The following is a 57262-nucleotide window of genomic DNA, read 5'->3' on the forward strand; positions in this document are numbered from 1 at the left end:
ACTGCGGGAATGGAAGTTGATGCTTCCATACGCACGGATGTCCGGTCCGTGCTGGACTATATCGTGTCGCCCATTGCTGACCCGATCCAGCGCGCGTTCCATGAGCGCTGAAGGTTGGCAACGTTTCTGGGGAAGAGGTGGCGGTGTCGCACAAATCCACCAGAAGGATGAGTTTGCCCTTTTCCGCCTGAAAGCAGGCGACAGCTTCGAGCATTGCGTCACCAATGTCTGTGATTTGGTACATTGTGGGTATGCGGCACCGGATTTGGCCGGTCGGGCGGCCGGGGACTTGTGACTTGCCCCTCTAGGAGAACCGCTGAAATTTACGGCAGCGCGCGTGAACGGTTTCTGCGTAAGCATTTCCTTCTGTCACACTGTTGGAGAATTTCGGCGGTGCAGCGCTTTGGCACGCTGCATGGAAACGCTCCAAAAATTCAGCACTTCCGGTGTGGGCGGCAAAGAACCGGTCACAGGCAGAGCTTGATTCTTCGACTGTCTCGGTCGCTGTGCCGACGTTTGCTTACCAGAAACCAACTTTTGTGCTGCAAGCGACGAAACCAGGCTCTGAGCCTATAGCACCGACTGCTGCAGCATCTACCAACTCTACCAACGTGCGCCTCTAAGTAGCTGCACCGTGCGATGCGCGGTACCGCTTGTCCTGATTGCACATGGCCAGAGCCGCTACGAGAACCAATTCCCCCAGAGCAGACCCGCCTCATGTTCGGATGTTCCACACCAAAAAGAGCTGCGAGTAGGTCCGCGTCTCGGTTGTCTGATCTGGCTGCAGCGAAAGGGCGGTTTACGCTCCGCCGATTTCCGCCGACCCGAATGACCGCAAGCAGGAAATTTGCCGCGCAGCCGGAAGTCTTGCGCTGCGGGAGCGCAGGGATTTCTGCGCAAGCAATCGCTGCAAGAGCAAAACGCGGGTTTGCCCGGCGCTGTGTGCAATCACCGGCTCCAAAACCTCGCAGTCGCAGCGAACGGAAGAAACGGCGGGCTGCGCTGCAGCAGAAAACCTCAGCTGGCTGCCTCAAACGGTCGAGTTTGCAACGGGCGCTTTCTGCGCATAGCTGCCGCTCGGTAGTCCAAAAGCAGCGCCCGCAGCGATCATCCGCTTTGAGTGGGGTCGTTGGGGCCTTCGGAGAACCGGATGGGCTTTCCCCCGCGTGTTATACGGCTTGGATGAAACAGGGTCCAAATCCTGCTCCCGCAACCAACGTTTCCGACCAAGCCTCCGCAAACAGCGGGGGCTTCGTCGCTTCAGGGCTCGCCAAAGCCATGATCCCGGCTAATTCCCCAATAAGCTCAAGCTGGTGGCCGCCGGGCGCCTCAGCATCCGGAACAACCCGCACCTGCGAAATCAGTGCCCGCAGCGCTGCTGTAGCTTTCCGCTTCACCTCCGGCGCGTTCAGAGAAAGGGCGAGATCCTCGACCATCTCGCGGTAGTGCGGCGAAAGGCCGGGGTGCAGCCGCAGGGCAGGTCACTGGCGGTCTGGCTGCGGTGCCATAACACCCGCAGCTTGCTGGCGTTGTCGCCATTTCTGTTGCTTTGTGGACGCCAAAATTCCTACGGATGCATTTGCTACTGATGGGGCTGGGAGCTCATTCAAGGCGCCCGGCAGAGGAACCCGCTGCAACCTTAAAACGGTCGTGGAGACGGTCGGCCAATCCCTGTAATTGCCCGGGTTCTTCCATTGGATGCCCTTCGGATAGCGTTATTTTTTGAGTGTAGCAGCAAAGGAGGAATACTGACACAACAATGGACGTGTGTTTTACTGAATTGGACATAACATGACCGATTTTCACCGCCCGCTTCTGTTCCGGATCATTGTCACCCCAAACTTCAACATGTCCGCAACTATGGGGTTCGCGGATCCGTTCAGGGCTGTGAATTACCTTGAAGGGGTCACCCGCTTCCGTTGGGAATTTGTGTCCGAAAACGGCGGCGAGTGCCTGTCATCAAACGGTTTCAGCATCCTGACCCGGCCGCTGAAGGACGCCGCCGCGGAAGACGCGGATTTTCTGATCGTGTCGTCCAGCTGGACGCCCGAGGCCTACAGTTCTGCCGCAATCCAATCGGCATTGCGGCATGCGGCCCGCCGCAACGCCACGATCGGGGCAATCGATACCGGCGCCTTTGTGGTGGCGCAGGCAGGCTTGCTGAAGGGGCGGCGCGCGACGGTGCATTACGAGCATATGGACGCGTTTCAGGAGCTCTACCCGGATACGGAGCTGAGCGAGAATCTTTATGTCTTCGACGGGAACCGGATCAGCTGCTGCGGCGGCGTGGCAGCGGTCGATTTTGCGCTCCACATCATCCAGGGCACACATGGCAGCGCCATGGCAAATGCCGCCGCGCGCTACATATTCTTTCCGGCTTTGCGTGAACGGGGGACATCGCAGAACCCCCAGGAGTCCGAACCCTTGGGGATAACCGTTCCGGCCCCGGTCCGCAGGGCCATCAAGGCAATGGAAGACAACCTGGAGGACCCGCTGCCGATTTCGGAGGTCTGCACGCATGCGGAGGTTTCCCACCGCCAGCTGGACCGCCTGTTCGCCCGCTACCTCAACAAGACTCCTGCGCTTTACTACCGCGACATCCGTCTGGACCGGGCCCGCGGCCTGGTGACACAGACATCCCTGTCGATGGCGGAAATCGCCTTTGCGTCCGGGTTTTCCAGCCAGGTGCATTTCAGCCGCGCCTACAAGGCCCGGTTCGGCCTGCCCCCTATCAAGGACAGAATCGAAGGGCGCATCCCGTTCGAGTTCCGTGCCTGGCCGATGCACCGGAAAACAGACAGCGGCTGAGGAAATGGTCCAGTCAGGTTAAACGGGCGGCCAGCTGTGTCAGGTATTTGGGCAGAACTGGCGCGATCCTTGCGTGAGGCCGGCGGGGCATCTGCCGGCCGCAGCATCTACCCATGTGAGGTTCGCCATGACGGAACTGCCCTCGGCAAAACAGTTTCAGCAAATCGCCCAAGGCTATGACAAAAGCAGCGCCGCGCGCTCGCTGTCGCTGCACAAGGACGCCTATGTGGCCCCGGCCTGGCACAATGTCGATCTGCAGGCGGTCATCGCGAAAACCTGGCAGTGGGTCTGCCATGTGGAAAAGCTGCGAGAGCCGGGATCCTATGTGACCATCGATATCGCGGGCCATCCCGTCGCCATCGTGCGCGACCGCGACGGCGGCAGGCTGCGGGCCTTCTACAACGTGTGCAAGCACCGCGCGCATGAACTGCTGAGCGGCGAGGGCACCACCACCCGCATCATGTGCCCCTATCATGCCTGGGTCTACAAGCTGGACGGCAGGCTGGTGCGCGCGCCGCATACCGAGACGCTGGAGAATTTCCGCACCGGGGACATCTGCCTGGACCAGGTGCAGGTCGAGGAGTTCTGCGGCTTCATCTATGTGAACCTGGATCCCGAGGCGGCGCCGCTGAAGGAAACTACCGGCGATCTGGAGATGGAAATCAAGCACTGGGCGCCGGATATCGAGAGGCTGACCCACGCCCACCGGCTGACCTACGACATCAAGTCGAACTGGAAGAACGTGGTCGACAATTTCCTGGAGTGCTATCACTGCCCGACCGCGCACAAGGATTTCTGCGAGCTGGTGGACATGGACACCTACAAGGTGACCACGCACGGGATCTATTCCAGCCACATGGCGGATGCAGGCAACAGCCCCAACAGCGCCTATGACGTCTCCAACGCCACGGTGAAAACCCATGCGGTGTGGTGGCTGTGGCCGAACACCTGCATCATGCGCTACCCCGGCCGGTCGTCGATGATCATCCTCAACATCATTCCGGCAGGACCGGACCGGACGCTGGAAACCTATGACTTCTTTCTGGAGGAGAAAACTCCCAACGAGGCCGAGAAAGAGGCGATCCGCTACCTGGACGAGGTCCTGCAGGTCGAGGACATCAACCTGGTGGAGAGCGTCCAGCGCGGCATGAACACCCCGGCTTTCACCCAAGGACGGATCGTGAATGACCCCGACGGCTCCGGGAAATCGGAACATGCGGTGCATCACTTCCACGGGCTGGTGCTGGACGCCTACGCCCGCGCCGCGGAATGAGCGCCAGCCTCTGCCCGGTCACTGCCGGCCGCAAGCCGATGTCTTTTGAACCTCCGCCCCGGGGCGGCGGGTTCCATGCGCAAAGACAAAGACGCCGGCCTGTCAGGGAGGACAACAATGCCGACACGCCCCAATATCGTGGTGATCATGGCGGACCAGCTCGCGCCGCAGTTCTGCGGTGCTTATGGCCATCCCATTGCCAAGACCCCGCACATCGACGCGCTGGCGGCGCGCGGGATGCGGTTTGACGCCGCCTACTGCAACTCGCCGCTGTGCGCGCCCTCGCGGTTCGCCTTCATGTCAGGGCAGCTGATCAGCCGCATCGCCGCCTATGACAACGCGTCCGAATTCCGCGCCACGGTGCCGACCTTCGCCCATTACCTCAAGGCGCTGGGATACCGCACCTGCCTGTCGGGCAAGATGCACTTTGTCGGCCCCGACCAGAAACACGGGTTCGAGGACCGGGTGACCACCGACATCTACCCTTCGGATTTCGCCTGGACGCCGGATTGGGAGGCGCCGGACGAGCGCATCGGCAAATGGTACCACAACATGCAGACGGTAAAGGAAAGCGGTGTCGCGGTGGCCACCTTCCAGACCGACTACGACGACGAGGTTGGCTTTGCCGCCCGCCGTTGGCTGATCGACCGGGGCCGGGCCCGCGCCCACGGGGATGACGCGCCGTTCTGCATGGTCGCGAGCTTCATCCACCCGCATGACCCCTATGTGGCGCAGCCGGAATGGTGGGATCTCTATTCCGACGATGAAATCGATATGCCGGGCTTCGTGCTGGCGGCAGATGAGCAGGACCCGTTTTCGCGCCGGGTGATGGACGGGATCGAGGCCAGTTCTGTGCCGCTGAGCGAGGAGGAAGTCCGCCGCGCCCGCCGCGCCTATCTGGCCAATGTCAGCTATTTCGACAGCAAGGCCGGCCAGATGGTGAAGACGCTGGAGGATATCGGCGCGCTGGACAACACCATTGTCATCGTCACCGCAGACCACGGCGACATGCTGGGCGAGCGCGGGCTGTGGTACAAGATGAACTTCTTCGAGCATTCCGCCCGGGTGCCGCTGATCATGGCCGGGCCGGGGGTGGCGCAGGGCAGCGCGTCCAATGCCTGTTCGCTGGTCGACATGCTCCCCACGTTCCTGGACATAGCCGGCGGCGGCAGCTCGCTCCTGGGTGAACCTGTCGACGGGCGCAGCCTGATGCCGCTGGCGCGCGGCGGCACGGATGAAACCGATCTGGCAATCGGCGAATACTGCGCCGAAATGACCCCCTGGCCGGTGTTCATGATCCGCCGCGGGGCGCTGAAATACATCCACTGCGACGTTGATCCGCCGCAGCTTTTCGATCTGGCAAGGGACCCGCAGGAGCGGGTGAACCTGGCGGCCGATCCCGCCTATGCCGATGCAGTTGCAGGGTTTGCCGCCGAGGCCGCCGCGCGCTGGGACAGCGCCGCGCTGCGCCGCGACGTGATGACCACCCAGAAATCCCGCCGCGCGCTGCATGCGGCGATGGAGGCCGGGGCGGGGGAGCATTGGGACTACAACCCGCCATCGGACGCCAGCCAGCAGTATGTCCGCAACCACATGGATTGGACCGAGGCCGCAGGCCGTTACCGGTTCCCGCCTCTGAAGGAAGGCCAGTGATATGAAACTTGAAGGCAAGACCGCTCTGGTCACCGGCGGGCGCGGCGGCATCGGCCGCGCCATCGCGGCACGCTTCCTGCGCGAAGGCGCCGCCGTCTATGCCGCCGATCTGACGCCCGGGGGCTCGCTCGCGGCGCATGACGATGACGGCAGCCGTTTCGTGCAGATGAACGTCGCCGACGAGACTGCGGTTCAGGCGGCGATGGCGCGGGTGCAGGAGGAGCGCGGCAAGCTCGATATTCTGGTCAATGCGGCGGGGATCGAGATCGAAAAGACCATCGAGGACACCACGCTGGAGGAATGGAACCGCAGTTTTGCGGTCAATTGCACCGGCACCTTCCTGACCTCGAAACACGCGCTGCCGCTGCTGCGGGCGGCGGCGGCCTCTGGCAGCCCGGCCAGCATCATCAACTTCGGCAGTTATGACGGGTTCATCGCCGATCCCGGCCTTGCCGCCTATTGCGCGACCAAGGGTGCGGTGCATGCGCTGACCCGTGCGATGGCCTGCGACCACGGCCCCGAAGGCATCCGCGTGAACGCGGTCTGCCCCGGCTATATCGATACGCCGATGCTGCAGAGCTTTTTCACCGGCGAGGGCTCGGGCGGCGGCGGCAAGACCATTGATCAGCTGCAGCAGGCGGTGCGCGACGTGCATCCGATGCGCACCTACGGCACGCCCGAGGACATCGCCAATCTGGTCAACTGGCTGGCTTCCGACGAGGCGCGCTATGCCAGCGGCCAGCTGTGGGTGCTGGACGGCGGCCTGTCGGCCCAGGTGCAGCAGATGAAGCTCTGAGGAGGCAGTCATGGCCAAGCAGAAATCCGTCATCATCACCTGCGCCCCCACCGGCGGCATCCACACGCCGACCATGTCGGAGCATCTGCCGGTCGCCCCGGACGAGATCGCCGCCGCCAGCATCGGCGCGGCAGAGGCCGGCGCCTCGATCATCCATCTGCACGCCCGCAACCCGGAGGACGGCCGCCCCGATCCGCGTCCGGAGCTGTTCATGGAATTCCTGCCGCGCATCAAACAGGCCTCGGATGCGGTGATCAATGTCTCCACCGGCGGCGGGCTGGGGATGAGCCGGGAGGAACGGCTGCGCGCGGCGGTCAGGACCAGCCCGGAGATGGCTAGCATGAACATCGGCTCGATGAATTTCGGCATCTGCCCGATGAAGGACAAGTATTCCAACTGGAAACACGCCTGGGAGCCGGAGTTCCTGGAGATGACGCGGGACTTTATCTTCCGCAACACCTTTGCCGACATCGAATACTGCCTCAAGGAACTGGGCCAGGGTCACGGCAAAAGGTTCGAGTTCGAGTGCTACGACCTCGGCCACCTCTACAACCTCGCCTGGATCCGGGATCAGGGCTGGATCGAGGGGCCGGTCTTTGTGCAGATGGTGTTCGGCATCCTGGGCGGGGTCGGCGCCGATCTCGACAACCTGATGCACATGCACACCATCGCCAGCAAGCTGTTCGGCGACGATTACGAATGGTCGGTTCTGGCGGCCGGGCGCCACCAGATGCCCTTCACCACCCAAAGCGCGCTGCTGGGCGGCAATGTCCGCGTCGGGATGGAGGACAGCCTGTATATCGGGCCGGGCGAAAAGGCCGTGTCCAGCGCGCAGCAGGTCAGAAAGATCCGCAGCATCATCGAAAACCTCGGCCTGGCAGTCGCCACCCCGGCGGAGGCGCGCGCGCCTGGGGCTGAAGGGCGGCAATCAGGTCGCGTTCTGACAGGGAGGGAAACATGCAGACAAAAATGCTGATCGACGGCGAGATGGTGGAAGGCGAAGGCCAGCCTATTGCGGTTGTCGATCCCGCAACCGGAGAGGAGATCTGCGCCATCCGCCCGGCTTCGGCAGAGCAGGCCGGGGCGGCGGCCGCGGCCGCGCATGAAGCGTTCCAGACCTTTGGCCGCACCAGCCCCGCCGCGCGGGCCGAACTTCTGGGAAACATCGCCGATGTGCTGGCGCAGAACATCACCGAACTGGCGGAGCTGGAGAGCCTGGATGCGGGCAAGCCCTGGCCCTCGGCACTGGAGGACGAAACCCCGCTGACCTTGGACACATTCCGCTTTTTCGCGGGGGCCGCGCGCACCATGTCCGGGGTGGCGGCAGGCGAATATGCCGAGGGCCACACCAGCATGATCCGAAAGGACCCTATCGGCCCGGTGGCAGCGATTGCGCCCTGGAACTACCCGCTGATGATGGCGGCGTGGAAACTGGCGGCCCCGCTGGCGGCGGGCTGCCCGGTGACGCTGAAACCCTCGCAGCTGACGCCGCTGTCGACCCTGCGCGCGGCGGAGCTGATTGCGGAAGTGGTGCCGAAGGGCGTGGTCAACGTGCTGCATGGCACCGGCCGCGGGATCGGCAGCCTGATGATCAACGACCCGCGCACCGAGGCGATCTCGATCACCGGGTCGAATGCCACGGGGGCCGAGGCAATGAAGGCCGCCGCCCGCCAGATCCGCCATGTGCATCTGGAACTGGGCGGCAAGGCGCCGGTGATCGTGTTCGAGGATGCCGACATCGAGGCGGTGGCGGAGACCGTGCGCTACGGGTCGTTCTTCAACGCCGGGCAGGACTGCGCCCAGCCCTGCCGGATCATGGTTGCGGACAAGATTTTCGACAAGGTTGTAGCGGCCATTGCCGAGCAGGTGAGCCGGATCAGGACCGGCGCGCCCAAGGATGAAGGCACCGAGATGGGGCCTGTCATCTCAGCCGGGCAGCGCGACACGGTGGCGGGGTTTGTCGACCGCGCCCGCGCGTCTTGCGAGGTGGTCGCCGGCGGCGCCGCGATCGACGGGCCGGGGTTTTTCTATGCGCCCACGGTGCTGGCCAATGTGGACCATAGCGCCGAGGCCGCCACGACGGAAATTTTCGGTCCCGTGGTCACCATCTCGCGCTTCAGCGGCGAGGAAGAGGCGCTGCAGGTGGCCAATGGCGGGCGGTTCGGCCTTGCCTCTTCGGTCTGGACGCGGGACACAGGGCGGGCGATGCGGATGTCCGCGCAGCTGCGCTACGGATTCACCTGGGTCAACACCCACGGCGTTGCGACGCCGGAAATGCCCTGGGCGGCGATGAAATCCTCCGGCACCGGCTGCGACATGAGCGTCTATGCGCTGGATGCCTATACCGCCGTCCGCCACGTCATGATTGCACACGGATAGGGAACCATGAGCCAGCATACAGTTATCATCACCGGCGGCAGCCGCGGCATCGGCCGCGCGATTGTCGACCGCTTTCTGGCCGATGGGGCCAGTGTCGTCACCTGCGGCCGCGGGGCGCGTCCCGAGGATCTGCCGGACGCGGTGGTCTGGGAAACCGCCGATGTCTCCAGCCCGCAGGATGCGGCCCGGCTGCTGTCGGCGGCAAAACACGCGTTCGGCCCGGTCACGCATCTGGTCAACAATGCGGGCGTGCAGGTGGAAAAGACCGTCGCAGGCAGCAGCGACGACGATTGGGACCTGGTGATGAACGTCAATTGCCGCGGTGTGTTCAACATGTGCCGCGCCGTGCTGCCGGACATGTGCGGGCACGGCGGCAACATCATCAACATCGGCTCGATTTCGGGCATGGCCGCGGATCCCTCGATGGCGCTCTACAATGCTTCCAAGGCCTGGGTGCACGGGCTGACCCGTTCGATCGCCGTTGACCACGGCCCCAAAGTGCGCTGCAACGCGATCCGCCCCGGCTGGATCATGACAGCGATGGCCGACGAGGCGTTTGCCCTGGCAGATGACCCGGACAAGGCGATGGCGGACGCGCTGGCCCGCCATCCGGTGGGCCGCTTCGGCCAGCCGGAGGATATCGCCAACATGGCGGCCTGGCTGGCCTCCGATCAATCTGCCTATGTGTCGGGCGAATGTTTCACCGTGGACGGCGGCATGACGGCAGCCTCCCCGCTCAATCCGGGATTGTTCTGATGGAATTTGCGCATACAGCCTGCCTGGGCGGCGGGGTCATCGGTGCCAGCTGGGCGGCGCTGTTTCTTGCCTCCGGCCGTTCCGTTGCCATGTTCGACCCGGCACCCGGCGCCGAAAAGGCGGTGCGCGATTATGTCGAGATGGCCTGGCCCGCATTGACGGAGCTTGGTCTGGCCGGTCACGGCAATCCTGACGCCCTCAGTTTTCACGACAGTGCCGCGCAGGCCGTGGCCGGTGCTGCCTTCGTGCAGGAGAACGTGCCCGAGCGCCTGCCCGTCAAACACGCCGTCTTTGCCGAAATCGAACGGGCTCTGGATGCTGAGGCCATCGTGGCCAGTTCGGCTTCGGGCCTGACATTGAGCCAGATGCAGGGCGGCTGGCAGGATCCCGCGCGGTTTGTGCTTGGCCATCCCTTCAATCCGCCGCACCTCATTCCTCTGGTGGAGGTTATGGGCAATGTCCGTACGCAGGACGGCGTTGCCGAGGCTGCCGAGCGGTTCTACCAAGCGGTTGGAAAGGTCACGATCCGCGTCAACAAGGAAAAACCCGGCCACGTCGCCAACCGCCTGCAGGCCGCGATCTGGCGCGAGGCGATCAGCCTGGTGATGGAGGGGGTTGCCAGCGTCGAAGATGTCGACAAGGCTGTTTGGGCCGGACCCGGGCTGCGGTGGGCGGCCATGGGGCCGACCATGCTGTTCAACCTTGGCGCCGGCGAGGGCGGCCTGCGGGCTTTCTGCGACCATTTCAGCGATACATTCAACGGCTGGTGGGATGACCTTGGCCAAGTCCGGCTGAACGGTGAGGTCGCCGAAACCCTGATCAAGGGTGTCAGCGAGGAAGCGCGGGGGCAGACCCCGGCGGAACTGTCGGCCAGGCGCGATGCCCTGATCCTCGCGATGCAGAAGGCCACCGCCGCCCTGCGCGGCGGTGGCTGAAAACCACGCGAAGCGCATGCCGCCGGGTCTGCTGCCGCCGCCCTGACCGCCCGGCGGCATGAACCGCCGGGCAAAAATTGCGCCGGCCTGTGATCCAACTTTCACAGCGCAGCGTAACCGGACTATGCTGACACTGAACATGGACAGTCCGCCCGGTGAAGACACTGTGCTTCGGGCATCCCCTGAGGGCAGAGCAGTAGTGTCAGAAGACCAAACCTTTTCACAGCTCACCGTCTGGCTGCTGGCGGTGCGCGATCACCGGGACCGGGAGGCCTTCGGTGACATGTTTGATTTTCTGGCGCCGCGGCTGAAGGGGTTTGTCATCCGCTGCGGCGCGCGGCCCGCGCTGGCGGAAGAGATCGTGCAGGATGTCATGCTCACCATCTGGCGCAAGGCGGCGCTGTTTGATCCGCACAAGGCGCAGGCGTCGGCCTGGATCTACCAGATCGCCCGCAACCGCCATATCGATATCATCCGCAAGGAACGCCGGCCGGTGCCCGATGAGCTGGCAGAGGATCCCGGAACCGAACCCGATGCCAGCCAGGTTCTGGCGCTCGAGCAGGAGACCCTGCATCTGAAACAGGCCATCGCCCGCTTGCAGCCGGATCAGAGGGAGATGATCGAAAAGGCCTATATCGGCGACCTGACCCATCAGGAGATCAGCGCCCGGACGGGCCTGCCGCTGGGAACAGTCAAATCGCGCATCCGCCTTGGACTTGGGCGGCTGCGCAAGGAACTAAAAGGATTGCGTTGAATGCCTGCAATCACACATCACATCCCCGACCCGATGATCGCGGCCTATGCGGCGGGCAGCCTGCCGCATGCTTTTTCCCTGGTTGTCGCCAGCCACCTGTCGCTGTGCCGCGACTGCCGGGCCGCGCTTGGCGCGCATCAGGCGGTTGGCGGCGCGCTGCTGGAGGAGGCCGCCGCCGTGGCGATGTCGCAGGACGCGAAATCGAACCTGATGGCGCAGCTGGATGAGCCTGCAGCGCCCGAGCCGGTCTATGACGCCAGCGGCATCTATCCGGGGCCGGTGATGCAGTCGCTGAAGGGGCGGCCGCCGCGCTGGAAAACACTGGGTATGGGGGTCAGGCAGAACATCCTGTTCGAGGATGATCTGGGTTCCGCCCGGCTGCTGTACATCCCTGGGGGACAGGCGGTGCCGGATCACAGCCACAACGGGTTGGAGCTGACGCTGGTGCTGCAGGGCAGTTTCAGCGACGAGACCGGGCGCTTTGGTGTCGGCGACGTTGAAATCGGCGATGAGACGCTGGAGCACACGCCGGTTGCGGACGCGGGCGATCCCTGCATTTGCCTGGCTGCGACCGATGCGCCGCTGCGTTTCAAAGCCTTCATGCCGCGCCTCTTGCAGCCCTTGTTCCGGATCTGACCGGGGCCGTCGCCCCGGCGGCGGACCTACTTGCCGCGGTAGACCAGCCAATCGGGCAGCAGGCTGAACGCCTTGATCGCATAGGAAAACGGCCGCGGGAAATCCGTCCGGAACCGGCGCGACCGCATGGCGTCGACCACATGCCCGGCGGCCGCCTCCGGTGTCATCAGTTGCGGCATCTTAAAGCTGTTCTTGTCTGTCAGCCGGGTCTTGATGAAGCCGGGGTTTATCACGCGGACGGTGACGCCGCTGCCCTTCAGATCATGCCGCATGGTTTCCGCCAGGCTGATCAGCGCCGCCTTGCTGGCGCCATAGCCGATCGAGGCAGGCAAGCCCCGGTACCCGGCCAGCGAGCCGACCAGCGTGATATCGCCCCGGCCCGCCGCGATGAAACCGGGCAGCACCTGCCCCAGCACCCGCAGCGCGCCGGCGAAGTTCACGTCGCTCATCGCCAGCACCGCGGCGCTGTCCCAGGCTTGAGTGCGCATCGGCTCATAGGTGCCTGCGTTGTAGATGATGCCATCCACCGGCCCGGCCTGCTGCGCGGCCTGCCGGACCGACTGCATGTCGGTCACGTCCACCGGCACCGCTCTTGCCCCGCGCAGTTCCGCCGCCAGCGCCTCCAGCGCTTCAGCCGAGCGCGCCGACAGGATCAGCCGCGCCCCTTCGCGGTCGAGCTGCCGGGCGACTTCGCGGCCCAGCCCGTGGCTGGCGCCGACCAGCCAGAAGGTCTTGCCTGCAAACCGCGTCACGCGCCTAACCTTTCGAAAAAGTTGAACTGTTTGAAATCAGCGGCTCCGGCGGCGCGGGCTTTTTCAGGAAGGGCGCGCGCTTGATCCACAGCTTCAGTGCCTGCCAGTAGATCAGCGCCACCACCCGCGCCGCGCCCAGCGGTCGGCGCAGCGCGGCGCGCGCCAGCCCGCCGGCGGTGGCAGGCCGGCGCAGGCCGTTCAGCGTGGCCAGCACGCCCTCGGCCCCGTTGGTGTAGTAAATCCGGATGTTGAAGGCGTGCTCGGTCATTCCGAAATTGAAGCGGTAGCACCCGGCCACCTGCTGGAACGGCGAGACATGCATCAGCTTCTCCGCCTCGATCACCTCGCTTTGCCGGATCGGACGGAAATCGGGATGCGCCGCGAAATAGCAGTGGCGGTGGCCGAAAGTGTTGTTCACCTCGGCGATGAAGGCGCGCGGGCTGCCGTCCCTGACCGCGATCCAGAAGCTGACAGGGTTGAAGTGGAACCACAGGAAGCTGGGCTGGGTCAGCAGCAGCAGCTCTGCGCCCTCCAGCGCGAAGCCGCGCCGTTCCAGCTCCGCGCGGAACCAGGCGATGCCGCGCCCCTTGCCGCGGGGGCCGCCGTGGCGGCGGTCATGGACCGAGAACAGGTTGAAGCGGTTGCGCGACAGCAGCGGCGGCGCGCCGCGGGTCATGTCGGTCAGGATGAAATCCACCCCGTAGCGAAAAGCGTTCTTCAGACGCCCCCGGCGCGCGTGAATGGTCTGGGCTGCAACATGTTCGATCATGCAACGGATACGCGCGCACCTTCGCCCCGGATCACCGGCACGCACCGTTTTATCGGGAAAAATGTGATCCGCGTTCCTGCCTGCGGCGTATCCGGTCCGAACAACAGCAAGGAAAGCCGTCGCATGCTGGATCAAACACAGGGGCCACGCCGCAAGATCGCCATCGTGGGAGGCGGCATTTCCGGGCTGTCCGCCGCCTATTACCTGGCTGGCACACATGACGTCACCCTGTTCGAGGCCGCGCCCCGTCTCGGCGGCCATGCGCGCACCGTGATGGCAGGCAAGACCGGCGACCAGCCGGTCGATACCGGCTTCATCGTTTTCAACTACGCCACCTACCCATACCTGACCCGCCTGTTCCGCGAGCTGGACGTGCCGGTGATCAAGAGCGAGATGAGCTTTTGCGCCAGCATCGACGACGGCCGCCTGGAGTACGGGCTGAACAGTCTGCGCATGCTGACGGCCCAGAAGCGCAACCTGGTGCGGCCGCAATTCCACAAGATGGTCGCCGATATCGTGCGCTTCGGCAAACGGGCCGAGGCCGCCGCCACAGATGACGACAAGACCATCGGCGAGCTGGTGACGGAGCTGGGCCTCGGCAGCTGGTTCCGCAACCACTACCTGCTGCCGATGTGCGGTGCGATCTGGTCGACCCCGGTCACCGACGTCGATGCCTTCCCGGCCCAATCGCTGGTCCGCTTCTTCCGCAACCACGCGCTGCTGGCGGGCACCGGCAAGCATCAGTGGTGGACGGTCAAGGGCGGCAGCATCGAATACGTCCACCGTCTGGAGGCCGCGCTGATTGCCCGCGGCTGCGTGATCCGCACCGCCAGCCCGGTGCAGCGCGTTGTCCGCACTGCGGGCGGTGTTTCGGTGCAGGCGCAGGGCGCCGAAGCGCAGGTTTTTGACGATATCATCCTTGCCTGCCACTCCGATCAGGCGCTGGCGGTCCTGGGCGCGGATGCCACCCCGTCCGAAGCCGCGGCGCTGGGGGCGATCCGCTACCAGCCGAACACGGCGGTGCTGCACTGCGACGAAGGCCAGATGCCCAGGCGGCGCAGCTGCTGGTCCAGCTGGGCCTACCGCAGCCAAAACGGCGGCGTCGGCGTCACCTACTGGATGAACCGGCTGCAAAGCATCCCGGAAAGCGATCCGCTGTTTGTCACCCTGAATCCCTCGCGCCCCATCCCGGCTGAGAAAATCTATGACCGGGTGGAGTTCTCACACCCAATTTTCGACAAGGCCGCCCTGCGGGCGCAGCGCCAGATCCGGGCGATGCAGGGCGAGAACAGCACCTGGTTTGCCGGCGCCTACAACCGGCATGGCTTTCACGAAGACGGCATCGCCAGCGCCATGCGGATTGTCCGTATGATGAATTCTCTCACCCCTTTCCCGGCCAAAGGAACAGATCATGGCATTCACGGACAAAGCCCTTCAGTTGCAATTCCTGACGGCCTGCGCGCGACTGCGTGAGGGCCGCCTGACGCTGCGCACCCCCGACGGCGCGCGCTATGAATTCGGCGACCGCGGGCCCGAGGCCGAAATGCAGATCAACGACTGGGCCGCGGTCCCGGCGATGGCGGCGCACGGCCAGGTTGGGCTGGGCGAGGCCTATGTGCAGGGCCTGTGGGACACGCCGTCGGTCGAGGGGCTGATGCGGCTGGCAATGCAGAACCGCGAGCATCTGGGAAACTATGATAAGGCCAGCCCGCTGAACCGCGCCAAATTCCGCATCGTCGACACGCTGCTGCGCGCCAACTCCAAGCGTGGCGCCCGCCGGAACATCCGCGCGCATTATGATGTGGGAAATGAGTTTTACCAGCTGTGGCTGGACGACGGCATGACCTATTCGTCCGGCCTGTTCGGCGCGGAGGGCGATGATCTGGCGCAGGCGCAGACCCGCAAGATCGCCCGCATCCTGTCGCGGCTGGGCGAAGGCGAGCGGGTGCTGGAGATCGGCTGCGGCTGGGGCGGCTTTGCTGAGCAGGCCAGCGCCGAGGGCCGCGACGTGACCGGCGTCACCATCTCGCGCAACCAGCACAGCTATGCCGAGAGCCGCCTGGACGGGCGCGCCGACATCCAGCTGCGCGACTACCGCGATATTGGCGGCAAATTCGACAACATCGTCTCGATCGAGATGATCGAAGCGGTGGGCGAGCGCTACTGGCCCAGTTATTTCGCCAAGCTGAAAGACAGCCTGGCCGAAGGCGGCCGGGTGCTGCTGCAGGCGATCACGGTGCGGGATGATTTCTTTCAGACCTACCGGACTTCTTCGGATTACATCCGCCAGTATGTCTTTCCCGGCGGCATGCTGCTGTCCGATCAGGTGATCGCGCAGCAGGCCAGGTCGGCGGGGCTGCAGGTGGCAGACAGTTTCGCCTTCGGCGGGGACTATGCCCGCACCTGCCGGATCTGGGCCGAGCGTCTGGCGGCGCAAAAGCGCCGGATCATGGATCTGGGCTATGGCGAGGCCTTCTTCCGCAACTGGCAGTACTACCTGGAGATCTGCGCTGCCTCCTTTGCCATCGGCCACACCAATGTTGTGCAGGTGGAACTGGCCCATGCGTAAGCTGCTCCTGACCCTCTGCCTGCTGGCGGTTCCGGCGGTCGGCTTTGCCTCTCCGGTTCAATCGCTGCTGCCGGGAGCCGAACAGCGCGGCGCGGCGACCTTCCGGCTGTTGGGCCTCCCGGTCTATCAGGCGCGGCTGTTCACCCGCGGCGGCGCACCGCTGGACTGGGGTCAGGATTTCGCGCTTGAGCTCACCTACCAGCGAAAGCTGAGCCAGACCGATCTGGTCGAGACCACCCTGCGCGAAATGCGGCGGCTCGGCCAGGCCGCGCCGGACCGCGCCCGGTTCGAGGCCTGCTTCCAGGGCGTTGCCCCCGGCGATCGCTATCTGGCGGTCAGCGAAGGTCCGGACCGGATCCGCTTTCTGCGCAATGGCCGCAGCGCCTGCACCCTGTCCCAGCCGGGGATCAAGCGCGGCTTCATGTCGATCTTTGTGGGCCCCAACAGCCGCTCGCCCCGCTTCACCCGCGCGCTGCTGGGCTGAGGATGCTGTATCCCCGGGTCAGCCTCTATGCGATGATGCTCGCCTCGGCGGGGATCCCGCTGTATATTCACCTGCCGCAGTTTGCCTCGGTGAACCTCGGGATCGGGCTGGGCGCGCTCGGCGGCATCCTGCTGGCCATCCGCCTGTTCGACCTTGTGCAGGATCCGCTGATCGGCTGGGCCATCGACCGCTGGCCGCAGATGCAGCCGTGGTTCGCGCTGGCGGCTGCTGGCGGGCTGGCGATCGGATTTCCGCTGCTGTTCGGGCTGACGGCGGGGCCGCTGGCGGTGGCGAAACTGGTGCTGGTCCTGCTCCTGCTGTTTTCGGCCTACAGTCTGGGCATGATCCTGCTGTACGGCCGCAGCGCCACGCTGGCCAAGCAGTCCACCCCGCGAGAACTTCTGACACTGGCGGCCTTCCGCGAAGCGGGGATGCTGAGCGGCGTGATCTTTGCGGCCATCGCACCGGCGGTGCTGGTGGCACTCGGGGCCGCAGGTCAAGGCTACGCGGTCTTTGGTCTGGTGCTTGGGGTCTTTGCCCTGTTCACCGCGGCGGCGACCCGGCCGGTCTGGAGGCGCCCGGCGGTCACCGGCCAGCCGTTGTCAGCCATGGCCCTGGCACAGGCCGGGGCGCTGCGCCTGCTGACGCTCGCGGTGCTGAACAGCTTGCCGGTGGCGCTGACCTCCACCCTGTTTCTGTTCTTTGTCGAGGACCGCCTGCAGCTCGCGGGCTACGCCGGGCCGCTGCTGGTTCTGTTTTTCCTCTGCGCCGGCTTGAGCGTGCCGCTGTGGGCGCGCCTCAGCCGGCGGATCGGGGCGAAGCAGACGCTGCTCATCGCCATGCCGCTGGCGATCGCCAGCTTTGCCGGCGCCGCGGCGCTGGGTCCGGGCGGCCTGCCGGGGTTTGCCCTGATCTGCGCGGTCTCGGGTGCCACGCTTGGCGCTGACATGGTGCTGCTGCCCGCGATGTTCAGCATCGCGCTGACCCGCGCAGGCCTCAATGCCTCTGCCGCCTTCGGCATCTGGTCCTTTGCGGGCAAGCTGGCGCTGGCGCTGGCCGCCGCGCTGGCGCTGCCGCTTTTGCAGCAGCAGGGGTTCCGGCCCGGAGCGGACAACAGCCCGCAGGCGCTGCGCGCCCTTGCCCTGTCCTATGCGGTTCTGCCCTGCATCCTGAAAACCGCCGCCTTCGCCTTTGCCCTGACCCTGCCATCCGAAAGAGCAACAGCATGAAACTTCTCACCATCTGCTTTGCGGTCCTGCTTCTCGCCACCTTTGCGCGCAGCTACCTGTTCAGTTTCCGCGCGCAGGCACCCGAAGATTATTCCGGCACCGGCCCCGATTTCGTCCTGACCAAACACCTCTCGGGCGAGATCCGCTCCGAAGGGGTGATCTTCGGGCCTGATGGCCGGATGTCCAACAGCTTCACTGCCCGCATGGTCGGCGACTGGAACGGGGATACCGGCACGCTGAGCGAGGAGTTCACCTATTCCAACGGCACCAGCCAAAGCCGCAAATGGCACCTGAGCCTTGGTCCCGGCAACAGCTTCACCGCCACTGCGGATGACATTGTCGGAGAGGCGCAGGGCACGGTTTCCGGCTCCACCGTGCGCCTCAGCTACGAGATCATCCTGCCGGAACGCTCCGGCGGGCACCGGCTGACGGCCACCGACTGGCTGTATCTGACCGAGGACGGTGTCATCATGAACCGGGCCGAGATGCGCAAGTTCGGCGTCAAGGTTGCCGAGCTGGTCGCCACCATGCGGCCCGCGCAATGAACCGCCCGGGCGCCGCGGCATGACCGACGAACGCGAACCCGCTGCCGATGGCAATCTCATCCTCATCCTGGGTGATCAGCTCAGCCGCAATATTCCTTCGCTGACGGACGCGGACCCCTCGCGCGACATCCTTCTGATGGCCGAAGTGATGGAAGAGGCCTCCTATGTCCGCCACCACAAGAAGAAGATCGCCTTTGTGTTTTCGGCCATGCGCCATTTCGCGCAAGAGCTGGAGGCCGGCGGCTGGCGGCTGCGCTATGTGCGGCTGGACGATCCCGGCAACTCCGGCAGCCTGACCGGCGAGATCGACCGGCTGCGCACGGACCATCCGCAGGCGCGGGTGGTGGTTACGGAGCCCGGAGAACACCGGCTGAAGTCCGCGCTGCTGGATTGGGCCGAACAGGCGGGCGTCGAACTGGACATGCGGCAGGACAGCCGCTTTCTCTGCTCCCACCAGCGATTCCAGCAATGGGCCGAGGGGCGCAAGCAGCTGCGGATGGAGTATTTCTACCGCGAGATGCGCCGCGAGACCGGGCTGCTGATGGATGGCGGTCAGCCGGAGGGCGGCAAGTGGAACTTCGACCACGAAAACCGCAAACCCGCGAGCGGTGGAATGTTCCTGCCGCGCCCGCTGCAAACCACGCCCGACGGCATCACGGAGGAGGTTCTGGACCTGGTTGACGCCCGCTTTGGCGGCAATTTCGGCACCCTGCGCCCGTTCTGGTTCGCAGTAACGCGGACCGGCGCGCTGGAGGCGCTTGAAGGCTTCGTGGAACAGGCGCTGCCGGATTTCGGCGACTATCAGGACGCCATGCTGGAAGGCGAGCGGTTCCTCTACCACTCGGTCCTGTCGCATTACATCAACGCAGGCCTGCTGGAGCCGCTGGAGGTCTGCCGCCGGGTCGAGCGCGCCTATTTCGAGGGGCGCGCACCGCTCAACGCGGCGGAGGGGTTCATCCGCCAGATCATCGGCTGGCGCGAGTACATGCGCGGCATCTACTGGCTCAACATGCCGGGCTATACCGATCAGAATTTCCTTGAGGCCACCCGCCCCCTGCCGGAATTCTACTGGACCGGCGAAACCGGCATGGCCTGCCTGGCTGCCGCCATCAGCCAGACCCTAGAAGAGGCCTACGCGCATCACATCCAGCGCCTGATGGTGACGGGAAACTTTGCCCTGCTGGCCGGGGTCGATCCGTTTCAGGTGCATGAATGGTATCTGGCGGTCTATGCCGACGCCTATGAATGGGTCGAGGCGCCGAATGTCATCGGCATGAGCCAGTTTGCCGACGGCGGCCTGCTGGGATCAAAGCCCTATGCCGCCAGCGGCAATTACATCAACAAGATGTCAGACCACTGCGCCGGCTGCCGGTATGACGTGAAGCGCAAGACCGGCGCGGACGCCTGCCCGTTCAACCCGCTCTACTGGGACTTCCTTGCGCGCAATGCGCAAAAGTTGCGTGAACACCCCCGCCTGCGCCACGTTTACCGCACCTGGGACAGGATGACTGCTGAGCGGCAGAACGAATATCTGGACACCGCCCGGAAGGTACTGGCGCGGCATTTCGGCGAATAGCCTGGCCATATCCCGATTTCGAGGAGCTCGAGCATCCAGGCCTGGAGCGGATGGAAGGCGCCAGCCGGTCGCGAGGCGCCTTTTCTTCAGCCGAAAGATTGGACGGCGTGCTTAAAAAAGCGGCGCCGGCAGGGTTCCGGGCGGGCGCCCGGCGTGCCGGGCCTTTACAGCATTCTCCGCCGCAACCCATGCTCCGGCCATGCCGGATGCCCTGTCCATTGTTGTCGTCGAAACAGACCGCGAACGCGCGTTCATGATCGTGGACGGGCTGCGGGATGCCGGCGAATTCGACATTCAGGTGATCTCGGAACCCTCGGGCCTGGCGCGTCAGATACAGATGCGGGACCCGGATGTGGTGCTGATCGATATCGCCAATCCCTCCCGCGATGTGCTGGAGGAGCTGACGCTGGCGTCCGGCCCTAAGGACCGGCCGGTGGCCATTTTCGCCGACCGCAGCGAGGACGGGCTGTCCGCCGCCGCGGTGGAGGCGGGGGTGTCGGCCTATGTGGTCGACGGTCTGCAGCCCGCCCGGCTGAAACCGGTGCTGGATGCCGCCATTGCGCGGTTCCGCCTGTTCCAGCGGATGCGCACCGAGCTTGCCGAAGCCAAGCGCGCGCTGGAGGAGCGCAAGGTCATCGACCGTGCCAAGGGAATGGTGATGAAGGCGCGGGGCATTGGCGAGGATGAGGCCTATGCGCTGCTGCGCAAGGCGGCGATGGACCAGAACAAGCGCGTCGCCGAGGTGGCGCAGGCGCTGGTCACGGCGGCGGGGCTGCTGGCATGAGCGTGACGCGGATCCCCGCCGGCTATGTCCCGCTGACCGATGCGGCGCCGCTGATTGCGGCGCAGGAAATGGGCTTTGCCGCCGAGGAGAAACTGACGCTGGAGCTGCACCGCGCGCCGTCCTGGTCGTCGCTGCGGGACATGCTGGCCTTCGGCCAGGTGGATGCCGCCCAGATGCTGTCGCCGGTGCCGGTGGCCGCGGCGCTTGGCCTCGGCGGCGCCAGCGCGCCCCTGTCGGTGCTGTCGGTGCTGTCCGTCAACGGCACGGTGATCGGGGTCAGCAGCGCCCTGGCCCGCAGGCTGGCCGGCGCCGGGCACAGTTTTGCCTTTGATGACGCCGTGTCCGCGGGCAGGGCGCTGCTTGCCGCCGCAGGTCCGGATCTGCGGATTGGCGTCCCGTTTCCCTTCTCCATGCATGCCGAACTGCTGACTTACTGGCTGAAAGGGCTGGGGGCGGAGATGCCCCGGGACATCGGCATCCGCACGGTGCCGCCGCCGCTGATGGCCGAGGCCATCCGCTGCGGGGAGATCGACGCCTTCTGCGTCGGCGAGCCATGGGGGTCGATGGCGGTGGAGCAGGGGGCAGGGGCGCTGTTGCTGCCGGGCCGGGCGATCTGGTCCTTTGCGCCGGAAAAGGTGCTGGCGGTCCGCAGCGCCTGGGCGGACGCGGAACCCGGCCTGGCCGGCCGTCTGATCCGGGCGCTGTGGCGCGCGGGCCGCTGGCTGGCCGATCCGGCCTCGCGCGGGCTGGCGGCGGAAATCCTGTCCTCCCGGCGCTATCTTGACCTGCCCGCCGAAATCATCGAGCGCGCGCTCTCCGGGTCATTCACGGTCACCGCCCAGGGGCTGCAGCGCGAAGCGGCGGACTTCTTAGGTTTCCACGATGGCGCTGCAGGCTTCCCCTGGCGCAGCCAGGCCCAATGGATCGCGCTGCAGCTTGCGGACCGGAACGGGCTGGACCGCGCGGCGGCGCTGGCAATGGCCGGGCGCGTGTTCCGCAGCGATCTGTACCGCGATGCCCTGCGCGGGACCGGCGCGGATTTGCCCGGCGCCTCTTCGAAACTGGAAGGCGCGATCGGCGCCCCGCTGCTGGCAGCGGGAGAATCGGATGACCTCAGCCTGCTGCCGAACCGGTTCTTCGATGGCCGCGTTTTTGATCCCTTGGCCGCGGGTTGATGAAAAAGCAGGCAGCTTTCCGGCATCTGACGCCGCAGTGCAGAAAAGTTTGCTGCGACAGCGAAGAAACCTTTGGCGCCGCCCGGTTCTTCCGGCAGTCTGAGGTCAGACAGGCAACGGAGCCTGACTGAGAATTATCCCGAAGACCGGGTTTCACTGAGCAAAGCCGCTCGACCCACCGCCACTCCTCCCGGCGGTGCGCGTCAGCGGCTTTTTTTCTGTCCGGGCTTCTGCCCCGGACGCAGCAAACAAAGGAAACCGACCCGATGAAGACCCTGATCCTTGCCCTCGCAGGCTCCACCGCGCTGACCGCCCCGGCCCTGGCTGACATGCTGGAGCTGGAAAAGGACGTGCTGACCTTCGGTTTCATCAAGCTGACGGACATGGCGCCGCTGGCGGTGGCCTATGAGCAGGGCTTTTTCGACGACGAGGGGCTGTTCGTGACGCTGGAGGCGCAGGCCAACTGGAAAGTGCTGCTGGACGGCGTCATCGACGGCACCCTGGACGGCGCCCATATGCTGGCGGGCCAACCGCTGGCCGCCACCATCGGCTATGGTACCGAGGCACATATCATCACGCCGTTTTCCATGGATCTGAACGGCAACGGCATCACCCTGTCCAATGAGGTCTGGGAGATGATGAAGCCGAACCTGCCGAGGGACGCGGATGGCAGGATCGCGCACCCGATCTCTGCCTCCTACCTCAAGCCGGTGATCGAGGACTTCAACGCCAAGGGCAAGCCCTTCAACATGGGCATGGTGTTCCCGGTCTCCACCCATAATTATGAACTGCGCTACTGGCTGGCCGCGGGCGGCATCAACCCCGGCTATTACTCCCCCGAGAACGTGACCGGCCAGATCGCCGCCGAGGCCTTCCTGTCGGTGACCCCGCCGCCGCAGATGCCCGCGACGCTGGAGGCGGGCACCATCTCCGGCTACTGCGTGGGCGAGCCGTGGAACCAGCAGGCGGTGTTCAAGGGCATCGGCGTGCCAGTGATCACCGATTACGAAATCTGGAAGAACAACCCGGAAAAGGTGTTCGGCATCACTGCCGGGTTCGCCGAGGAAAACCCCAACACCACCCGTGCCGTGGTCAAGGCGCTGATCCGCGCCGCCATGTGGCTGGATGAAAACGGCAACGCCAACCGCGCCGAGGCGGTCGAGATCCTGTCGCGTCCCGATTACGTCGGCGCCGATCCGGAGGTGATCGCCAACTCGATGACCGGGACGTTTGAATACGAGCCGGGCGACAAGCGCGACGTGCCGGACTTCAACGTGTTCTTCCGCTACAACGCCACCTATCCCTTCTATTCGGACGCGGTCTGGTACCTGACCCAGATGCGCCGCTGGGGGCAGATCGATGAGGCCAAGCCCGATAGCTGGTATGACGAGGTCGCGCGTTCGGTTTACAAGCCCGAAATCTACCTGGAAGCGGCAAAGATGCTGGTCGATGAAGGACTTGCCGATGCCGCCGACTTCCCCTGGGATAGCGATGGCTACAAAGCGCCGACCCCGGCCGAAGACATCATCGACGGCATCCCCTTCGATGGCAAAACCCCCAACGCCTATATCGACAGCCTGCCGATCGGCCTGAAAGCCGGCCAGACCGTCGTCGGCAGCGCCGTACAGGGCTGACCCCTGGCAGGCGCGCGGCGCGGCCAGCCAAGGCCGCTGCCGCCGCCCGGCTGCAGCATTCCCCGAAAAGGACCCAGTTATGACCACCGCCGACCCCGACACGCTCAGCTCTGACGCCCGCCGCGCGCGGCTGTTTACCCGGATCAACAAGCTGGATGCCTGGTTCCAGGTCTTTGGCCTGGCCTGGATCACCCCGGTTCTGAAGGCCGCCGCCGGCGACAACCCCCGTGCCCAGATAAAGGAAATCTGGCGCCTGCTGGCGGTGCCGCTAATTGCCATCGCCGCGTTTCTGCTGCTGTGGGGCAGCCTGGCGCCGAAGGTGCAGACCTCGCTCGGTGCCATTCCCGGCCCCGCCGCGGTCTGGGCCGAGGCCGTCAACCTGCATCAGGACGCCCAGGCCAAGGCCGTCAAGGAGCGCGCCCACTACGAGAAGGTCGAGGCCCGCAATCAGCGCTTCATCGACCGCGGCCAGCCCGAGCGGGTGAAAGACATCCCCTATACCGGCGCGCCGTCCTACTATCAGCAGATCTGGACCTCGATCCAGACGGTGTTCTTCGGCTTCCTGATCGCATCGGCAGTGGCCATTCCGCTGGGCATTCTGGCGGGGCTGTCGCCGGTGGCCAATTCCGCCATCAACCCGCTGGTGCAGATCTTCAAGCCGGTGTCGCCGCTGGCCTGGCTGCCGATCGTCACCATGATCGTCTCGGCGCTTTATGCCAGCAATGACGGGCTGTTCGCCAAATCCTTCCTGGTTTCCGCCATCACCGTGACGCTGTGTTCGCTGTGGCCGACGCTGATCAACACCGCGCTGGGGGTGGCCTCCATCGACAAGGATCTGGTCAACGTCTCCAAGGTTCTGAAAATGAACACCTATACCAAGATCACCAAGCTGGTGCTGCCCTCGGCGCTGCCGCTGATCTTCACCGGCTTGCGGCTGTCGCTGGGCGTAGGCTGGATGGTGCTGATCGCCGCCGAGATGCTGGCGCAGAACCCCGGCTTGGGCAAATTCGTCTGGGATGAATTCCAGAACGGCTCCTCGCAGTCGCTGGCCAAGATCATCGTTGCGGTGCTGACCATCGGCATCATCGGCTTCCTGCTGGACCGGGTGATGTTCGCGCTGCAGTCGCTGTTTACCTTCACGAACAACCGGTGATCCGCCATGAGCGTTCTTGAGTTCAAAAACGTCTCCAAGAGCTTTGGCGAGGGCACCGCCCGCACCGATGTTCTGAAAAACATCAACCTGCAGGTTCAGGAGGGCGAGTTTCTGGTGCTCCTGGGCTTTTCCGGCACCGGCAAGACCACGCTGATCAACCTGATGGCCGGGCTGGACCAGCCCTCCAGCGGCTCGGTCACCTACCGTGGCGAGGCGATCACCGGCCCCGGTCCGGAGCGCGGCGTGATCTTTCAGCGCTATTCGCTGATGCCCTGGCTGACGGTGAACGGCAATGTCTCGCTGGCGGTGGACACGATCTTCCCCGGCATGGCCCGTGCCGAAAAACAGGCCAAGGTGGATCACTATGTCGGCATGGTCGGTCTCAGCCACGCTGCGCACCGGCGCCCGGCGGAGCTGTCGGGCGGCATGCGCCAGCGGGTCAACGTGGCGCGCGCACTGGCGATGGACCCGGAGGTGCTGCTGCTGGATGAGCCGCTGTCGGCGCTGGATGCGCTGACCCGCGCAAACCTCGCCGATGAGATCGAGGCGATCTGGCAGGCCGACAGGAAGACCTGCGTGCTGATCACCAATGACGTGGACGAGGCGATCCTGCTGGCCGACCGCATCATCGCGCTGAATCCGGACGGCACCCTGGGCGAGGCGTTCCAGGTCTCCATCCCCCGCCCGCGCGACCGCTCTGCCATGAACACAAATGACAGCTTCAAACGTCTGCGCGCCGAGGTGACCTCCTGCCTGATGGACGCAGGCATCGCCGCCCGCGTCGAAGGCTCCCGCAGCCTGCCGGACGTGACCCCGATCCACGGGCTGCCCGCGGCGGTGGCCGAGGCGTCGAAAACCATGACCGAGGAGCGCTTCCTCGACTTCTCGCAGCTGCACAAGATCTACCCGACCCCGAAGGGGCCGCTGACGGTGGTTGAGGATTTCAACCTCAAGATAAACAAGGGCGAGTTCATCTCGCTGATCGGCCATTCGGGCTGCGGCAAATCCACCGTGCTGACGATGGCGGCGGGGCTGAATGCGATTTCCGAAGGGGCGATCAAGCTGGACCGCCGCCATGTGGAGGGCGCCGACCCGGAACGCGCGGTGGTGTTTCAGTCGCCCAACCTGTTCCCCTGGCTGACCGCGCGGGAGAACTGCGCCATCGGCGTCGACAAGGTCTACCCCAAGGCGTCGCAGGCGGAGCGGCAGGACGTGGTGGAATACTACCTCGAGCGCGTCGGCCTGGCGGATGCGATGGACAAGCCCGCAAACGCCATGTCGAACGGCATGCAGCAGCGGGTCGGCATCGCCCGCGCCTTTGCGCTGTCGCCCAAGCTTTTGCTGCTCGATGAACCCTTCGGCATGCTCGACAGCCTGACACGCTGGGAGCTGCAGGAGGTGCTGATGGAGGTCTGGAGCCGCACCAAGGTGACCGCGATCTGCGTCACGCATGACGTGGACGAGGCGATCCTGCTGGCCGACCGGGTGGTGATGATGACCAACGGACCCCAAGCCACCATCGGCAGGATCACCGACGTGGACCTGCCGCGCCCGCGCACCCGCAAGGCGCTGCTGGAGCACCCGGATTACTACACCTACCGGCAGGAGGTGCTCGATTTCCTGGAGGAATACGAGCACGGGGCCAAGCCGGCCCCCAAACCGGCCGCAGACAAGATTGCAGCGGAGTGAGACCATGACCCAGAAACTCGTCATTATCGGGGCCGGCATGGCCTCTGGCCGGGTGATCGAGCATCTGCTCGACGCGGACCCTAGCGCCTATGACATCACCCTGTTCAACGCCGAGCCGCGCGGCAACTACAACCGCATCATGCTGAGCCCGGTGCTGTCGGGCGAGAAGACCTATGAGGAGATCGTCACCCATTCCGACGCGTGGTACGCTGAGCACGGCGTTACCTGCCGGTTCGGCGAGCATGTGGTGAAGATCGATCCCGAGATGAAAGTGGTCGAGGGCGAGAACGGCCATGTGCCGTATGACAAGCTGGTGATCGCCACCGGATCCGCGCCCTTTATCATCCCGGTGCCGGGGCATGATCTGCCGGGAGTGATCTCCTACCGCGACCTGGATGACACCAACGCGATGATCGAGGCCGCTGCCAAGGGAGGCAAGGCAGTGGTGATCGGCGGCGGCCTGCTGGGGCTGGAAGCGGCCGCGGGGCTGAAAGAGCGCGGCATGGATGTGACCGTGCTGCACCTGATGGGCCACCTGATGGAGCGCCAGCTGGATGAGGCCGCGGGGTACCTGCTGCGCAAGGATCTGGAGGTGCGCGGCATAACCGTGAAGACCCAGGCCGCCACCAAGGCGATCCTGGGCGAGGACCGCGCCCGGGCGGTACTGCTGGAAAGCGGCGAAACGCTGGGGGCCGATCTGGTGGTGATGGCGGTGGGTATCCGCCCGGAAACCCGGCTGGCCACTGACGCGCATCTGGATGTGGCGCGCGGCATCGAGGTGAACGCGCAGATGCAGACCTCGGCCCCGGATATCTATGCGGTGGGCGAATGCGTGGAGTTCGATGGCCATCTGTTCGGTCTGGTGGCGCCGCTCTATGATCAGGCGAAGGTGCTGGCGGACAGCCTGCTGGGCCAGCCGAATGCCTTCGTCGTCAAGGAACTGGCGACAAAGCTGAAGGTCACCGGCTGCGACCTGTTCAGCGCGGGCGACTTTGCCGAGAGCGAGACCCGCGAGGATATCGTGTTCCGCGACCCGGCCCGCGGCATCTACAAGCGGCTGGTGATCGAGGACGACCGGCTGATCGGTGCCGTCATGTATGGCGACACCGCCGATGGCAGCTGGTTCTTCGGCCTGATCAAGGACGGCACGGATATCGAGGACATGCGCGAGACGCTGATCTTCGGCCCGGCCTTCCAGGGGGGCGCCTCCGCGGACCCTCTGTCAGCCGTTGCAGCCTTGCCGCCTGAGGCGGAGATCTGCGGCTGCAACGGCGTCTGCAAGAGTCAGATCACCAGCGCCATCGAAAGCGGCGCCACCGACCTCGGCGCCATCCGCGCCACAACCAAGGCCAGCGCCTCCTGCGGCACCTGCACCGGGCTGGTGGAGCAGCTGCTGCAAGTGACGCTGGGCGACGACTTCCAGATGCCGCAGGCGCAGCCGGTCTGCGGCTGCACCGATCTCAGCCACGAAGACGTCCGCCGCCTGATCAAATCTCAGGAGCTGAAGAGCCAGGCCGCGGTCTGGCAGGAGCTTGGCTGGACCACCCCGAACGGCTGCCATGTCTGCCGCCCGGCGGTGAACTACTACCTGCTGGCGGACTGGCCGCTGGAGTACCGCGACGACCCGCAAAGCCGTTTCGTGAACGAGCGCAAGCACGCCAACATCCAGAAGGACGGCACGTTTTCCGTTGTGCCGCGGATGTGGGGCGGCATCACCACCCCGGATGAGCTGCGCGCCATTGCCGATGCCGCGGACAAATACGACGTGCCGACGGTCAAAGTGACCGGCGGCCAGCGCATTGACCTGCTGGGCGTCAGGGGCGAGGACCTGCCTGCGATGTGGGCAGATTTGAACCGGGCCGGGCTGGTGTCGGGCCATGCCTATTCCAAGGGGCTGCGCACGGTGAAGACCTGCGTCGGCACCGATCACTGCCGTTTCGGCACCCAGGACTCGACCGGGCTGGGCATCAAGCTGGAAAAGCACCTGTGGGGGTCCTGGACGCCGCACAAGCTGAAGCTCGCGGTCTCCGGCTGCCCGCGCAACTGCGCCGAGGCGACCTGCAAGGACATCGGCGTGGTCTGTGTCGACAGCGGCTACGAGATCCACGTCGGCGGTGCTGCGGGCATGGAGATCAAGGGCACTGAGCTGCTGTGCAAGGTGGCAACCGAGGAGGAGGCGATCGAGGTGATTTCGGCGATGACCCAGATCTACCGCGAGAATGCCCGGTATCTGGACCGGATCTACAAGTGGCTGGCCAGGGTCGGGCTCGACTGGGTCAAGGAACAGATCGTGGACGACACGGAGAACCGCAGGGCGCTGGCGGAGCGGTTCGAGCTGTCGCAGTCCGTCTACCGCAAGGACCCCTGGGCGGAGCACGCGCAGGACAGCGCCACCCGGGCGCAATACGCGCCGCTTGCCAATCTCACACTGGAGGCCGCGGAATGAGCTGGATCGACATCGGACACATCGAAGACATCCCGCTGCATGGCGCGCGGGTGGTGAAAACCCCCGTGGGCTGCGTTGCGCTGTTCCGCACCGGCGCGGCGGAGGTGTTTGCCGCCGACGACCGCTGCCCGCACAAGGGCGGCCCGCTGTCCGAGGGGATCGTGCACGGCCAGAGTGTCACCTGCCCGCTGCACAACTGGGTGTTCGATTTGAACACCGGCCAGGCGCAGGGGGCGGACGAGGGCCGGATCGGCACCTACCCGGTGCGCGTCGAAAGCGGCCGCCTGCTGATTGACGGCGATGCCATCGGCAAGCGGAGCGCCGCGTGATGGCGGTTGCAGCTTGCCAGGAGGTCCGCTCCGCCTGTCCCTATTGCGGCACCGGCTGCGGCGTGCTGCTGCGCCCGGACGGCGCCGGCGGGCTGGCAGTGCGCGGCGACCCGGAGCATCCGGCCAACCGGGGGCGGCTCTGCTCCAAGGGGCTGGCGCTGGGAGAGACCCTGGGGCTGGAGGGCCGCCTGCTGGCGCCGCAGGTGAACGGGCAGGAGACCGATTGGGACAGCGCGCTGGATCTGGTGGCCGCCAGGTTCCGGCAGGCGGTGGAGCAGCACGGGCCGGACAGTGTCGGCTTCTACCTGTCGGGCCAAATGCTGACCGAGGACTATTACGTCGCCAACAAGCTGATGAAGGGCTTCCTCGGCTCGGCCAATATCGACACCAACTCGCGCCTGTGCATGGCCTCCACCGTGGCGGGGCACAAGCGCGCCTTTGGCACCGACACGGTGCCCGGCACCTATGAGGATCTGGAAGAGGCCGATTTGATCGTTCTGGCGGGCTCCAACCTGGCCTGGTGCCACCCGGTTCTGTACCAGCGCATTCTGGCGGCGCGCGAGGCACGCGGCACCCGGCTGGTGGTGATCGACCCGCGCCGCACTGCCAGCTGCGATCAGGCGGACATGCATCTGAAGCTGCGGGCAGGCAGCGATGCGGCGCTGTTCAACCGGCTGCTGGCGGCGCTTTATGAGGGCGGGGCGCTGGATGCGGAGTACCTGCAGCATGTGGAGGGGCTGGGCGCGGCGCTGGAAGCCGCCTTTGCCGCCGATGCCGCGGTGACCGGGCTGGAGGAGGCTGAAATCGCAGCGTTCTGCGATCTGTGGATGCGCACCGAAAAGGTGGTGACGATCTTCAGCCAGGGGGTGAACCAGTCCACCTCCGGCGCCGACAAGGTGAACGCCATCCTGAATTGCCATCTGGCCGCCGGCCGCATCGGCAAGCTCGGCTGCGGGCCGTTTTCGGTGACCGGCCAGCCCAACGCCATGGGCGGGCGCGAGGTCGGGGGGCTGGCCAATATGCTGGCCTGCCACATGGATCTGGAAAACAGCAGCCATCGGGCTGCGGTGCAGGAGTTCTGGGGCGCCCCGGCGATGCCGGAGCGGGCGGGGCTGAAGGCGGTCGACCTGTTCCGCGCGGCAGGGGAGGGGCGGCTGAAGGCGCTGTGGATCATCCATACCAACCCCGCCGTCACCATGCCGGAGGCCGATGCCGTCTCCGCCGCGATCAAGGCTTGCGATTTTACCGTGGTCAGCGACGTCACCGCCGCCACCGACACCGCCCGGCTGGCGGATGTGCTGCTGCCCGCTGCTGCCTGGGCGGAAAAGGACGGCACCGTCACCAACTCGGACCGCACCATCAGCCGCCAGCGCGCCGTCCTGCCGCCGCCCGGCCAGGCCCGCGCCGATTGGGACATCCTGGCCGATGCGGGCCGGCGCATGGGCTGGGGCGCGGCGTTTGACTATCAGTCTCCTGCGCAGATCTTCCGCGAACATGCGGCCTTGTCCGGTCTGGCCGGCAGCTTCGGGCTGGATTTCGACATTTCCGGGCTCAGCAGTCTGTCCGACTCTGATTACGAAGGGCTCGCCCCGGTGCGCTGGCCGGTGAGCCGCAAACGCCAGGGCGGGCGCTTCTTTGCGGACGGGCGGTTCTTTCACCCGGACGGCAAGGCCCGCATGCTGCCGGTCCGCTGGCGCCCGCCGGCTGCTGCGCAGGACCGCCGCTATCCGTTCCGCCTGAACACCGGCCGCATCCGGGACCAGTGGCACACGATGACCCGCACCGGCAAAGCGCCGCGCCTGTCGGGGCACCTGGCGGAACCCTTTGCCGACATTCACCCGGAGGACGCCCGGCGGCTGGGGGTGCAGCCCGCGGACCTGCTGCGCCTCAGCAGCCCGCACGGGCAGGCGATCCTGCGCGCCCGGATCACTGCAGACGTGCAGCCCGGCGACCTGTTCGTGCCGATCCACTGGACCGGGGAAACCGCCCCTTCGGCGCGCATTGACACCCTCGTCGCCGCCGCCACCGACCCCGTTTCGGGGCAGCCCGAAAGCAAGGGGGCCGTTGTTGCGGCGGAACGCTGGCAGGCTGCCTGGTACGGGTTTGCCGTCTCCTGCCGCCCGATGGCGCCGCGGACGGAGTACTGGGCGGTGGCACGGACCGGCGCCGGGTACCGGGCGGAACTGGCCGGGCTGGCCCCGCTGGCGGACCTTGAGGCGATTGCGCGGGACCTGTTTGCTCTGCCGGAGGCCGAAGCGCAGGTGATGACGGACCGCCGCAAGGGCATTGCCCGGCTGGCGCTGCATCAGGATGGCAAAGTCATGGCGGCGCTGTTCACCGCGCCGGAGCCGGTGGCGGTGCGCCGGGATTATCTGGCAGGAGTGCCGGGCAGCAGCGCGGCGGAGGTTCTGACCGGCATTCCGGCGGCGGGGCGGCCCGATCCCGGCCCGGTGGTCTGCGCCTGTTTCAGCGTCGGGGCCAACACCATTCTGCACGCTATCGAAAGCGGCGGGCTGATGAGCGTTGCCGATGTTGGCGCGGCCTTGCAGGCGGGCACGAACTGCGGCTCCTGCCGGCCTGACATCGCGGAACTGCTGTCGCGGCGCCCGTTCCGGCAGGCTGCGGAGTAGGACGGCCCGCCCGGAGTCTTCCCCGGCGCCCCGGCGCCCCGGCTGGCCGGGTCCGGGCGGCAGGCGCGGCTACAGTGCATAGTCCGGGCTGTTCCTGTCGAGCATGCGGATCAGCCCGGCCCATTCGGTCTTGCCGTCGTAATTGTAATGCGCGGATTTTGCCATTTGGTCCTGGTAGTGCGCGACCTTCTGCGGCTCGATGAGGTGCAGATCCCGTCCCATCGACAGGGTCTTGATCTGGGTGGAGCAGGTCTGGCGCAGGAAATAGGCCCGGAAGAACGCTTCGGCCGCGGTGGTGCCAAGCGCGTAATAGCCGTGATTGCGGCTGATCAGGATCTGGTGCCGGCCGAGGGTCTGCACGAAATGCTCACCGAAGGCGTCGTCCTCGTCGAACTCGTATTCGATGTACCCGGTCAGGTTGCCCAGGTAGACCGCGGGCTGGTTCAGGGGCAGCAGGCCATCCTCGATGGAGCCGACCGCCATGACCTCTTCCTCGTGGCCGTGCACAAAGAACATGGTTTCGGGGCGGGAGCCGAAGATCCACTGGCACAGGTTCTGCACCCCGTCGTTCAGCCATGGCCCGTCGGGGTCCACGGGCAGGCCATCCGGGCCGATCTTGATCATCGCCGATGCGGTGGCCTCCTCCCAGAACATGCCGTAGGGGTGGACGAGGTAGTGGTCCGGCTGGTCCGGCACGCGGGCTGCTGCGGCGCCATTGGCAAGGTCGGACATGCCGTATTGGGCCAGAATGCGGAAGACGGCGGCAAGCTCCACACGGGCCTGCCATTCGGCCTTGCTGCAGGAGGCGGGGGGGGCATTGGCTGCAATGTTCATGATGTCTTTCCCTTGGAGAGCGAGCGTTCAAGCGACCGGATGGCAGAATGCAGATCGTCCCGGTCCGAGTAGAGGCCTTCGATGAAGCGCGTGCCGCCGCGGGCGTCATAGCCGTTGCGCCCGTGCAGCGCGCGGCGGTTGTCGAAGGCCAGGAGATCGCCGGGCTTGTAGGCGAATTTCATCTGGCACTTCGCATCCTGCGCCCGCGCGGTGAAGGCGCGGTAGCTGCGATAGGCCCGGTCCTGCTCCGCCAGCGGGGCGACCAGCGGCGCGCGCAGCCAGGTGTTGTAGCGGATGCCGGTGATCCGGCCGGTCCTGCTGCGTTCGATCACCGGGCCGGTGGCCTTGTAGCTGCTGGTCTTCGAGCGGTTGTTGTAGGTCCAGCGGATATCGCAGAGCGCCTCGAAATGCCGGGGTTCTTCTGCGGCCAGGTCGGCGGCGATGCGGTAGGCGTCGGCATAGATGCCCTCGCCGCCGCTGGTGGTGTTGCCGCGGCAGAACAGGAACTGGAGCCCGTGCGGGCACTCCCGCGTCGGCATGTCGATATGCTGCATCAGGGCCGCGGAGGTGAAGGCGTTGCTGTCCGGATCGTCCTTGATCTCCAGCGTGTACATGCGCCCGAAATTCGACTCGCGCACCGGACCGACCCGTTCGGCGATGCGTATCAGCAGACCGTCCTCACTGGGGAGGTTTTCGAGCCGGGCCACACCGTAATCCCTGAGTGCCGTCAGCCAGGCCAGGAAGAGCGCAGGGTCGCGCAGGGCTTCCGGTCCGTCAAAGGTCGGCGGTTCGGGCTGCTCCGCGGCGGTCCAGAGCACCTCCGCAGCGGACTCCGGTTCGCCGCCGAACCAGCCGTTGCCGCGCAGCCAGCCCGGATGGAAGCGGCTGGCGGCCCGGCCGTGGGACCACTGCACCGCGATTGTGCCATCCGGCTCGATGTCTGCGGAGACAGCGGCCAGGTCTTCTGGAAGGTCGAGCGGAGAGAGCGTGGTTTCCCGCGACAGCGGGTGCAGCGTATCCGGCGAGGGATCATTCTCTGCGAGGAAAAACGGGTGATAGCGGCTGACCTGACCGTCAGCCCATTCCACCGCAAGGGCGCCGTCTTCCGGCCGAGCCGCCACGGGCGGGACCGTCACCGGCCAGCCGTCGAAGTCGGGTGTGATTGGGTACCGTTCCGTGTCCTTCATGTGCGAACCTCCCTTGTATGGATTGAGCATAGGGTCCGCAAAGCGCATCCGCTTGATACCAGATGACGTAAACCTTGCGGCAAAGTACAGTTCCGCCATGGTCCAACTTGCACTCCACCTGGCGGACGGCTTTCCGATCCTGTCTCTCACACTGATCACGGAGCCCTTGCGGGTCGCCAACCGGGAACTGGGGCGGCAGAGGTTTGAATGGCGGGCCGTTTCGGACCGGGGCGGCATCTGCCAGTCGTCGAGCGGCATCCCGCTGGACACCGCCGCCCTAAACGGGGAGGTCCCGGATGCCGCCATCCTGCTGTCCTCATACAAGCCGGAGCGGTCGTCGACGGCCGAAGCCCTGTTCTGGCTGCGCCGCCTGGACCGGAAGGGGTGCCTGCTGGGCTGTGTCGATACGGGGGCGCTGGTCTTCGCCCGGGCCGGGCTGCTTGGGGTCAGGCCCGCGGCCGCGCATCCCGAAGCCATTGCCGGCTTTCACCGGCAGTTCCCCGACAGTCTGTTCGTGGACCGGATGTTCGACTTTTCGCCGCCGAGGTTCTCAAGCGCGGGCGGGGTCGCGACGCTGGACATGACGCTGGCCCTGATTGCGCATTTCTCCAGCCGGCGCCTGGCGCAGCGGGTGGCGCAAATTCTCACCTATGATCCGCCGGTGGCGGGCTGGGTGCCGCAGGCGATCCCGCAGAGCGTCCCGCAGGAAGTGCGCGATGCGGTGGCCATCATGCAGTCGAACCTGTCGCGGGGGATGCGGATTTCGCAAATGGCGGGCGCGCTGGGGGTTCCGGTGTGGAAATTCAACCGGCTGTTCAACAGGTATCTTCACTGCTCGCCGACGACCTATTTCATGCAGCTCCGGCTGGCCAAGGCCCGCGACATGCTGCGCAACACGATATTGGCCGTCGGGGATATCGCGGCGGAGTGCGGCTATGACAACATGGAGGCTTTCAGCCGTGCCTACCGGTTGCAGTACGGCCGGCCGCCGAGCCAGGACCGGGAGCTGTGACGGCCTGCGGCGTGCGGGCAGCCGCAAGCGGACGCCGGCCCTAGTCGCGGCCGGCCGGAAAGGCGGCTTCCAGCAGCCCGAGGCAGCGCTGCGCCGCCGGGTTGCTGCGGCCGAACCGGGTGAGCTTTGCATAGAGCCGGGTGTTTCTTGAATGCCAGCTGACCGGCATTTCCACCAGCGAGCCCCTGGAGAGATAGGGATCGGCGAAGCTGCGCCAGCCCAGCCCCAGGCCGGCCCCGGCCGCGGCGGCTTCGAGCAGGTAGACGTAGCTGTCGAATTGCTCTCCGACCTGCCAGCCGCCGAAGCCGGGATGCGCCCGTTGCCAGTCCCGCCAGTTCATCCAGCCGTAGTTGTCCTTGCTCAGTTCCAGAAGCGGCGGCGGGGCACAGGCCCCGTTCAGCGCGCCCTTGGCCTGATCGATCACTTCGGGCGTGCCGACCGGTTTGATTTCCTCTTCGCAGACCACGACATGCGCTTCGGACGGCGGGACCTGGGCATATTCGAACACGATATCAGCGCCAGTATCGATGGCCGACCGGGTGAGGTTGTATTCAGCCGTCAGCAGGCGCAGGTCCGCCTCCGGGCCGAGCGCCTTGCGCAACTGCCCGTGGCGCGGCATCAGCAGAAGATGCGACACCGAATGGGAGCAGACCAGGGTGACCAGGTTTCCGGACCGGGCCAGATCGCGGACTGTGTCCTGCAGCACGTCGAGGCCCTGAACCATACCCGCATAGAATTGCTGGCCCTTTCCAGTCAGGCGGACGGGCGAGCTGTTGCGATCAAAAAGCAGGGTGCCGAAGCGGATTTCAAGGTTGCGGATATGGCGGCTTATGGCGGGTTGCGACGTGTTCAGCTCCTCCGCTGCGCGGGCAAACCCCTGCAGGCGGGCCACCGCTTCGAATGCGGCAAGCGCGTTGAAGGATGGGAGGGTGTATTTCCTGCCAGACATATCATTTCCGATATGATACCATGGACGCAAAAGCAATGGAAAAACGGGTGGAACCGAAAGAAGCTCGGATGCGGAACACCCTTATCGAGCGGCGGATTGCAGCATGGAAGATTACGAAAAACCACGGAAATGGGCGGACCCCAGGGTAAAGCTCTTCCCGCATCAGGTCGGCTTTACCTGCCCGCCGCATGACTTCGATGCGGCCCCTTCGGATTTCCTGCGCATGGCGCCGCGCAGCGTCGGCGTCCACGGCTGGATGCTGCATGTGCCCGATTATGCGCACCGGCTGGACCAGCGGAGAAAGAACTTCGGCATGCTCGAGGATTTTCTTGAATGCATGGCGAACAACGGGGCCGATGTCTGCGCGCAGGTGGGATCGAACTGGGTGCATGCCTCCGGCCTGGGGGTCGAAGGGATCCGCCGGCATTGCGAGATGCTGAGCGACAAATACGAGACCCCGTTCCACATGGCGGGCTATGCAATGGTCGAAGCGCTGCGCGCAAGCAACGTCGAGAAGGTCGCGCTGAATGCCTGCTACCATCCTGACAGCTGGTATAAGGGCACCGTCCATTTCCTGAAGGAAGCCGGGTTCGACGTGGTCTGGGCCGGAAACTTCCACGACCAGGGCTGGTTCGCCTCGCAGCAGGAGGTCGACGACTGCATCTGGTGCTTTGACGAGGAGCTGATCTGGCGATCCTTCGACCGCACCGCCGAGCAAGCGCCCGATGCCGACGCCTACCTGATCAACGGAATGAGCAACTACCGCCGCCCGGCGGACGGGATCGCGCAGCGCCCGGTCCATTACGCCGCGGCGCTGGAGGAGCGCCTGGGCAAGCCGGTCATCGGCCATGACATCGCGCTTTACTGGCGGATTTTCAAAACCCTTGGCCTCGCGCCGGAAACCGGACAGGGCAGCCTGCTCTCCTCACTGAAGGACTGACCATGCACAAGATCGTTGCCCTTTGGGCCATTCCCCGCTCCACCTCCACTGCCTTCGAATGGATGATGCGGCAGCGCGGAGACCTGGACTGCCTGCACGAGCCGTTCGGCGAGGCCTGGTATCAGGGCGAGGACCCGCTTTGGCCGCGGTTCAGGGCGGGCGCGAAGACCACGCCCGGCCTCACCCTGGAAAGCGTCTGGGACGGCATCCGGGAGCGGGCCCGCTGCGGGCCGGTCTTCATCAAGGACTTTCCGCATTACATCAGCCACATGTGGAACCCGGAGTTCCTGTCGCATTTCACCCATGCCTTCCTGATCCGCGATCCGGCCAAGACAATCACCTCGATGCACCATAAGTGGCCCGATTTTGACGAGCTGGAAGTGGGCTTTCCCGAGCAGCGTGCGCTGTTCGACCTGCTGACCGCGCTGAACGGCACGCCGCCGCCGGTGATCGACAGCGACGACCTGCTGGAAAACCCTGCGGAGATGACGCGGGCCTTCTGTGAGGCTGTCGGCATCCCCTTCATCGAAGAAGCGCTGAGCTGGGACGCCGGGGGCGACCCTTCCGCCCACAGCTGGTGGGACGGCGGCTCCTTCCATGCGAACCTCGCAAAATCCACCGGTCTCACGCCGCAAAAGCGCAAATACATCGATCTGCAGGACACGCCGGAGCGGGTGCGCCGGGTGCACCGCCGCATGAAACCGCATTACGACCACCTGCACGGGCACCGCCTCCGTGCAGGACTGGTCCCCTCCTAGCGCGGAAGGAGCAGGGGCATGCGGTCGCCGGGCTCTGTGAAAGAGGTTGTTGAAGCCGGGCTGTGCATCGGTTGCGGGCTGTGCGAGGCGCTGGCGCCCGAGCAATGGAAGATGGGCTACACGCCGCAGGGACGGTTGCGCCCGTCGCGGACCGGATCAGGGTCCGATGACGCGATCCTGCAGGCCTGCCCGGGCGCGGTTGCCCGCGCCAACGGCGAAGCTGCCCCGCTGGCGGATGCGGTCTGGGGCGGCTTTCACCGGATGCAGGAAGCCTGGGCCGGCGATCCGGACACCCGGTTCCGGGCGGCAACCGGCGGTGTCCTGACCGCGCTGGCCGCGCAGCTTCTGCGGTCCGGCGAGGCGCGTTTCATCCTGCATTGCGCCGCCAGCCCGGAAGCGCCGATGCGCAGCAGCTGGTGCATCAGTGAAACGCCCGGCCAGCTGTTGGAGCGCGCGGGGTCGCGCTACGGGCCAAGCGACACGCTGGCCGGGCTGCGCGCGGCGCTGGACCGGGACGTGCCTTTCGCCGTTGTCGCGAAACCCTGCGATGCCGGCGCGCTGCGCGAGCTTGCCAAATCCGACCGGCGGCTGGCCCGGAACCTGGTGGCGGTGCTTGCCATGGTGTGCGGCGGCGCTTCGGATCTGGGCAAATCGCAGGCCGTGCTGGACGAATACGGGCTGTCCGAAGCGGATGTCACGCTGTTCCGCTACCGGGGCCACGGCAATCCGGGGCCGACCCGGATCGAAACGCGCGACGGCCGTGCCTTTGAAAAAACCTATGGCGAGATGTGGGCTGACGAAAGCGGGTGGCGTATCCAGACCCGCTGCAAGATCTGTCCCGACGCCCTGGGCGAAGCCGCGGATATTGCAGCCGCGGACATATGGCCCGGCGCCAGCCCGGAGGGCGAAGACGCGGGGTTCAACGGGGTGATCACGCGGACGGAAGCCGGCGAACGGCTTTTCCGTGCCGCCTGCGAGGCCGGGGGGCTGACCGCCGGCGCTGCGATCACGCCCCGTCAGTTCGACTCCTTTCAGCCGCATCAGGTCCGCAAGAAACAGGCGCTGCTTGCCAGGCTCAGGGGCATGGCCGCAGCAGGGTCGCCGGTGTATGCGCACGAGGGGCTGCGGCTGGAAGCGCTTGACAGCCAGGATGCGCAGGAAGAGGCGGGGACCCTGCTGCGGGTCAGCGGCGGCAGGTTCCGCGAAGATCTTGCCTAGCGGCGGCGAGGCCGCGGGGACCCCGGCTGCACGCGGGCCTTGGCTGCGATCCGGGGCGCGAAGGATCGCAGCCTTCAGGGAACCGCAAGAACGATTTTGCCGGTATGACCCTTTCGGCCGAAGCTTTCCTGTGCCTTGGCAATGTCCGCCAGAGCGTAGGTTTCCGCGACCAGGGGCCTGATGTCGCCGCGTTCGATACGGGCCACCAGATTGGCGAAGACCCCGGGCGCCAGAACCGTGCAGCCGAAGAAGCTGAGATCCTTCAGGTAGAGTGTGCGCACGTCCAGCTCGACCGTGTGGCCGCCGATTGCGCCTGCGACCGCATAGCGCCCGCCCGGGCGCAGCACATCCAGCAAGGCCGGCCATTTCGGGCCTGCCACCAGATCGATCACCGCATCGGCCCGGTCGGCGCCGAGTTCCGCAACCACATCATCCTCACGGCTGAGCGTCCTTGCAGCGCCAAGATCGCGCAGGGCGCCGGCCTTGGCAGGGCTGGTTACCGCGATCACGGTGGCGCCGCGGGCGCGCGCCAGCTGCACGGCGGCCGAGCCCACGCCCCCCGAGGCGCCGGTCACCAGAACCGTTTCGCCGGATTGAACATTCGCCCGGGTGAGCATGTTTTCGGCGGTCGAGTAAGAGCAGGGAAAGGAGGCCAGCTCAGCATCCGTCAGGCTGCTGCTGACAGGGTGGGCATGGCGGCCGGCAACCCGCGCATATTGGGCAAAACCGCCGTCGCACTCGGACCCGAAGTACCAGGGGGTTTCCAGAACCTCCCCGTCCGCTTCGCGGATGCAGGGTTCGATCAGGACGCGTTCCCCGATCCTGCCGGGGTCAACCTCAGCACCGACCGCGGCGATTTCCCCGCAGACGTCCGCGCCCTGGATGCGGGGAAATTCCAACGCCTTGCCGGACCAGCTTGCGTCATCCGCGGCTCCCTCCCCTTTCGAATACCAGGCGGTCCGGGTGTTGATATCGGTGTTGTTCACCGCCGCCGCCCGCACCCGCACGACCACGTCGCGCGGCCCCGGCCGCGGAACAGGCAGGTCATCGCGCCATTCCAGCCTTTCCGGCCCGCCGTGCCCGGTCAGCACCACGCCGCTCATTCTGTCGCTCAGCATATCCATCCGCCTTCTGTAGAATCATCATTCTACTTGCCTTGGTAGAATGATCGTTCTACACAGTCAAGCATGACCGACACCGCCACCAGAATTGCTGCCGGCCTGGAACAGGCCTTTGTCGAGTTCGGCTTTGCCGAACCGGCCGTGGAGACTCTGCGAGAGGCCGCCGGGGTCAGCATGCGCACGCTTTACAAGTACACGCCGTCCCGCGACGACATGGTTCTGAGCGCCTTGGAGCACCGCCACCGCCGCTACTTGGAGCACATCTTCGGGGGGCTGCCGGACACCGGTCCGGGCGCGCTTGCAGAGATTATCAGCCGGATTGCGCAATGGATGGCGCAGGAGGCGCCGCGCGGCTGCCTGTTTCATGCCGCCGTTGCAGCTGCGCCTCAGAACGAGCGCCTTCGGGAATTGCTGAAGCACCACAAGGCCGAAGTCGCGTCCAGGGCGGCCAGGGCCGCCGGCATCGAGGACCGAGAACTGGATCTTTCGCTGATCTTCGAGGGTCTTACTCAAAGCTGGCCGCTGCACGGGGAGGCCGCTGCAAACAGCGCCCGGAGCCTGACGGAAAGCCTGTTCGCAGGCTGAGCGGGGCGCGTTGCTTTCCGGCCTGCGCAACCGGAAAAGTCTCTCAGTTGGAGAAAGATAAAGGAATGATTCAGCTTTTCAGGGTACTCTCAAAGCCTGGGTATCCCCGCAAGAAAAGCTGAGAATTTTAGTCTTTGCCTTCCTGGCCGCGCAGTATGCGGTATTCAATTCCTTGCCTTGTGCTGTCTGCAGAAATGAGAGGAATAGCCCCTTGAACCTCAAGAATGCAGTCCCCTTAGCCATTCTTTGCCTTGGCCTGCTGTTCAGTCATGCTGCCGCGGCCGGCAGCCTGGTCATCGGCACAATCAGCGACGAGTCAGTGAAGGAAACCCGTATTTTCCTGCCCTTTGCCGAATACCTGGCAGCGCAGCTCCAGGAGGAAGGGATCACGGCAGGCGAAGTCAGAATTGCCCGGAACATTGCCCATATGGCGGAATTGCTGAGCAGAGGAGAGGTCGATGTCTTTGTTGACAGCCCTCTTGTCTCGCTTGCGGTCCGGGCAAGATGCGGCAGCCGTTTGGTGGCGCGGAGGTGGAAAAAGGGTGTCGCCGAATACCGGTCTGTCGTCTTTGTCCGCCGGGACAGCGGCATCCAATCGCTGGAAGACCTGAAGGGCAGGGTCATCGCATTTGAAGAGGCATTCTCGTCCAGCGGCTACATCCTGCCGCGGCACTCGATCGCAACCCAGGGCGTGCAATTGGCTGCGATGAGCGGCCCGCGTGCGGAGCGGCCTGCGGATGCCACGGGCTATGTGTTTTCCGGGGACGACGAAAACACCATCGAATGGGTGCTGCGCGGGCTGGTGGACGCCGGTGCCATGTCGCTGAGGGGGCTGAAAAGGCGCGCTGGCGATGACTTCGGCAGCCTCGAAGTGCTGTTGGAAACCGAAAGCATCCCCCGCCATGTGGTCAGCGTGTCCCCTGGAACAACCGCAGCCTTCTCCTCGGCGCTGCAGGCAGCGCTGGTCAGTATGGACCAAGGCAATGAAGGCCGCAAAGTTCTGGAGAGCTTTGAAAGAACCACGAAATTCGATGCCATACCGGACCAGACGCTGGACATGCTGGATGAATTCGAGAAACCGGTGACAGCCCTGATCGGCGGAAATTGAGTTGCCTATGGCGGGCCTCACGACAAAACTGGTGGTCTACACGGTTCTGATCGTCTTTGCGGTTGCAGGAGCGGTTTCGGCCATTTCGATCACCCTGGCCCACCAGGCATCCGTTGCCGCGTACGAGCGACACGCAAACGTTCTGGCAAAGACACTGGGCGAGGCGGTTCTGGAACCGCTGTATGAGCTGAATGTCAAACAGATGCGCCAGCAGGTGAGCTCGGTCCATGCCGGAGAGGGCGCCTTGCGGGTGATGATCCTGGATGCCGGGACCCGTGTCCTGACCGACGGCACCGATGACAACCCGCTGCGGGGCAGGCAGTTCAGCGCACCCTTTCTGCGGCAGGCCCGGGAGAATGCCGAATGGGTCACCCGGCTTGAGGACGGGGTGATCCAGGTTGCCGGCCCGGTGCAGGCCACCGCCGACCGGCGTCTGGGGTATGTGGTGCTTGAGTTCTCCACCGCCCGGCTTGACGCCGAATGGATGCAGCATGTCCGGCTGACCCTGCTTCTGGCCGGTGTCTGTGCCGGTCTTGCGTCCGTTGCCGCTGTCATCATGGCGAATTGGATAACCCGGCCGATCAAGCGGCTGACGGACTTTGCCACCAGCATCCGCCTGGGCAGCACCAAGCGTTCAGTGCCCGAGTGCGGACAGGATGAAGTCGGCCGCCTGGCGGATGCATTCACCGATGTTCTGAACCATTTGGACCGCAGCAATGCGGAGCTGAAGGCGCTGGCGAACTCGCTTGAGCACAAGGTGAAGGAAAGGACGCAGGCCGCTGAAGCGGGGAACAAGGCAAAGTCCGAGTTTCTGGCGACAATGAGCCACGAGATCAGGACCCCGATGAATGCGGTGCTGGGAATGGCCTCCCTGCTGGAGGAAACCAGCCTGGACGAGGAGCAGGCGCTGTATGCCAGGACAATTTCGGAATCCGGCGAAGCGCTGCTGGCTGTCATCAACGGGATTCTGGACTTCTCGAAGATCGAGGCCGGGAAGCTGGAGCTGCGGACCGCGCCGCTTGACCTGGAGGAGCTCCTGAGCGGGGTGGTCCGGATGCTGGCTCCCAATCCGGCGGAAAACCAGGTCGCGCTGCGGCTGGAGTATGATGCCGGGGCGCCTAAGGGGATTCTGGGAGATGAAGGCCGGATCCGGCAGATCATTGTGAACCTGGTCGGCAATGCGCTGAAATTCACCGAAGCCGGGTCGGTGACGGTCAGAGTCACCGGCCGGGTCGCTGACAGAAGGGCGGGGCTGCGGATTGCGGTGACGGATACCGGCGTCGGCATTCCCGAAGACAGTCTGGAGAAAATCTTCACGGCATTTTCACAGGCCAACAGCACCGCGTCCCGGGACTTCGGCGGCACCGGGCTGGGGCTGGCGATCGCTTCCCGTCTCGCGCATCTGATGGGGGGCGGTATTGAGGTCCAGTCCATGCCCGGCAAGGGGTCCACGTTCACCTTCACTTGCGACTTTGCCACCGCTGACGATCTGGTGACGGGGTAATCCCTGTGTGCAATGCCGGCGGCCTTGGCCCGGCGGAGCGGCCTTGCAGGGGCGGGAATAACCCAACAGCGGAACTGAGCTGACCGGCGGCCCGGGCCGCGTGGCTCTTGGATTGCGTTTGCCTTTGTTGCTAGGAAGGCCAGGCAGCAGGTGGAGACAGGCATGAGCGCAAAGATCAGCTTCAAGCAGCTGCAGGCCCTGGAAGCGGTGGCCCGGCTTGGCAGCTTCACACTGGCCGCCAAGGAGCTCGGGGTGTCGCAGCCGACAGTGTCCAATCTCGTCTACTCGCTGGAGCAGCAGTATCAGTGCCGTCTGCTTGACCGGACCGGCACAACGATTTCACCGACCGCGGCGCTGGACGAGGTGAGGGCCGACATCAGGGCGCTTATCGCGTTGGGCAATTCCATTGCCAGCCAGCTCAGCTCCGGCCAGGATTTACTGACCGGCAAGTTTCAGATCGGGTACTCAACTTATCAAATCGCGATGCCGCCGATTGCGGAGTTTGTCCGGGCCCATCCCGGCGTTGATGTTACCGCCCGTGCCTTGGCCTCGCATGATCTGCTGCCGCTGCTGTATGCGGGGGACTTCGATGTGGGGTTCGTCACGGCAAAAGAGCTGCCCCCGGACCTGGAGGGGATAAAGATCGCGGAAACCCGGATCGGGCTGGTGGTGCCGGATGCACACCCGCTGGCCAAGGCCGGTACGGCGGCCTGGGAGGACGCGGCAAATCTGAAACTGATCCAGCGCGAACCGTCGTCGTCCACCCGTCAGATTTTCGAAGCGGCAGCGCGGCTGGCGCAAACCTCGCTGACAACTATCCTGGGCCTTGGGTCCTGGGGGTCGATCCGCACGCTGGTGAAATCCGGTGCCGGTATCGGCGTTGCCTTTGCGCAGGAATGCCAGGACGAGCCGGGCGTCAGCTTTGTGCCGATCAAGGACAACAATCTGACGGCGCATCATTGTCTGGCCTGCCTTCCCGCCATGCGCGGGACGGCGGCGGTGGACAGGTTCTTCCGGATCGCGGATGGGCTGCGCGATTGTGACGCTTTGTTGTCATCGGCCAAGCCATAGCTTTTTTCTATTCCGGTAAATCCATCATAAATTTGTTAACTTGAGCCTCTACCGCTCCCGGCGTCACATCAAACGCTGGGATGGCCATGAAACTCCGTTGCTCTCTTCTTTCCTTCACCGCGCTGGCTGCATTGGGCGCGCCTGCGCTGGCAAACTGCCCTGCCGCAACCGTTGCTGATCCAATGGGCCTGAAGCCCGTCTTCCCGCAGCAGCTGGAACTGACGGAATTGCAGGAGGCCGCATCCTGCGAGATGGCGTTCGCGCAAAACCCGGCGATTGCCGATCTGAACGCCCGCATCCTTGGCAACAGCGTACTGCCTGCCGTGGCGGATCGCCTGCCGGCCGAGCCGCTGGTGGTGATGCCATATGACACGATCGGCCAGTACGGCGGCATCATCACCGGCCTGTCCAAGGGCACTGAATCCGGAACCTCCGACCTGCTGTCGGTGCGCCACGTGAACTTTGTCCGTTACGCCGACGATCTGCAGACCGTTGTGCCGAACATCGCCAAGAGCTGGTCCTGGAACGGGGATTACACGCAGCTGACCATCTCCCTTCGCGAGGGCCACAAGTGGTCGGACGGAAAAGCCTTTACCGCCGAGGACGTTGTCTTCTGGATGGACGACATCATCTACAACGCCGACATTTATGACAAAACCCCGGACCGCTGGCTGTTTGCCGGAGAAAAGGCCGTGGTGGAAGCGCTGGATGCCACCACCGTCAGGTTCACCTTCCCGGTGCCGACCCCGGGCATCCTGAACCGATTTGCCGTGGATTACGGCCAGCCGTTCCAGCCCAAGCATTTCCTGGGCCAGTTCATGCCCAAACACAATGAAAACGCCGAAGCGCTGGCGCAGGAATACGGCTTTGAGAACGCAGCTGCCGCAGTTGATTTCTATTACGGCGGATCAGACTGGAAAGACGTTCCCAGTCCATTGCTGAAAGACGCCGAGAAAGCCGCCAAGATCGGCCGTGCCGTGGTGCCGACGCTGGAAAGCCACATCGTTGTCGAGGAAACCTCAGAGGGCCGGAAGCTGGTGGCTAATCCCTATTTCCACCAGGTCGACACGGCGGGCAACCAGCTGCCCTATATCAACGAAATCGTCGAAAGCTATGTGGGCGACAAAGAGGTTCAGAACCTCAAGATCATGAACGGCGAAGTGGTCTGGAAACAGCAGGCCGTGTTCCTGGAGGATTTCCCCCTGCTGAAGGAGAACGAAGAGAAGGGCGGCTACACCATTAACTTCGCCCCCACCTTCGGCGAAAATGTCTTCTACTCCTTCAACCGCACCCACCAGGATGAGGTCCTGCGGCAAATCTTCTCGGACGTCCGCTTCAACCGCGCGATGTCGCTGGCGATGAACCGGGACGAGATCAACGAGATCGTCTACCTGGGCCAGGGCAAGCCGATGCAGGGCGTGCCGGCCGAGCCCAAGACCGTTTCCTTCGTCTCTGACGGCGTGCTGAACCGTGACGTCGGCTATGATCCTGAAGCCGCCAAGGCCCTGCTGGCAGGGATGGGCCTGAAGGACAGCGATGGCGACGGCACCCTGGAGCGCCCGGACGGCAAGCCGCTGGTTGTGCGGCTGGTCTATTCCTCGCAGGGCGCGCCGGTGAAAATGCAGGAACTGGTCCGCGATTACTGGTCAGCCGTGGGCGTGCGGGTCGACCTGAAAGAGGTGACCTCGGACGAGTACCGCGCGGCAGGCAACAACAACGACCTGGACCTGACCGTCTGGAAATACGACGGCAATGCCGGCCCGACCATCAGCCAGGACGTGACCGCGTTCGTGCCGCCCTTCGGCGATTTCTTCAACCCGGGAACAGGGTTCGGCTGGGCCGCATGGAAGACCAGCGGCGGATCGGAAGGCATCGAGCCGCCGGCCGATATCAAGAAGCTGTGGGACCTCAGCGAGCGGTTCATCCAGGTCGAAATGGGCACGGATGCCAGCAACAAGCTGGGTGAGGAGATCGTCAGGATCCACACCGACAACATGCTGAAGATCGGCACTATCGGCGACATTGTGGCGCCCTTCCTGTACCGTAACGACCTGCAGAACGTGAAGCCGATCAAGTCGAAGACCTACGACTTCTACTGGACCTACCCCTACCGCCCCGCGCAGTGGTGGCTGGAGCAGTAATCCGCCCTCAGACCCGACAACACACCGGGGCGCAGCTGGCCTGCGCTCCGGCCTCAGTCCTCTTGCGGGCTGACTTAGGAGATACCGCTTTGCTCAGATTCACTCTGGAACGATTTGCGGGAATGGTTGTCACGATGCTGCTGGTATCGGTGATGGTCTTCCTGATCATGGAAATACCGCCTGGGGACTATGCGGACCGCTACGCTTTCCGGAAGTACTCCGGAACCGGGGTGAATGTGACCGAGGCGGATATCGAAGCGATCCGGCGCGATCTGGGTTTGGATCAGCCGATGCTGCTGCGCTATTTCGACTGGATCGGCGGCATCGTGTTGCGCGGCGATTTCGGGCAGGCGTTTGCTTTTGAAACCTCCGTCGCCAAGGTGATCGGCGATAAGGTCTGGCTGACCGCAGGCATCCTGTTTGCGACCCTGCTGCTTACCTATCTGGTGTCGATACCCGTGGGCATCTACGCCGCCGTGCGCCGCGGCTCGGCGGTGGATTATGGCCTCACGGTGTTTTCCTACCTGGGCCTGGCGCTGCCGAATTTCCTGCTGGCGCTGGTGATGCTCTACTTCGCCAACCGCTGGTTCGGCGCCGATATCGGCGGGCTGTTCTCGGACCAGTACCGCGACGCGCCCTGGTCGCTGGCCAAGGCATGGGACATGGCAAAGCACCTGTGGCTGTCTGCGGTGGTGCTGGCCTGGTCGGCGGTGGCCTACCAGATCCAGACGGTGCGGGCGACGATGTCGGACGAGCTGAACAAGCTTTCGGTCACGGCAGCCCGGGCGCGCGGGGTGCCGGAGTTGAAACTGCTCGTCAAATACCCGGCCCGGCTGGCGATCAACCCGGTGGTGTCCACCATCGGCTTTGACGTGAACCGCATTTTCTCGGAGCTGCCGATTGTGGCGGTGGTGCTGGGGCTGACCGAGTTGGGGGAGTTGCTGCTCAAGGCTTACCTCGACCTCGACATGAACGTGGCTGGTGCGATCCTGCTGCTGCTGACCTTTGCCATCGTGTTCATGAACTTCCTGTCCGACCTGCTGCTGGGCTGGCTGGATCCGCGTATCAAACTGGGGGTTTGAGCGATGAGTGACGCAACCCATCTGACGGGTGACCTGACGGTAGCCGGGGCCTGCGAGCATGAGGCCCGGCTGAAGTACTATTCCGCCTCGCAATGGACGCTGATCTGGTGGCGCTTCCGCCGCCACCGCGCCGCGATGGTTGCTGCCGCGCTGCTGGGGGTGATGGCGCTGGCCGGGATCTTTGCCGAGTTCGTAGCGCCCTACGGGCCGGTGACGCGGGACACGCAGTATATCGAAGGTGCGCCGCAAATACCGAAATTCTGCGATGCGGCCGGCTGTTCGTTCGTGCCCTTCATCAACGGCACCAAAACCGAGCGCGACCCGGTGACGCTGCGTGCGATTTCGGTGCCGGACCCGGAGGTGCGCCATTACGTGCAGTTTTACGTGAAGGGCGAGATGGTCAAGCTGCTGGGCTTTATCCCGATTGACCGGCACCTGATCGGCCTCCGCCCGGAATCCGGCCAGAAAATCCATTTCTGGGGCACAGATGATCTGGGACGGGACGTGTTCAGCCGCACGATCTATGCTACCCGCACGTCGCTTTCGATCGGCGTGCTGGGAGTGCTGATCTCCTTTGTGCTTGCGCTGATCATCGGCGGTGCGGCCGGCTACTTGGGCGGCATGACCGACAACGTGATCCAGCGGGCGACCGAAGTGATCCGGGTGGTGCCGATCATTCCGCTGTACATGGGGCTGGCGGCGGCGATGCCCAAGGAATGGTCGACGACGCAGGTCTACTTTGCGATGACACTGATCCTGGGCCTTTTCGGCTGGCCGACACTGGCGCGGCGCATCCGTTCGCAGCTGCTGTCGATCCGCAATGAGGATTACGTGATCGCGGCACGGCTGGCCGGTGCCCGGCCGGGACGGATCATCGCACAGCACATGCTGCCGGGCTTTACCAGCTTCATCATTGTCGATCTGGTGATCTCCTTTCCTTACATGATCCTGTCGGAAACCGCGCTGAGCTTTGTCGGCCTGGGCCTGCGGCCGCCGTCGGTGTCCTGGGGCGTGCTGCTGCAGCAGGCGCAATCCGTGCGCGCGATCGAGCAGACGCCGTGGCTGTTCATCCCTGCAGTTTTTGTCGTGGTGGCGGTTCTGGCCTTCACCGTGATCGGTGACGGGCTGCGCGATGCGGCAGACCCCTATGCGGAGGCAAGCTGACATGTCCAAGATGCTGAGTGTTGAGAACCTGTCGATTTCCTTTCGCACCGACGAAGGTGTGATCACTCCGGTGAAGGGCGTCAGCTTCACGGTCGAAAAAGGCCGGACGCTGGGGCTGGTCGGAGAGTCAGGCTCGGGCAAATCGATCTCCACCAAGGCTCTAATGCAGCTGTTGCCGGGAACAGCCCGTTTGGGGGCGGCCAGCAGGATGATCTACACCGCCAAGGACGGGCAGCAGATCTCCCTGGGCAACCTGAGGCACGGCAGCAAGGAGCTGCGGCGCATCCGGGGCGGAGAGATCGGGATGATATTCCAGGAGCCGATGGCCAGCTTCTCGCCGGTCTACACCATCGGCAACCAGATGATGGAAGCCATCATGCTGCACCGCGGCCTGAAAAAGCGCGAGGCACGGCAGTTTGCCATCGGGATGCTGAACAAGGTCGGCATTTCCAATGCCGCGGCGCGGGTGGACCAGTACCCGCATGAACTGTCGGGCGGTATGCGCCAGCGGGCGATGATCGCGCTGACCCTGTCCGCAGGCCCGGCGCTGCTGATCGCCGATGAGCCGACCACGGCGCTGGACGTGACCATCCAGGCGCAGGTACTGGATCTGATGCGGGATTTGCAGCGGGAGCTGGGAATGGGGATGATCTTCATCACCCATGACCTGGGTGTGATTGCGCAGATTGCGGACGACGTGGCGGTGATGTACCTGGGCACAATTGTCGAGCGCGGCCCCGCCAAGGAGGTGATCCGCAACCCGCAGCACCCCTATACCCAGGGGCTGCTGGACGCGATCCCCAGTCTGGATCATCTGCACGACCGCCTGAAGCCGGTGCCCGGCGACATTCCGAGCCCCACGGCACGCCCCGGTGGCTGCCCTTTCCACACCCGCTGCACCCAGGCCATCGCGGGCACCTGTGAAGTGCATGAGCCGCCGGAAACCTCGGCAATTCCAGGCTGCGCGGTGCGCTGCTGGCTGCACACCAGCCAGGGACGGAGCGCAGCATGAGCAAGCACAAGGACACGCTGATCGAAGTCAGGGACCTGTCAGTTCATTTCCCGATCAAAACCCGAAAGCTGTTCAAGACCGAAGTGCAGATGCTGCGTGCGGTGGACGGGGTGAGCTTTGACATCAAGCGGGGCGAGACGGTGGGCCTTGTGGGCGAATCCGGTTCCGGCAAGACCACCGTGGGCCGCGCCATCCTGCGTGCCATCGACCCGACGGACGGCGAGGTGATTTTTCACCGCAAGAAAAAGGGCGGCATCGACCTGGCGCATGCCTCGGAGGCCGAGTTGCGCAAGGTCCGGTCCAAGTTGAACATGGCTTTTGGTGAAAGCGGCGGCGGCATCAAGGTGCATAACCTGGCCGACGACCTGCTGCGGGCCTTCCGTCCGGAGATGAGCCTGGTGTTCCAGGATCCCTATTCGTCGCTGAACCCGCGGATGACGGTGCGCGATATCATTGCCGAGCCGCTGATCGCCTCCGGTAAATACAAGAACCGCGAGAAGGTCGACGCCCGGGTGCGTGAGATTGCCGCCCGCTGCAAGCTGAACCTGGAGCACCTGCGCCGCTTTCCGCATGCGTTTTCCGGCGGCCAGCGGCAGCGGATCTGCATTGCGCGGGCGCTGGTCAGCAAACCGAAGTTCGTGGTCTGCGACGAAAGCGTTTCGGCGCTGGACGTTTCCATTCAGGCCGAGATCGTGAATCTGCTGAAGGATCTGCAGGAGGAAACGGGCGTTTCCTTCCTGTTCATCGCCCATGACCTGAGTGTTGTCGCGCAGATGTCGCACCGGGTGGCGGTGCTGTATGTCGGCAAGTTGGTGGAATATGCGCCGACAGAGAAGCTCTTCTTCGCGCCCAAGCATCCCTATACCCATGCGCTGCTCAGTGCGATCCCGTCGGCTGACCCCGATGCCGGATTCGATCCGATCCGGCTGCAGGGGGAAATCCCGAACCCGCTGGCGGCGCCCTCCGGCTGCCGCTTCCATACCCGGTGCCCGTTTGCCAGGGACCGCTGCAGCGCTGAGCAGCCGGAATGGCGCGAGATTGAGCCGGATCACTTTGTCGCGTGCCACTACGCCAAGGAGTTCAATTTCAGTAGAAGCTGAAAGGGGCAGAGGTCTGCGATGCAAAAGGAGGTGCGCTGGACCGCACCAATTTTTGCAGTGGCTGCGTATGATCGGCGCTGCTCTCTGACGTGCTCCCCTGAAAAGTCCGCGATTTGAAGTTAGCCTGTTCTCCAAGCGAGGAGACAGACGATGCGGAAAAGCCGTTTCAGCGAAGAGCAGATCATTGGCATCCTGAAGGAGCACCAAGCCGGAATGGGGGCGAAGGAACTGTGCCGGAAGCACGGCATCAGCGATGGCACTTTCTACAAATGGCGTTCGAAGTATGGCCGCATGGATGTGTCCGAGGCCAAGAGGCTGAAGGCTCTGGAGATCGAGAACGCCAAGCTCAAGAAGATGTTGGCCGAGCACATGCTTGATGTGGCCACGCTGAAGGAAATGCTGGGAAAAAACTTTTGAAGCCCGGTGCAAGGCGGAGAGCCGTGGACTGGGCCATGACAGAGAAGAACTACAACCAGCGGCGGGCCTGTGCCCTGGCCGGGATCGATCCGCGCGTCTATCGGCGTGGATCAACCAGGCCTGCGGACGCCGAGTTGCGAGAGAGGCTGAAGGAGCTGTCCAGCGAACGGCGGCGCTTCGGCTATCGTCGGCTGCACCTGCTGCTCGGCCGCGAGGGCTGGAAGGTGAACTGGAAGAAGCTCTACCGGATCTTCCGCGAAGAGGGGCTGAGCGTGCGCAAGCGCGGCGGGCGGAAACGCGCCATCGGGACGCGTGCGCCCATGGCGATCCCGCAAGGGCCGAACCAGAGATGGTCGCTGGACTTCGTCTCGGACAGCCTGCCCGATGGCCGCCGATTCCGGGTGCTATGCGTCATAGATGACTTCAGCCGGGAATGCCTGGCCGCGGTCGTGGACACCTCACTCTCCGGTCAGCGGGTTGCCCGTGAGCTCGATAATATCGCCCGAACGCGTGGCTATCCCTGCATGGTGGTCAGCGATAATGGGACCGAACTGACGTCGAATGCCATTCTGAAATGGCAGGAAGACCGGAAGGTCGAGTGGCACTACATCGCGCCAGGCAAGCCCATGCAGAACGGCTTTGTCGAAAGCTTCAACGGCCGCCTCCGGGACGAGTGCCTGAACGAGCACTTGTTCGCCAACCTGCGCTACGCCAAAACGCAACACGCTGCGCACGGTGAAGTCGATGCCTGCGCGACAAGTCTCTTCCGCGCTGAGAAACTGCAGCGCGATGCCGAGGAGCAGTGCCATCAGCATTGCAGGCGCGCCATAGTGTCCCGAAGTAAACTGCGCGGCGACGGCCACGACAATAGACACCAGAACACCCCGCGCACGGGACCGTAGGACCTGTACCGGATCGATACTTCCAAATTGGACAACCGGCTGGTACATATTCGTTTTTCCGGTTTCCTGGTGGCAATGAAGGACTGTTCGGCGACGTCGTTTCAGATTGACGTCCCCGTTTTCGAGATTCGCTGGCCTGGAAGGCGCGCGAGGGTGTTAGCTCAGACGCAGTTCCGCCGCCCGGGCATGACCCTCCATGCCTTCCATCCGGCTGATCCGCGCTGTGCGCAGCGCCAGTTCATGAGACGCTGCTGCATTGCTGCGTTGCCAGGTGACGGTCTTGGTAAACTTGTGCACCGACAAGCCGCCAGTATAGCGTGCCGCGCCACTGGTGGGCAGGACATGGTTCGGGCCGGAGGTCTTGTCACCGAAGGACACCGTGGTTTCTTTGCCCAGAAACAGCGAGCCATAAGCGGACAGACGGTCCAGCCACCAATCGAGATCTTCGGCTTGGACCTGCAGGTGCTCGGGAGCGTAGCGGTCACTGACTTGGGCTGCTTCTTGACGGCTGTCGCAATGGATGACTTCGGCGCGATCTGCCCAGGCCTGGCGAGCAGCCGACTGGTTGGGCTCCGGCAGCTGGCTGATCAGGCCCTCCGCACGGGCCATGACACCTTCGGCAAGGTTCCGGCAGGTTGTGACCAGCCAGACGGGGCTGTCGGCACCGTGTTCCGCCTGGCTGACCAGATCCCAGGCAACCGTTTCGACCTCAGCGGTATGGTCGGCAATGACGAGCGAGTCCGTCGGCCCGGCGAACATGTCGATCCCCACTTCTCCAAACAGCATCCGCTTGGCCTCGGCGACATACGAGTTGCCCGGGCCGACCAGAATATCGGCGGGTTTGGCCCCAAACAGGCCCTCGGCCATGGCGGCAATGGCCTGTATCCCTCCCAAGTTGAGGATCAGATCCGCACCGCACAGATCCATCGCATAGATGATCGCATCCGGTATGCCGGTTTCCGGCCGGGTTGGCGAAACTGCCGTAATATGTTTGACTCCGGCCACTTTGGCGGTGGTGATCGTCATCAGAGCGCTGGCAATATGGCTGTAGCGGCCGCCAGGCACATAACAGCCGGCGCTGGAGACCGGTATCTGCTTCTGGCCTGCGATAAGGCCCGGAATGACTTCAATCTCGCACTCCGCCATCGTCGCTTTCTGGGCTTCAGCAAAACGGCGGATATTGGCATGCGCGAACTGAATATCGTCCTTCAGCTCCTGCGAGACGCGAGCACAGGCGGCCGCCCGGTTTTCGTCGGACAGCACGATGTCGCCAGTCCAGCCGTCCAATTGTTCTGCATAGCGCCTAACGGCCTCTTCGCCCTCACGTTCGATGTTGGCTAGCATGACAGAGACAAGGTCTCGAATGTCGCTGTTTTCCGCCTCAGGCCGCGGGGCGGCCTTTTTCAGGTAGGTAATTGCCATTGGATCAGCTCGCTTCGTTGGTGATGTGGCTGTGAATTGCAGAGGCCAGAACATCGACAGTGTCGATGAAAGGCACTTCCGCGATCAAATCATGAGACATCAGGGAAAATTCGGAGCAGGCGATGAACAGCATGTCCGCGCCTTTCCGGGTCAGTTCGGCTGCCGCGTCCGCCAGAATGCTCCGCGCTTCCGGCACCGGGCCTGCCGCCTTGACCATCTTGATGGCAATCAGCATCTTATCGATATCTTCGGGCCAAAGCGCTGAAAATTTGTCGGTTTTCAACGCATCCTCAAAAACACGCGAGAAATAGACGGCGGGAGAGGCTAGGATGCCGATCTTGCTCTTTGGACTTAAGCGGCGTGCGGCGGCGCCGACAGAGAGTGTCACCATATTGAGCAAGGGCACTGTAGTCTTAACGGAAATGTAAGGCACATAGTGATGGGCCGTGTTGCAAGGCATGGCCAGCGCAGTAGCCCCCGCATCTTCCAGCCTCTGAGCCATTTCGGCCAGAACAGGGCCGGGGCTTTCACCTCGTTTCTCAATCAGATGCGCAATCCGCGAGGGAACCTGCGGGTTCATGTCAATCAACAGCGGCAGGTGGTCCGCGTCATCATGCGCATCGACTTTCTTCAGCAGTCGCTGTTGCAGAAGAATGGTGGCTTCCGGCCCCATGCCGCCTAAGATTCCAACGACGCGGCGCGTCATGACGTTACCTCATCCACCGCTTCGCAGATCAGCTCGGAAATGAAGGCGCAGTCACCTGTGCTGAAGGTCAACGGCAAGCGCATATCAAACAGCGTGGCCAGCACACTGTCGGTGCGCGGTAAGAGCTGGGCGTCCATATAGCGCCAGCTTTGGTGGGCCGAAGTGAAGCCAACAGGCTCAGATCCTCCAAACCACTTCAACTCGACACCGCGCTTTGCTGCAGCGGCCAGCAAGGCTTGGCATTGCGCAGCGCCGAAACCCGGCAGGCGGAACTGGATTGACGACCCCACCGGTGTTTCCGCAGCAGGGCGCGCAATGGTTTTGATCCGGTCTGAAATTGCAAGACCTTGATCGGTAGCGGCATAGAGCGCGTTCCAGGCGCTTATGCTTTCTTCGATCCGGGCCAGTTGCGGGCGCAGAATAGCCGCGCGAAGGGCATCCATCCGGGCGGAACAGTTTGGCATCTGATAGCGGGCTTCAGCAAATGTCCCAGGTACAGGACCAGCGCCGTGACGCTCATACAGCATGTAGCTGCCCGACAAGATCGTCGCACGAGCGGCGATCCCGGCGTCATCAGTGGTCAGAAACCCGCCTTCGCCCGAGTTCATGTGTTTGTATGTCTGTGTCGAGAAACAAGCGGCCTTCCCGAAGTTCCCCGACCGTTTCCCGTTCCAGCGCGCCCCCATCGTGTGGGCACAATCCTCGATCACCGTGATCCCGGCACTGTCGCAGATACGCATGAGGGCTTCCATGTCGCACAGGTGACCGCGCATATGGGACAGCAATAGAAAACGCGCACTGGTCCGGGCAATCTTTCGTTCAAGGTCTCCGAGGTCCAGACGCAGGTTTTCGTTGATTTCCACGAGTGCGGCTCGGCCGCTGACAGCGGCGATGGCACCCGGCACCGGGGCTAGCGTGAAGGCATTGGTCAGAACAACATCACCCGGTTCAACGCCGCAGGCGCGCATGGCGATCTGCAAGGCCTGGCCGCCCGAGGTGACCGCGAGGCAATAAGAGCTGCCTTGCCAGTCGCGGTATTCGGCCTCCAGTGCCGCCACGTCGCCGGTTTCACCCGGCAACAGATTGTAGCGGTGCAGCCGGCCGCTTTCCAGTACGGACATCGCGGCCTGCATCGCCTCAGCAGGCAAAGCTGCCTGCTGCGTAAAAGCTCCGGTGAATTTGCGGGCCACGATGTCCCCCATGACTACAGGTTGACCCAACGGTTTGCGTGATCAAAGGCGAAGTCATACCCGCCCAGAGCTGCTGCGCCGCCGGTATGCAGGAACACCACTCGCTCGTCTTTGAACACCCCCTTGCGGGCCAGATCGATCAGCCCGGCCGCACCCTTGGCAGAATAGCAGGGGTCAAGCAGGATGCCCTCAAGCTCGGCAAACATTCGAATTGCTTCGATGCCGCTGTCGGTTGGCAGGCCATAACCCTCACCGACGTAGTCGGTGTTGGCCATCACGTCTTCGCGCTTGACTACGCCTTGGCAACCCAGTTTTTCAGCGGTCTTGCAGGCGAGGTCATAGACCATCTGTTCCTGTTTCGGCTGGGGCGCCCGTGTTCCGATGCCCAGCACGGGGATTTGGCTGTTCATGGCACACATGCCGGTTACAAGCCCTGCCTGGGTGCCAGACGATCCGGTCGCATGCACGACCCGGTCGATTTTCAATCCGGCATCATTGGCTTGGGACAGCAGCTCAAATGCGCAATTCACGTAGCCAAGAGCACCGGTCGGATTGGATCCGCCGCCGGGAATAACATAGACCTTATGGCCCTTGGCACGCATTTTTTCGGCTGCGCGTTCCATCTCGGCGGGCATGTCGTGGCCTCCGGGGAACTTTTCGGTCGTGGCGCCATGCAAGTGGTCCAGCAGCACGTTTCCGTTGGAGTTATAGTTGCCGTCCTGGTACCCGGTCCGGTCCTCCAGCAGGATATGGCATTTCAGCCCCAGCTTTGCGGCAAATGCAGCTGTCTGGCGGCCGTGATTGGTTTGGGTCGCACCTTGCGTCATCACCATATCCGCACCTTGTTCCAGAGCCTCGGCCATCAGGAATTCAAGCTTGCGGGTCTTGTTGCCGCCAGTCGACATACCGGTGCAGTCGTCACGTTTGATCCAGAGATCAACCCCCAGCTCCTTGGACAAGCGTTTCATGGGCTCCAGCGGTGTGGACAAATGAGCGAGGTGCACCCGGGGAAAGCGGGAGAGATGCATGGCATGATCCTTGATTTTCAGAGGTAAGTTGATGCCGGTACGGGCCTACAGACAGTTGAACCCGCCGCTTGGAAGGGGAAATCCCGAATTCCAGGATGTATCTTTTTGCGAAGCTCGATGGGCTTCCAAAACCGCAGGCCACGGAAATTTCGGTAATGGGCAATACGGTCTGTTCAACCAGAGCTTTCGCGCGGCGTAAGCGCAAAAACCTATAATATGATGCAGGACTCCGGCCAATTAGAGCTTTGAACTTGCGTTCCATCTGACGAACGGAAAAACCTGCAATTTCCGCCAGTTCTGCTATCGAGAGGGGGGTCTCGAGTGCGTTTTCCATGGCGGCGATGATGGGTTCGAGTTTGCCGTGGCGCAGGGACATCACATCATTTTCGCTGCGCGGCTGACTGGCCGCGCCATCACGAATGTCGCCTATCAAAAGCACATGTGCGACAGATTGGGCCAGGTACAGCGAATGCGGTGCCACGATCCGCGTCAACACTAAATCCGCTGTTGACGCCATGCCGGCCCCCGTCGCGACTTGCGCTTTCTGAGTAAACAAGGGCAAACGGCTCTCGGTCGAGCTTCCTGCGTCCCTGTCCACCTGCAGGTTTTCCCAATGGGTGGTAATGTGATCTGTATCGGGATGCAGGCATTTCCACTCGGCTGCAGCGTCGGACAGCAGTGTGAGTCCGACTCCCATGCGCTCCATCAAGGACAAACGTCCTTTGAGGCCACGGAAGGCCGAGCGAATGCCCGCCCCGCCCAAGACCAGAAGATGGTCTGGCAGGGCGGTGCAGCCGGTCTGGAATGGGACGGCACGCACCAAGCTGCCCCCCAATCCTTCAACCAGCCTGTCATCCTGTGCCGTGCAAACCTGATGTTCAAAGCGGACACCGGACCCAAGCCGTGTGGCGATGCGCAGAACATCAACCACCAACGCCAGCTCGGTCGGGACAAAACCTTGCTCTGCCAGGATTGTGACACGGACGGCCTTCATGACTGGATCAACCGCGCATCAGTTCGTAGCTGGGGTCATAGGGCGACGGAGCGATGACTTCGA

Annotated in this window: 50 protein-coding genes and 3 pseudogenes (1 of these 53 cut by a window edge); 39 read left to right on the plus strand and 14 right to left on the minus strand. The window is 64.3% G+C overall.

Annotated elements, in window-relative coordinates:
- Positions 1-100: 100 nt before the first annotated feature.
- A complete protein-coding gene (locus tag KUV26_RS20830; protein ID WP_222509836.1) occupies positions 101-295 on the plus strand; it encodes a hypothetical protein in 195 nt (64 codons plus the stop codon).
- Between the two features lie 874 nt (positions 296-1169).
- Here KUV26_RS20830 and KUV26_RS20835 read toward each other — a convergent pair.
- On the minus strand, positions 1170-1436 hold the full coding sequence (locus tag KUV26_RS20835) for a hypothetical protein (RefSeq protein WP_222509837.1): 267 nt from the start codon (positions 1434-1436) through the stop codon (positions 1170-1172).
- Positions 1437-1791: 355 nt separating this feature from the next.
- On the opposite strand from KUV26_RS20835, the gene KUV26_RS20840 reads away from it, so the two are divergent.
- The 10 genes and pseudogenes from KUV26_RS20840 to KUV26_RS20885 all read left to right on the plus strand — a co-directional run bounded on the left by KUV26_RS20840 (position 1792) and on the right by KUV26_RS20885 (position 11990).
- Positions 1792-2808 carry a GlxA family transcriptional regulator gene (locus KUV26_RS20840; protein ID WP_222509838.1) on the plus strand — a complete coding sequence of 339 codons (1017 nt, stop codon included), beginning with the start codon at positions 1792-1794 and terminating at the stop codon, positions 2806-2808.
- Between the two features lie 127 nt (positions 2809-2935).
- The gene (locus KUV26_RS20845; RefSeq protein ID WP_222509839.1) at positions 2936-4081 is read left to right on the plus strand and encodes an aromatic ring-hydroxylating oxygenase subunit alpha; all 1146 of its coding nucleotides are present in this window, start codon (positions 2936-2938) and stop codon (positions 4079-4081) included.
- Between the two features lie 117 nt (positions 4082-4198).
- Entirely contained in the window at positions 4199-5734 is a 1536-nt protein-coding gene (betC, locus tag KUV26_RS20850; RefSeq protein WP_222509840.1) for a choline-sulfatase, read from the plus strand.
- 1 nt (position 5735) lies between these two features.
- Complete coding sequence (locus KUV26_RS20855) at positions 5736-6530, plus strand: SDR family NAD(P)-dependent oxidoreductase (RefSeq protein ID WP_222509841.1); 795 nt, start codon at positions 5736-5738, stop codon at positions 6528-6530.
- A gap of 10 nt (positions 6531-6540) precedes the next feature.
- Positions 6541-7474: pseudogene (locus KUV26_RS20860) on the plus strand (3-keto-5-aminohexanoate cleavage protein).
- 13 nt (positions 7475-7487) lie between these two features.
- Positions 7488-8909 carry an aminobutyraldehyde dehydrogenase gene (locus KUV26_RS20865; protein ID WP_222509842.1) on the plus strand — a complete coding sequence of 474 codons (1422 nt, stop codon included), beginning with the start codon at positions 7488-7490 and terminating at the stop codon, positions 8907-8909.
- Between the two features lie 6 nt (positions 8910-8915).
- The gene (locus KUV26_RS20870) at positions 8916-9665 is read left to right on the plus strand and encodes an SDR family NAD(P)-dependent oxidoreductase (protein ID WP_222509843.1); all 750 of its coding nucleotides are present in this window, start codon (positions 8916-8918) and stop codon (positions 9663-9665) included.
- Positions 9665-10600, plus strand: a complete 936-nt coding sequence (locus KUV26_RS20875) for a 3-hydroxyacyl-CoA dehydrogenase NAD-binding domain-containing protein (RefSeq protein WP_222509844.1) — start codon at positions 9665-9667, stop codon at positions 10598-10600. The genes KUV26_RS20870 and KUV26_RS20875 overlap by 1 nt, the downstream gene beginning before the upstream one ends.
- A gap of 199 nt (positions 10601-10799) precedes the next feature.
- Positions 10800-11354 carry a sigma-70 family RNA polymerase sigma factor gene (locus KUV26_RS20880; protein WP_315900158.1) on the plus strand — a complete coding sequence of 185 codons (555 nt, stop codon included), beginning with the start codon at positions 10800-10802 and terminating at the stop codon, positions 11352-11354.
- Positions 11355-11990 carry a ChrR family anti-sigma-E factor gene (locus tag KUV26_RS20885; RefSeq protein ID WP_222506046.1) on the plus strand — a complete coding sequence of 212 codons (636 nt, stop codon included), beginning with the start codon at positions 11355-11357 and terminating at the stop codon, positions 11988-11990.
- A gap of 26 nt (positions 11991-12016) precedes the next feature.
- Here KUV26_RS20885 and KUV26_RS20890 read toward each other — a convergent pair whose 3' ends face one another.
- Both KUV26_RS20890 and KUV26_RS20895 read right to left on the minus strand, forming a co-directional pair.
- Entirely contained in the window at positions 12017-12742 is a 726-nt protein-coding gene (locus tag KUV26_RS20890; protein ID WP_222509845.1) for an SDR family NAD(P)-dependent oxidoreductase, read from the minus strand.
- Positions 12743-12746: 4 nt separating this feature from the next.
- The gene (locus KUV26_RS20895) at positions 12747-13511 is read right to left on the minus strand and encodes a DUF1365 domain-containing protein (protein WP_222509846.1); all 765 of its coding nucleotides are present in this window, start codon (positions 13509-13511) and stop codon (positions 12747-12749) included.
- A gap of 123 nt (positions 13512-13634) precedes the next feature.
- Here KUV26_RS20895 and KUV26_RS20900 point away from each other — a divergent pair, with 123 nt between their 5' ends.
- From KUV26_RS20900 to KUV26_RS20965, 14 genes are all read left to right on the plus strand, one after another.
- Positions 13635-14984: an NAD(P)/FAD-dependent oxidoreductase gene (locus tag KUV26_RS20900; RefSeq protein ID WP_222509847.1), complete on the plus strand. Its 1350-nt coding sequence runs from the start codon at positions 13635-13637 to the stop codon at positions 14982-14984.
- Positions 14923-16080: an SAM-dependent methyltransferase gene (locus KUV26_RS20905; RefSeq protein ID WP_222509848.1), complete on the plus strand. Its 1158-nt coding sequence runs from the start codon at positions 14923-14925 to the stop codon at positions 16078-16080. The genes KUV26_RS20900 and KUV26_RS20905 overlap by 62 nt, the downstream gene beginning before the upstream one ends.
- Positions 16073-16564, plus strand: coding sequence for a hypothetical protein (locus tag KUV26_RS20910; RefSeq protein ID WP_222509849.1), 492 nt, complete (start codon positions 16073-16075; stop codon positions 16562-16564). Before KUV26_RS20905 ends, KUV26_RS20910 begins: the two co-directional genes overlap by 8 nt.
- Before the next feature lie 2 nt (positions 16565-16566).
- Positions 16567-17793, plus strand: coding sequence for an MFS transporter (locus KUV26_RS20915; RefSeq protein ID WP_222509850.1), 1227 nt, complete (start codon positions 16567-16569; stop codon positions 17791-17793).
- The gene (locus tag KUV26_RS20920; protein WP_222509851.1) at positions 17790-18338 is read left to right on the plus strand and encodes a DUF3833 family protein; all 549 of its coding nucleotides are present in this window, start codon (positions 17790-17792) and stop codon (positions 18336-18338) included. Before KUV26_RS20915 ends, KUV26_RS20920 begins: the two co-directional genes overlap by 4 nt.
- 19 nt (positions 18339-18357) lie before the next feature.
- Complete coding sequence (locus tag KUV26_RS20925; RefSeq protein WP_222509852.1) at positions 18358-19914, plus strand: cryptochrome/photolyase family protein; 1557 nt, start codon at positions 18358-18360, stop codon at positions 19912-19914.
- Positions 19915-20113: 199 nt separating this feature from the next.
- Positions 20114-20698 (plus strand): ANTAR domain-containing response regulator, encoded by a 585-nt coding sequence (locus tag KUV26_RS20930; RefSeq protein ID WP_222509853.1) that lies wholly within the window; start codon positions 20114-20116, stop codon positions 20696-20698.
- Positions 20695-21873, plus strand: a complete 1179-nt coding sequence (locus tag KUV26_RS20935) for a CmpA/NrtA family ABC transporter substrate-binding protein (RefSeq protein WP_222509854.1) — start codon at positions 20695-20697, stop codon at positions 21871-21873. The genes KUV26_RS20930 and KUV26_RS20935 overlap by 4 nt, the downstream gene beginning before the upstream one ends.
- A gap of 266 nt (positions 21874-22139) precedes the next feature.
- Entirely contained in the window at positions 22140-23507 is a 1368-nt protein-coding gene (locus KUV26_RS20940; RefSeq protein WP_222509855.1) for a CmpA/NrtA family ABC transporter substrate-binding protein, read from the plus strand.
- Positions 23508-23586: 79 nt separating this feature from the next.
- Positions 23587-24660 (plus strand): ABC transporter permease, encoded by a 1074-nt coding sequence (locus tag KUV26_RS20945; RefSeq protein ID WP_222509856.1) that lies wholly within the window; start codon positions 23587-23589, stop codon positions 24658-24660.
- Positions 24661-24666: 6 nt separating this feature from the next.
- A complete protein-coding gene (locus KUV26_RS20950) occupies positions 24667-26349 on the plus strand; it encodes an ABC transporter ATP-binding protein (RefSeq protein ID WP_222509857.1) in 1683 nt (560 codons plus the stop codon).
- A 4-nt stretch (positions 26350-26353) separates the two neighbouring features.
- Positions 26354-28795, plus strand: a complete 2442-nt coding sequence (gene nirB, locus KUV26_RS20955; RefSeq protein ID WP_222509858.1) for a nitrite reductase large subunit NirB — start codon at positions 26354-26356, stop codon at positions 28793-28795.
- On the plus strand, positions 28792-29124 hold the full coding sequence (gene nirD / locus KUV26_RS20960) for a nitrite reductase small subunit NirD (RefSeq protein ID WP_222509859.1): 333 nt from the start codon (positions 28792-28794) through the stop codon (positions 29122-29124). The genes nirB and nirD overlap by 4 nt, the downstream gene beginning before the upstream one ends.
- Positions 29124-31754 carry a nitrate reductase gene (locus KUV26_RS20965; RefSeq protein ID WP_222509860.1) on the plus strand — a complete coding sequence of 877 codons (2631 nt, stop codon included), beginning with the start codon at positions 29124-29126 and terminating at the stop codon, positions 31752-31754. The genes nirD and KUV26_RS20965 overlap by 1 nt, the downstream gene beginning before the upstream one ends.
- A gap of 69 nt (positions 31755-31823) precedes the next feature.
- Here KUV26_RS20965 and KUV26_RS20970 read toward each other — a convergent pair whose 3' ends face one another.
- Positions 31824-32588: a class II aldolase/adducin family protein gene (locus tag KUV26_RS20970; RefSeq protein WP_222509861.1), complete on the minus strand. Its 765-nt coding sequence runs from the start codon at positions 32586-32588 to the stop codon at positions 31824-31826.
- Positions 32585-33775 (minus strand): TauD/TfdA family dioxygenase, encoded by a 1191-nt coding sequence (locus KUV26_RS20975; RefSeq protein WP_222509862.1) that lies wholly within the window; start codon positions 33773-33775, stop codon positions 32585-32587. Before KUV26_RS20975 ends, KUV26_RS20970 begins: the two co-directional genes overlap by 4 nt.
- A 97-nt stretch (positions 33776-33872) precedes the next feature.
- Between KUV26_RS20975 and KUV26_RS20980 the strand changes: the two genes are divergently transcribed.
- Positions 33873-34787: a GlxA family transcriptional regulator gene (locus KUV26_RS20980; RefSeq protein WP_222509863.1), complete on the plus strand. Its 915-nt coding sequence runs from the start codon at positions 33873-33875 to the stop codon at positions 34785-34787.
- 40 nt (positions 34788-34827) lie between these two features.
- On the opposite strand, the gene KUV26_RS20985 is transcribed toward KUV26_RS20980, so the two are convergent.
- Positions 34828-35736: a LysR family transcriptional regulator gene (locus KUV26_RS20985; RefSeq protein WP_222509864.1), complete on the minus strand. Its 909-nt coding sequence runs from the start codon at positions 35734-35736 to the stop codon at positions 34828-34830.
- 103 nt (positions 35737-35839) lie between these two features.
- Here KUV26_RS20985 and KUV26_RS20990 point away from each other — a divergent pair, with 103 nt between their 5' ends.
- From KUV26_RS20990 to KUV26_RS21000, 3 genes are read left to right on the plus strand one after another with little or no spacing between them, the layout of a single operon-like run.
- Entirely contained in the window at positions 35840-36676 is an 837-nt protein-coding gene (locus KUV26_RS20990) for a hypothetical protein (protein WP_222509865.1), read from the plus strand.
- A gap of 2 nt (positions 36677-36678) precedes the next feature.
- Complete coding sequence (locus KUV26_RS20995; protein WP_222509866.1) at positions 36679-37434, plus strand: sulfotransferase family protein; 756 nt, start codon at positions 36679-36681, stop codon at positions 37432-37434.
- 18 nt (positions 37435-37452) lie between these two features.
- A complete protein-coding gene (locus tag KUV26_RS21000; protein ID WP_222509867.1) occupies positions 37453-38652 on the plus strand; it encodes a Coenzyme F420 hydrogenase/dehydrogenase, beta subunit C-terminal domain in 1200 nt (399 codons plus the stop codon).
- A gap of 74 nt (positions 38653-38726) precedes the next feature.
- On the opposite strand, the gene KUV26_RS21005 is transcribed toward KUV26_RS21000, so the two are convergent.
- On the minus strand, positions 38727-39770 hold the full coding sequence (locus tag KUV26_RS21005; RefSeq protein ID WP_261400029.1) for an alcohol dehydrogenase family protein: 1044 nt from the start codon (positions 39768-39770) through the stop codon (positions 38727-38729).
- A gap of 69 nt (positions 39771-39839) precedes the next feature.
- Between KUV26_RS21005 and KUV26_RS21010 the strand changes: the two genes are divergently transcribed.
- From KUV26_RS21010 to KUV26_RS21055, 10 genes and pseudogenes are all read left to right on the plus strand, one after another.
- Positions 39840-40358, plus strand: a complete 519-nt coding sequence (locus KUV26_RS21010; RefSeq protein ID WP_222509868.1) for a TetR/AcrR family transcriptional regulator — start codon at positions 39840-39842, stop codon at positions 40356-40358.
- A 211-nt stretch (positions 40359-40569) separates the two neighbouring features.
- Complete coding sequence (locus KUV26_RS21015; RefSeq protein ID WP_222509869.1) at positions 40570-41466, plus strand: phosphate/phosphite/phosphonate ABC transporter substrate-binding protein; 897 nt, start codon at positions 40570-40572, stop codon at positions 41464-41466.
- 7 nt (positions 41467-41473) lie between these two features.
- Entirely contained in the window at positions 41474-42970 is a 1497-nt protein-coding gene (locus KUV26_RS21020; RefSeq protein WP_222509870.1) for an ATP-binding protein, read from the plus strand.
- Positions 42971-43132: 162 nt separating this feature from the next.
- Positions 43133-44041 (plus strand): LysR substrate-binding domain-containing protein, encoded by a 909-nt coding sequence (locus KUV26_RS21025; RefSeq protein WP_222509871.1) that lies wholly within the window; start codon positions 43133-43135, stop codon positions 44039-44041.
- A 182-nt stretch (positions 44042-44223) separates the two neighbouring features.
- The gene (locus KUV26_RS21030) at positions 44224-46182 is read left to right on the plus strand and encodes an ABC transporter substrate-binding protein (RefSeq protein ID WP_261400030.1); all 1959 of its coding nucleotides are present in this window, start codon (positions 44224-44226) and stop codon (positions 46180-46182) included.
- Positions 46183-46271: 89 nt separating this feature from the next.
- On the plus strand, positions 46272-47264 hold the full coding sequence (locus KUV26_RS21035; RefSeq protein WP_261400031.1) for an ABC transporter permease: 993 nt from the start codon (positions 46272-46274) through the stop codon (positions 47262-47264).
- A 3-nt stretch (positions 47265-47267) separates the two neighbouring features.
- Positions 47268-48428, plus strand: coding sequence for an ABC transporter permease (locus KUV26_RS21040; RefSeq protein ID WP_222509874.1), 1161 nt, complete (start codon positions 47268-47270; stop codon positions 48426-48428).
- A 1-nt stretch (position 48429) separates the two neighbouring features.
- A complete protein-coding gene (locus KUV26_RS21045) occupies positions 48430-49440 on the plus strand; it encodes an ABC transporter ATP-binding protein (RefSeq protein ID WP_222509875.1) in 1011 nt (336 codons plus the stop codon).
- On the plus strand, positions 49437-50540 hold the full coding sequence (locus tag KUV26_RS21050) for an ABC transporter ATP-binding protein (RefSeq protein ID WP_222509876.1): 1104 nt from the start codon (positions 49437-49439) through the stop codon (positions 50538-50540). The genes KUV26_RS21045 and KUV26_RS21050 overlap by 4 nt, the downstream gene beginning before the upstream one ends.
- A 150-nt stretch (positions 50541-50690) precedes the next feature.
- Positions 50691-51673, plus strand: a pseudogene (locus tag KUV26_RS21055) (IS3 family transposase); the annotation flags it as partial.
- A 15-nt stretch (positions 51674-51688) separates the two neighbouring features.
- Here the strand turns inward: KUV26_RS21055 and KUV26_RS21060 are convergent.
- The 7 genes and pseudogenes from KUV26_RS21060 to KUV26_RS21090 form a co-directional block, all read right to left on the minus strand.
- Positions 51689-51907, minus strand: a pseudogene (locus tag KUV26_RS21060) (putative sulfate exporter family transporter); the annotation flags it as partial.
- A gap of 108 nt (positions 51908-52015) precedes the next feature.
- Positions 52016-53281, minus strand: coding sequence for a histidinol dehydrogenase (gene hisD / locus KUV26_RS21065; RefSeq protein WP_222509877.1), 1266 nt, complete (start codon positions 53279-53281; stop codon positions 52016-52018).
- A 4-nt stretch (positions 53282-53285) separates the two neighbouring features.
- Positions 53286-53987: an aspartate/glutamate racemase family protein gene (locus KUV26_RS21070; protein WP_222509878.1), complete on the minus strand. Its 702-nt coding sequence runs from the start codon at positions 53985-53987 to the stop codon at positions 53286-53288.
- Entirely contained in the window at positions 53984-55177 is a 1194-nt protein-coding gene (locus tag KUV26_RS21075; protein WP_315900160.1) for a DegT/DnrJ/EryC1/StrS family aminotransferase, read from the minus strand. The genes KUV26_RS21070 and KUV26_RS21075 overlap by 4 nt, the downstream gene beginning before the upstream one ends.
- A gap of 14 nt (positions 55178-55191) precedes the next feature.
- On the minus strand, positions 55192-56205 hold the full coding sequence (locus tag KUV26_RS21080; protein WP_222509880.1) for a D-cysteine desulfhydrase: 1014 nt from the start codon (positions 56203-56205) through the stop codon (positions 55192-55194).
- Positions 56114-57199 (minus strand): GlxA family transcriptional regulator, encoded by a 1086-nt coding sequence (locus tag KUV26_RS21085; protein ID WP_222509881.1) that lies wholly within the window; start codon positions 57197-57199, stop codon positions 56114-56116. Before KUV26_RS21085 ends, KUV26_RS21080 begins: the two co-directional genes overlap by 92 nt.
- A gap of 7 nt (positions 57200-57206) precedes the next feature.
- On the minus strand, positions 57207-57262 hold the 3' portion of the coding sequence (locus KUV26_RS21090) for an FAD-dependent oxidoreductase (protein ID WP_222509882.1). Its footprint extends 2380 nt past the window's final position; 56 of the gene's 2436 nt are visible here — the last part of the coding sequence; the start codon falls outside the window, past its right edge; it ends in the stop codon at positions 57207-57209.

Origin of the sequence: Leisingera daeponensis, assembly GCF_019801465.1 — a bacterium.
Taxonomy (GTDB): domain Bacteria; phylum Pseudomonadota; class Alphaproteobacteria; order Rhodobacterales; family Rhodobacteraceae; genus Leisingera; species Leisingera daeponensis_A.

What these genes read in the sequence shown, in the direction of transcription:
- KUV26_RS20830 (WP_222509836.1), top strand. Translation starts at nt 101, where the DNA reads ATGAGCGCTGAAGGTTGGCAACGTTTCTGGGGAAGAGGTGGCGGTGTC.
- KUV26_RS20835 (WP_222509837.1), bottom strand. Translation starts at nt 1,436, where the DNA reads ATGGTCGAGGATCTCGCCCTTTCTCTGAACGCGCCGGAGGTGAAGCGG.
- KUV26_RS20840 (WP_222509838.1), top strand. Translation starts at nt 1,792, where the DNA reads ATGACCGATTTTCACCGCCCGCTTCTGTTCCGGATCATTGTCACCCCA.
- KUV26_RS20845 (WP_222509839.1), top strand. Translation starts at nt 2,936, where the DNA reads ATGACGGAACTGCCCTCGGCAAAACAGTTTCAGCAAATCGCCCAAGGC.
- betC (WP_222509840.1), top strand. Translation starts at nt 4,199, where the DNA reads ATGCCGACACGCCCCAATATCGTGGTGATCATGGCGGACCAGCTCGCG.
- KUV26_RS20855 (WP_222509841.1), top strand. Translation starts at nt 5,736, where the DNA reads ATGAAACTTGAAGGCAAGACCGCTCTGGTCACCGGCGGGCGCGGCGGC.
- KUV26_RS20865 (WP_222509842.1), top strand. Translation starts at nt 7,488, where the DNA reads ATGCAGACAAAAATGCTGATCGACGGCGAGATGGTGGAAGGCGAAGGC.
- KUV26_RS20870 (WP_222509843.1), top strand. Translation starts at nt 8,916, where the DNA reads ATGAGCCAGCATACAGTTATCATCACCGGCGGCAGCCGCGGCATCGGC.
- KUV26_RS20875 (WP_222509844.1), top strand. Translation starts at nt 9,665, where the DNA reads ATGGAATTTGCGCATACAGCCTGCCTGGGCGGCGGGGTCATCGGTGCC.
- KUV26_RS20885 (WP_222506046.1), top strand. Translation starts at nt 11,355, where the DNA reads ATGCCTGCAATCACACATCACATCCCCGACCCGATGATCGCGGCCTAT.
- KUV26_RS20895 (WP_222509846.1), bottom strand. Translation starts at nt 13,511, where the DNA reads ATGATCGAACATGTTGCAGCCCAGACCATTCACGCGCGCCGGGGGCGT.
- KUV26_RS20900 (WP_222509847.1), top strand. Translation starts at nt 13,635, where the DNA reads ATGCTGGATCAAACACAGGGGCCACGCCGCAAGATCGCCATCGTGGGA.
- KUV26_RS20905 (WP_222509848.1), top strand. Translation starts at nt 14,923, where the DNA reads ATGGCATTCACGGACAAAGCCCTTCAGTTGCAATTCCTGACGGCCTGC.
- KUV26_RS20910 (WP_222509849.1), top strand. Translation starts at nt 16,073, where the DNA reads ATGCGTAAGCTGCTCCTGACCCTCTGCCTGCTGGCGGTTCCGGCGGTC.
- KUV26_RS20915 (WP_222509850.1), top strand. Translation starts at nt 16,567, where the DNA reads ATGCTGTATCCCCGGGTCAGCCTCTATGCGATGATGCTCGCCTCGGCG.
- KUV26_RS20920 (WP_222509851.1), top strand. Translation starts at nt 17,790, where the DNA reads ATGAAACTTCTCACCATCTGCTTTGCGGTCCTGCTTCTCGCCACCTTT.
- KUV26_RS20925 (WP_222509852.1), top strand. Translation starts at nt 18,358, where the DNA reads ATGACCGACGAACGCGAACCCGCTGCCGATGGCAATCTCATCCTCATC.
- KUV26_RS20930 (WP_222509853.1), top strand. Translation starts at nt 20,114, where the DNA reads ATGCCGGATGCCCTGTCCATTGTTGTCGTCGAAACAGACCGCGAACGC.
- KUV26_RS20935 (WP_222509854.1), top strand. Translation starts at nt 20,695, where the DNA reads ATGAGCGTGACGCGGATCCCCGCCGGCTATGTCCCGCTGACCGATGCG.
- KUV26_RS20940 (WP_222509855.1), top strand. Translation starts at nt 22,140, where the DNA reads ATGAAGACCCTGATCCTTGCCCTCGCAGGCTCCACCGCGCTGACCGCC.
- KUV26_RS20945 (WP_222509856.1), top strand. Translation starts at nt 23,587, where the DNA reads ATGACCACCGCCGACCCCGACACGCTCAGCTCTGACGCCCGCCGCGCG.
- KUV26_RS20950 (WP_222509857.1), top strand. Translation starts at nt 24,667, where the DNA reads ATGAGCGTTCTTGAGTTCAAAAACGTCTCCAAGAGCTTTGGCGAGGGC.
- nirB (WP_222509858.1), top strand. Translation starts at nt 26,354, where the DNA reads ATGACCCAGAAACTCGTCATTATCGGGGCCGGCATGGCCTCTGGCCGG.
- nirD (WP_222509859.1), top strand. Translation starts at nt 28,792, where the DNA reads ATGAGCTGGATCGACATCGGACACATCGAAGACATCCCGCTGCATGGC.
- KUV26_RS20965 (WP_222509860.1), top strand. Translation starts at nt 29,124, where the DNA reads ATGGCGGTTGCAGCTTGCCAGGAGGTCCGCTCCGCCTGTCCCTATTGC.
- KUV26_RS20970 (WP_222509861.1), bottom strand. Translation starts at nt 32,588, where the DNA reads ATGAACATTGCAGCCAATGCCCCCCCCGCCTCCTGCAGCAAGGCCGAA.
- KUV26_RS20975 (WP_222509862.1), bottom strand. Translation starts at nt 33,775, where the DNA reads ATGAAGGACACGGAACGGTACCCAATCACACCCGACTTCGACGGCTGG.
- KUV26_RS20980 (WP_222509863.1), top strand. Translation starts at nt 33,873, where the DNA reads ATGGTCCAACTTGCACTCCACCTGGCGGACGGCTTTCCGATCCTGTCT.
- KUV26_RS20985 (WP_222509864.1), bottom strand. Translation starts at nt 35,736, where the DNA reads ATGTCTGGCAGGAAATACACCCTCCCATCCTTCAACGCGCTTGCCGCA.
- KUV26_RS20990 (WP_222509865.1), top strand. Translation starts at nt 35,840, where the DNA reads ATGGAAGATTACGAAAAACCACGGAAATGGGCGGACCCCAGGGTAAAG.
- KUV26_RS20995 (WP_222509866.1), top strand. Translation starts at nt 36,679, where the DNA reads ATGCACAAGATCGTTGCCCTTTGGGCCATTCCCCGCTCCACCTCCACT.
- KUV26_RS21000 (WP_222509867.1), top strand. Translation starts at nt 37,453, where the DNA reads ATGCGGTCGCCGGGCTCTGTGAAAGAGGTTGTTGAAGCCGGGCTGTGC.
- KUV26_RS21005 (WP_261400029.1), bottom strand. Translation starts at nt 39,770, where the DNA reads ATGCTGAGCGACAGAATGAGCGGCGTGGTGCTGACCGGGCACGGCGGG.
- KUV26_RS21010 (WP_222509868.1), top strand. Translation starts at nt 39,840, where the DNA reads ATGACCGACACCGCCACCAGAATTGCTGCCGGCCTGGAACAGGCCTTT.
- KUV26_RS21020 (WP_222509870.1), top strand. Translation starts at nt 41,474, where the DNA reads ATGGCGGGCCTCACGACAAAACTGGTGGTCTACACGGTTCTGATCGTC.
- KUV26_RS21025 (WP_222509871.1), top strand. Translation starts at nt 43,133, where the DNA reads ATGAGCGCAAAGATCAGCTTCAAGCAGCTGCAGGCCCTGGAAGCGGTG.
- KUV26_RS21030 (WP_261400030.1), top strand. Translation starts at nt 44,224, where the DNA reads ATGGGCCTGAAGCCCGTCTTCCCGCAGCAGCTGGAACTGACGGAATTG.
- KUV26_RS21040 (WP_222509874.1), top strand. Translation starts at nt 47,268, where the DNA reads ATGAGTGACGCAACCCATCTGACGGGTGACCTGACGGTAGCCGGGGCC.
- KUV26_RS21045 (WP_222509875.1), top strand. Translation starts at nt 48,430, where the DNA reads ATGTCCAAGATGCTGAGTGTTGAGAACCTGTCGATTTCCTTTCGCACC.
- KUV26_RS21050 (WP_222509876.1), top strand. Translation starts at nt 49,437, where the DNA reads ATGAGCAAGCACAAGGACACGCTGATCGAAGTCAGGGACCTGTCAGTT.
- hisD (WP_222509877.1), bottom strand. Translation starts at nt 53,281, where the DNA reads ATGGCAATTACCTACCTGAAAAAGGCCGCCCCGCGGCCTGAGGCGGAA.
- KUV26_RS21070 (WP_222509878.1), bottom strand. Translation starts at nt 53,987, where the DNA reads ATGACGCGCCGCGTCGTTGGAATCTTAGGCGGCATGGGGCCGGAAGCC.
- KUV26_RS21080 (WP_222509880.1), bottom strand. Translation starts at nt 56,205, where the DNA reads ATGCATCTCTCCCGCTTTCCCCGGGTGCACCTCGCTCATTTGTCCACA.
- KUV26_RS21085 (WP_222509881.1), bottom strand. Translation starts at nt 57,199, where the DNA reads ATGAAGGCCGTCCGTGTCACAATCCTGGCAGAGCAAGGTTTTGTCCCG.